Raw genomic sequence first — 55,705 nt, 5'->3', positions numbered from 1 at the left:
GCCGGGACGATTTCTACCGCGCCATGCCGGTGTTTCGCGGCTTCGCGAATCTGATGGACCCGTCGTTGTACCGGCCGGTGCCGGATGGATGGCTGATCGGCGTTGCCGACATCGTGCAGTCCACCAGGGCGATCGCGAACAACCGCTACAAGGCGGTGAACATGGCGGGTGCGGCGGTGATCGCATCGGTAACCAATGCGCTGGAGGGCAGGGATTTTCCGTTTGCCTTCGGCGGCGATGGCGCGAGCTTCGCAATATCGCCGCAGGACGCCGACGCGGCGCGCGAAGCGCTGGCGGCCACCGCAACCTGGGTGAAGGAAGATCTCGACCTGTCGCTGCGCGTCGCGCTGGTGCCGATCGAGGCCATTCGCGCGCAGGGGCTCGATGTGCGTGTGGCGCGCTATGCGGCGTCGCCGCACGTGTCCTATGCGATGTTTTCGGGGGGCGGGTTGGCATGGGCGGAAGCCGCAATGAAGCGCGGCGAGTTCACCATCCCGATGGCTTCGCCGGGTGCGCATCCTGATCTCACCGGACTGTCGTGCCGCTTCTCCGAAATGCCGGCGGAGCGCGGCCTCATTCTGTCGATGCTGATCGTGCCTGCGTCGGCGGACAGCGCGGCGTTTCGCCGCCTGATCGAGGACGTGGTGACGCTGGTCGAGCGAAGTCCCGGTGCGGGACGGCCCGTGCCGTCATCCGGTCCGCGCATGCGCTGGCCGACACCGGGCGCCGATTACGAGGCGCTGGCGCAGCGCGGCGGATCGCTGTTCGTCCGGCGGCTCAGCGTTCACGCATGGACACTGTTCGCCTATCTGCTGTTTCGCCTCAACATTTCGGCCGGAGGCTTCGTGCCGCAGATCTATATGCAGCAGGTGGTCGAGAACTCGGATTTCCGGAAATATGACGATGGCCTGCGCATGGTGCTCGATTGCAAGCCTGAACTCGCCGATGCGCTGGAAAGCCGTCTTGCCGCCGCGGCTGCCGCCGGCACTGCGCGATACGGCCTGCACCGTCAGGATGCCGCGATGATGACGTGCTTCACGCTGTCGGCGTCACGTCCGGATCATTTTCATTTCGTCGACGGCGCGCGGGGCGGCTATGCCTCGGCCGCCACCGCGCTGAAAGCCACACTGAACTAAAATCAAGCCGCGGTTCACCTGAGCGCACATTGAAAAGAGATGCGGAACACGTCACCATCGCCGCACTTTCGCGGCTTTTAAGATCGGTGAGCGTTGCTTTGAAGGCGATCGATTTCCAGGAGGATCGTTGCGGCTGGATGCTTCGCCGTGTCCCGCTCGGCTTGTGCGTCCTTCTTGGCGTTGTACTTGGCACCTTCGATCTCGCCCGCGCCAGCGATGACGAAGACGACGAGCCGTCCAAGGCGAGCCCAAAGCAGCCGAATATCTATCTGGATTACAACACGCAATACACGACCGTGCCGCCCAACACGCTGGCCATCGGGTTCAGGAATTTCGTGTCTCCGATTCCGGCCGCAGCGCAGGTCGTGACACTGAACGCGCCGCTGACGGTGGACATCACCGAGCGGTTCTCGGTGTATGCCGGTATCAGCGCCAGCACGTCGCGCAGCGATGCCACGTCATGGTCGTCGATGACGCTCGATAGCTGGAATATCGGTTTCAATGCCGACGTCATTCAGCAGGACAGCAAGACGGTGACGGTGATCTCGACTCTCACGCGATCGATCACCAGCGCGCCGGGGCTGGCCTCGACCTCGAACCAGACGGTGGTCGAACTCGATTACGGATTGGATGACGATCAAACCCAGGGTCTGCTGTTCGGGACGCGATTGACCGCTGTCTGGGTGGATTCGGGTCTTGCCAGGGTCGAGCCGGCATTCGCCGGATATATGGGCGGCTACTATCAGTGGCCGAACAACTGGAAGGTGTCCGCGCGGATGGGCGTCCAGACCTTCGGTGGCGCGCAGATCGGCGCGGGCCTCATCAGGGCCAAGGCGTTTACCCAGCCATTGCTCAGGTTCGATCTCGAGCGAATGGACGACAACGACAACCGGCTGTTTGGCGCCTCGATCGAAGTGGCCTGGACACCCGAGCCAATTGTCCAGTTCACCTTGCGGACGCCGCTCTACGCGGTGCGGAACTAGATGCCGGTCACAAGCAAAGGGTCACAGCGAACATGGACATCCATGAACAAAAGCAGCGCCTTGATGTGAAAGGATCCGACGTCTCAGGGTCGACCTTCGAAGACGTCAACATGTCGGGCTGCAACATGCATGACATCAATCTCAGCGGATTGCGGATCGACTACGCCAACCTGGCGGGCGTGCACGTTAACAACGCCAATATGTCGGGGGCCTGCCTCACCGACTGCCGGATCGAGGGCATGACCATCAACGGGATCAAGGTCGAGGACATGCTGGCGGCCTACGAAAAGCAGCAATAGAGAGCTCCGGTCCCTGTTCGACTTTGGGCGAAGTCCTCAAATTTAGGTGGAACTTTACCGGTCCGGCGGCGTTTGGCCCTGTTGGTACGGGGTTACATTGAATGGCCTTTGAAAATACTGCCTTGCAGCGATCGAACCGGTTCGAGGATGCCCTGACCCCGGAAGGGCGATACCGGCTTCTGGTGGAAGCGGTTACCGATTACGCCATTTACATGCTCGACCCGGAAGGGCGGGTCACGAGCTGGAATCCGGGCGCGCAGCGCTTCAAGGGCTACACCCACGACGAGATCATCGGACGTCATTTTTCGCAGTTCTACGGCGAGGAAGACCGCAAGGCCGGGCTTCCGGCGCGCGCCCTGGAAATTTCTGCCCGCGAAGGCAAATTCGAAAACGAAGGCTGGCGCATCCGAAAAGACGGCAGCCGGTTCTGGGCTCATGTGGTGATCGACCCGATCCGTTCGCCTGACGGCCGGCTCGTCGGCTTTGCCAAGATCACGCGCGACCTTACCGAGCGCAAGGCCGCCCAGGATCGTCTGCGGCAGAAGGAAGAGCAGTTCCGGCTGCTGGTGCAGAGCGTGACCGACTACGCCCTGTATATGCTCGACCCGGAAGGTTACGTCAGCAGCTGGAATCAGGGCGCGGAACGCATCAAGCAATATCGCACCGAGGAAATCATCGGCCAGCATTTCTCGAAATTCTATACCGAGGGCGACCGGCTGAAGGGCGAGCCGCAGAACGCGCTCGCCACCGCGCGGCGCGAAGGACGTTTCGAGAAGGAAGGCTGGCGTGTGCGCAAGGACGGCACGCAGTTCTGGGCCAACATTATCATCGATCCGATCCGCGATGAGACCGGCGCCATCATCGGCTTCGCCAAGATCACCCGCGATATCACCGAGCGCAGGGAAACACAGAAGGCGCTCGAGCACGCGCGCGAGGCGCTGGCCCATTCGCAGAAGATGGATGCCATTGGCCAACTGACCGGCGGCATCGCGCACGATTTCAACAATCTGCTGATGGTCATTCTCGGCAGTCTTGAATTGGCCGGCAAGCGGCTCCCGGACGATGCGCGGGTCGCGACGCTGATTTCCAATGCGACGCAGGCGGCGCAGCGCGGCGCGGCGCTGACCCAGCGCATGCTGGCTTTCGCGCGGCGTCAGGATCTCGATCTCAAGCCGATCGATATCCCCGCGCTTGTGCGCGGCATGACGGATCTGTTGCAGAGTTCGCTCGGACCGTCGGTGCAGATCGAGACGCACTTTCCGCTCAAGCTCGACCTCGTCCATGCCGACGCCAATCAGCTTGAAATGGCGCTGCTGAATCTGGCGGTGAATGCGCGCGACGCGATGCCGGACGGCGGCAGTATCGTCATCGCGGCGCGTGAGGAAACCGTCAAGCCTCGCTCGCGGAGCAAGCTGAAAGCCGGACGCTATGTGCGTCTTTCGGTGAAGGACACGGGCGAGGGAATGGACAAGACGACTCTCAGGCGCGCCATGGAGCCGTTCTTCACCACGAAAGGTGTGGGCCGCGGCACCGGCCTCGGATTGTCGATGGTCCATGGCATGACCGAACAGTCCGGCGGGCGGTTCTTCCTGAAGAGCCAAAAAGGTGAGGGCACGACGGCGGAAATCTGGTTGCCTGCAGCGAAAGCGACGCAGCCCGCGCAGGGCGGGCGTTTCATCAAGGACGGGGCGACCGGCACCCGTCCGCTGGTGGTGCTTGCCGTCGATGACGATGGTCTCGTGCTGATGAATACCGCGGTGATGTTGCAGGACATGGGACACACGGTGTTCGAGGCGACGTCAGGTGACCAGGCGCTGGAGATCTTGCGGCGCGAGCCCTCGGTCGATCTCGTCATCACCGATCATGCCATGCCGCGGATGACCGGGGCGCAACTCGCCGCAGCGATCAAGGCCGAGCGGCCGGACCTTCCGGTCATTCTTGCGACGGGTTATGCGGAATTGCCGCCGGGCGTGGATGCCAACCTGCCGAAGCTTGGCAAGCCGTTTCGCCAGCAGGAGCTGATGCAGGCTGTCACGGCGGCGATCGCGACCTGATATCCGGTCACAAACGCAATTTGTGAGTTCGTGCGCTGCCATGCCGGAAGGTGACCTTCATCTGAAGGACTGACGCGCGAAGACCCGGCGCGCATTCCTTGAATCACATCTTGCTGCCATGTTCATCCCGCTCTCGACACGCAGAGGCGGGCAGGACTATTCTTTATCTCATGAGCGGACACGATCACGACGACCACCACCACGGCCATGGTGACCATCATCACGGCCACCATCATCACCACGATCACGATCATTCCGAATTGTCGGAGACGGAATTGCGTGTGCGCGCGCTGGAGACGGTCCTCACCGAGAAGGGCTATGTCGATCCTGCCGCGCTCGATCTTTTAATCGAAACCTACGAAACCAAGGTCGGGCCGCGCAACGGCGCGCGCGTGATCGCAAAGGCGTGGTCCGATCCTGCCTACCGTGCGCGTCTGCTGAATGATGCGACGCCAGCGATCGCAGAGCTTGGTTACGCCGGCCGGCAGGGCGAGCACATCGTCGCGGTCGAGAACACGCCGCGGCGGCACAACATGGTCGTCTGCACCCTGTGCTCCTGCTATCCGTGGTCGGTGCTCGGGCTTCCGCCGGTCTGGTACAAGGCCGCGCCGTATCGGTCGCGTGCTGTGATCGATCCGCGCGGCGTGCTGCGCGATTTCGGATTTGAGCTTCCTGCCGAGACAGAAATCCGGGTCTGGGATTCCACCGCCGAGATCCGGTATCTGGTGGTGCCGCAGCGCCCCGCCGGAACCGAGGGCTGGAGCGAAGAGCAACTCGCCGAACTGGTCACCCGCGACAGCATGATCGGCACCGGCCTTCCCAAATCGCCGGAGCGGGCCGCACCATGAACGGCGCGCACGACATGGGCGGTGTCGATGGTTTCGGCCCGGTGATTCCGGAGCCGAACGAGCCGGTGTTTCATGGCGAGTGGGAGCGGCGGGTGCTTGCGCTGACGCTGGCGATGGCGCGGCCCGGCGGCTGGAATATCGACATGTCGCGCTTTGCACGCGAGGACCGTTCGCCTGCGGATTATCTTGGCAAAAGCTACTATCAGATCTGGCTTGCGGGCCTTGAACGGCTGATGCACGAGCGCGGTCTGGTGATGCCGGATGAAGTCGAGGCCGGCCGCGTGCTGTATCCGCCGAAGGCGGGTGTGCCGGTTCTGGCGCCCGGCGATGTCGAGGGGATGTTGCGCCGTGGCGCGCCGACGGAGCGAGACGCGACCTCGACCCCGCTGTTCGCGATCGGCGACCGCGTGCGAGCGAAGAACATTCATCCGGAGGGCCACATCCGGCTGCCGCGCTATGTGCGCGGTCATGTTGGCGTCGTGGAGTTGCTTCATGGCGCGCATGTCTTTGCGGACAGCAACGCGCGCGGTGACGGCGAGAATCCGCAGCAGCTCTACACCGTGCGCTTCACAGGGCGCGAATTGTGGGGCGATCGTGCCGATCCCGCGAGCGCCGTTTCGGTGGATGCCTGGGAATCCTATCTGGAGCGCGCCGAATGACCATCGACCGGCAGGCAGCAATGCAGGCGGCGGCCAGCGTTCCGGGACTTCCGCGCGACGGCGACGGCCCGGTGTTTCGCGAGCCATGGGAAGCGCGCGCCTTTGCAATGGCACTGGCGCTGCATGCGCGGGGCCTTTTCACCTGGCCGGAATGGGCAGATGCACTGGCGAAGCAGATCAAGCGCGCGCAGGCCGAAGGTGACGCCGATACCGGCGAAACCTATTACAGGCACTGGCTTGCGACGCTTGAGCATCTGGTCGCAGAAAAGAATGTCGCGCCGGAGAACGAACTGCACCGCTACCGCGATGCATGGGATCACGCCGCAGACCGCACGCCGCACGGTCAGCCGATCGAATTGACTCCCGAAGATTTCAGCTAGCTAACCCAAGCCACCATTGAGGAACGGATTGGTGGCGCGCTCGTGGCCGAAATTCGAGCCGGGGCCATGGCCGCAGATGAAGCCGATGTCGTCGCCGAGCGGCAGCAGCTTCTGGTTGATCGAGCGGATCAGGGTGGCGTGATCGCCGCCGGGCAGATCGGTGCGGCCGACCGAGCCGTTGAACAGCACGTCGCCGACGATCGCAAAGCGCATGTCCTTGTTGAAGAACACCACGCTGCCCGGCGAGTGTCCGGGGGCGTGATAAACGTCAAACACAAGATCTCCGATCTTGAGCTGGTCGCCTTCGTTGAGCCAGCGGTCCGGCGCGAAGTTGCGCACGCCGGTCATGCCGAAATTCGCACCGCTCGCGACCACGTTGTCGAGCAGATACTTGTCGGCGACGTGCGGGCCGATGATCGGCACTTTCAATTCGTCGCGCAATTCCGCCGCGCCGCCGACATGATCGATGTGGCCGTGGGTAATCCAGATCTCGTCGATGGTGATGCCGGCCTGCTTGATCCCGGCCAGAATGTCCGGAACGTCCCCGCCGGGATCGATCACGACCCCATGCATGGTCGCGGTGTTCCACAGCAGCGTGCAATTCTGCTGGAATGGGGAAACCGGCACGATCAGGGCGCCGGCTTTGGCGGCTTGCTTCGATTCATCTGTCATGCGGCCACAATGCTGATTTTTTGCGCCGCGCCAAGCAGATTCCGCCGCTGTTCCCGGGGATGAGGGCTGCACGCGGCAGGCTGATTTCGCTCTGCGGTCAGGCGACCCGCAGGTTCGGCTGGCCGGCGATCACCGGGCCGGCAATCTCGAACGGTTCCGGCCGGCCGACGCCGTAGCCTTGCGCATAATCGACGCCGATCTCGCGCAGCGCTTCTATCGTGGCATCGTTCTCGACGAATTCGGCGATCGTCTGTTTGCCCATGACCTTGCCGATGCGGCAGATCATCTCGACCATGGCGCGGTCGATCGGATCGTCGAGCATGTCCTTGACGAAACCCCCGTCGATCTTGAGGTAGTTCACCGGCAGATTCTTCAGATAGCCGAACGACGACATGCCGCTGCCGAAATCGTCGAGCGAGAACCGGCAGCCCAGCCGTTGCAGCACCTTGATGAAGCGGGCGGCGTTGTCGAGGTTGCCGATCGCGCTGGTCTCGGTGATCTCGAAGCAGATCATCGCCGGCGGAATGTTGTGAAGCTCGAGCTGCTCGCGAACGTAGTCGATGAAGCCCTCGTCGCTGAAGGTTGCGCCGGAGAGGTTGATCGCGCAGGTGGCGATGGTCGCCGATGCCGCGCGGCCAAGCCGTGTCGCGATGGTCTCGAACGCATGGCGCACCACCCAGCGGTCGATCAGCGGCATCAGGCCGTAACGCTCGGCCGCGGGAATGAAATCGCCGGGTGGCACGAGGTTGCCGTCCCGGTCGCGCAGGCGCAGCAGAAGCTCGATATGCGCGCCGGTCTGGCTCGGGCCATGCAATGCGACGATTTTCTGCGCATACAGACAGAAGCGGTGCTCATCAAGGGCATCGTGAATCCGCTGCACCCACGCCATTTCGCCGAACCGGTGCAGCAATTCGCTGTCGCTCGGATTGTGGATCTGGATGCGGTTGCGCCCCTTTTCCTTGGCGAGATAGCAGGCGAGGTCGGCCGTGCGCAGGGTTTCGTCCTTGGTCGCGCCGCCGCGGATTTGCACCAGGCCGATGCTTGTGGTGATCGTGAACGGACGTCCGTTCCAGACGAAGTTGAGGTCGTGAATCGCCTGCCGCAAGCGTTCGGCGACGATCGCAGCGCGTTCGAGACCGCCATTCTCCAGCAGGATCGCGAATTCATCGCCGCCGAGCCGTGCCAGCAGATCGTCCACGCGCAAATGCTTTTGCAGTGAATCCGAGACTTCACAGAGCAGCTTGTCGCCGGCGGCGTGACCGCAGGTGTCGTTGATGATCTTGAACTGGTCGAGGTCGAGGAACATCAGCGCGTGCGGACTGTCCTGATCGCGGTCCATCCGCTGCAGGGCCTTTTCCAGCCGGTGTTCGAACTCGCGGCGGTTGGCCAGCTTGGTGAGGCTGTCGTGCGATGCCTGCCACGACAGCCGTGCGATGTATTTCTTTTCGCTGGTCATGTCGTGCAGCACCAGCACGGCCCCCGCGACGGCTCCACCCTTGTAGACGGGTGTGCCAACCATGGAGATCGCCACCGACGTGGAGTCGGGACGTTGCAGCAGTTGAGGCCGGGTGTTGGCGGCAAGATCGCGTCCGGTGAGGATCTGCTCGACCTGTCCCTCGCGCGGCTGACCGCTTTCCTCATCCAGAATCCGGAAAAGCGAGGTCAGCGGCAGCCCTCTGGCTGCCGGAGCCCGGCAGGCGACCAGCTTTTCTGCGGCCGGGTTCATGTAGTCCACGCGGCCCTGCGCGTCGGTGCTGATGACGGCATCGCCGATCGACGCCAGCGTAATCTGCGCGCGCTCCTTCTCGGCCTGCAGCGCGTGCACGAATCTGCGGCGCTGCGCCAGGAAGTAGCGGGTCAGCATCATCAGCAACAGCACCAGCAACCCGGCGGTGAACAGGTTGGCGATCGTAAGCACGAACTTGACCTGCCGCGAGCCGTTACCGAGGCTCCCGGCGAATGCCATCGCTTCGGGCGCGAAGCGCGCGTTGAAATGGTCGATCCGGTCGCGCAGCGACTCGAGTTGCTGAGGCGAAATCGGAGTGCCGTTCTGCTCTAACTGGATTTCTCTTGCCAGCGCGGTCAGTTCGTCGAGCAGGGGATCGGTATTGACCCAGTGCACGATCGCTGTCCTGAAAGGCGGAAACCCGCGAAAATAGCGATACAGCCAGATCATGCCATCGATGTCGTCGGCATGCATGCCGCCTTGCAGGAAGCCGGTACGGGCGGCTGCGAGGTCCGGAGGACTCTGTTCCAGCGCGAGACGTGCGTCGCGGTCGCCCAGCGGCCGGGCGATGGCGCTTTGGTAAGACTCGTAGTGCCGGTCGTCGCCGGTTTCGCCGTAAAGATAGAGATGGTGGACGGCGTCCTTCTGCCCCTTCGACCACAGGCTTTCGCCGCCGACATAGGCGCGAACGGAAGAAAGAATGCTCAGGCTCATTCCGGCAAGAAAGGCTTGCAGCAGGACAATGGCAATGAAGGGCGAGACCAGCCGCAGCAGCCGCATATTCACCGAAACAAGATTAAGCTTCATCGGACGCGTACGCCCCCTGCCTGCTGTTCGACGCGAATTCCCTGCTAAGTCCCATTACCAGTCGCAACCGACAGCCTCGGACAGCTGGGATGCGCATCCGGACATTCGCGGCATCTGATTAAAGGCATTCCAACGCCACGCTCTCCGGTTGCAGAACCGGAGAGTTGCGTGAATCGCGGGTAAACGATCAGATAAGATTTGCAGGTAATTTCATGCTGCCAGCGATAAACCCAATCAGAACAGGCCCTTTCGGGGGCCTCAACGGCCGATTCGGGGCCTGGACCGGCCATTGTGGCGGCCTTGCGCGTAGAGTGCCCCGAGCGCTGACGATCTGATTATCGACTGGTCTGGGCTTTCAGGGTGTCTTCCACCGCCCGGTCGAATGACGAGGCCTTGGCCGGCGCGGCGCTGCGCTTCTTCTCGGTGACAAAGGCGTCGCGCTTCTGAACCAGGACAGCGAGCTTTTCGTTCAGGCCTTTGCGCGCCGCAGTTTTCTTCTCGATCTCGGCCTTGCGCTGCTCGGGCGAGAGCTTGCGCAACTCGTCTGGCAACTCATCGTCCTTGACGCCCTCGATCTTGGTGCGCCCCGATGCCACGGCGCTGACCAGATCGCCGTCGCCGGTGACGGCCTCCGACGAAAATTTCGAACGCTTGTTGAGGTAGCTCGCCATGTCCGATGCCTGCACCGGGGCCGCCGCCGCGACCTGCGACAGTTGCCGGGTCTTTTCCTCAACGCGTTTTTGCATTTTCTGCGGACCATACGGAATGACCGTGCCGTTGATCTGTTTCTGCAGGATGATGATCTCGTCGTCGTAAGGCGTTTCGATCACCACGAGTTCGCCGCCGTCCTGCGGGATCGGAATGAAGCGGCCGTCGCCGAGCTGCGCGATATCCTGCCAGGCCCGCTCGGTGTCGCGGGCATTTCCGGCCAGCACGGCGTTGACCACGATGTCGCGCTGCTTTGCGACCGCCAGCGTCTTCGGATATTTGGTGTCCTGCGCGTAGTCCATGTGCGGCGGCGCATCGCCGACGAGAAACACGATGCGTTTTGCATCGCTGCCCTTTGTCCACTGCAGCTTGTTGATCGCCACATCGAGCGCTTCGTTGACGCTCTCCGGCCAGTCCCCGCCGCCGCGTGCTTTCAGTTCAAGCAGGTTGGCGTAGATGTCCTGAATGTCGGTGGTGAGATCGAAAGTCCTGGTGACGTATTCGTCACCGATGTCGCGATAGGCGACAAGGCCGATCCGGATGTCGGCATCGGGATTGGTGTCGACAACACTCGTCGCAATCGACCAGATTTTTTGCTTGGCGCCTTCGAGCAGGCCGCCCATCGAACCTGTTGTGTCGAGAACGAACGCGACTTCGACGGTCGGTTTGGCAACGGCTTGTGAGAGTGTCGAAGTGATTGGCAACGAGAGAACGGCAAGCGCGAATGCAATGCCGCCGAATTTGAATCTGTCGGTGATGCCTGAGTCCATTTCCCCCTCCAAGGGCTTGAACCCATGTTTCGCTCCCAGCGGAACCGATGGTTCCCCTGCTTCGCGACGGCTCGCGGTCGGAATTGTGTCGGGGCGGGTACGCTTTTGAGGCTGAGGGGTATTGGCTTCTCTGCTACACTTGCCGGAATCATGCATTCACCATTTCGCCATATCGAGCCGGGTTTGCCGCCGGATCGCCGCCAGTCCGACACAGCGCTCGCGATTGCGCGCGGTACGTCCAGATTCTTGAAATCGCTGGGATTTTCCTGTGTCAGCGAATTGACCCTGCCGTCAGGCCGGCGCGCCGATCTGGTGGCGATGAACGCGCGCGGCGACATCTGGATTGTCGAAATCAAATCATCGGTGGAGGATTTGCGCGCCGATCAAAAATGGCAGGACTACCGGATGCATTGCGACCGGCTGTTCTTTGCCTTCACCCAGGAGATGCCGTGCGAACTGTTTCCGGCAGATACGGGTTTGATTGTCGCCGACGCTTACGGCGCTCATCTGCACTGCGATGCGCCCGAACACCGGCTACCGGCCGCGACACGTAAATCGATGATCGTGAGTTTTGGATTGCTGGCGGCGCAGCGCATCAGCCGTCTCGTCGATCCGCAGGGACATGCGAACGATTAGAGGTTGGCTTGTGTGAATGAGGTTGCAGCGACGCTCGTCACCGGGGTCAGCGCATCCTCGAACATTGCAAAGGCAATTTCCGCCCCGCGCACGACGCCAGCCGGATCGGCCAGCGCGGCGGGATGATTTTCCAGCAGTGTGAGAAAGCTCGGCCAGAACCGCTTGCCGAAGCCATGACGCAGATACGCCGTCGCATTCATGGTGTCGGAGTCGGGATTTTCCGCCAGACGCGCCAGCATCACCCGTTCACCCATCCGGGATGCTTCAAGCACGTAAACTGCCCCAAGCATTTCCGCAGCGGTTTTGAAAGCAGGCGCCGGCAGCGGCTTGATGACGATGCCCAATGTTGCGAGATCGCGTTCAAGCGCGGGCGTGCGCACGCGCAGCGTCCAGTCCGGAATAAGCTCTTCGATTCCGCCTGCTTCCAAGGCGGCTTCGATCGGAAACAGCGCCTCGGCCTGACTACGCAGAAAGGCCTCGTAATATAGAGGAATTGCGATATCGAGCCGGGACAGAGCGATGTCGAGGCGGCTGTGTGACGTTCGTGTGGCTTCGCGGATCATGTCCCAGATGGCGGCGGCCATGACAGTTTCGCCCCTTGATTGAGAACTTACATCACCACGATTTCGCGGGAGGGAACGAGAGGCTCAAGCAGAGTTGTGACATAGTTGCGCGTGAGCTGGACAGGATAGGCTTCGCGCCGGCGGATCGTGACACGAGGCGCGCGCAATTTCGAAGCCTGAGGCCAGTCGATCCGGTAATCCTCAACCAGACCAAACTGTTTGGTGGCTTCGAGACGGGACGAGATTTCCATATGTCGCGCTTTTCGCATCTGCTCCGCGGCGGGGCCGCTCCCTGTGACAGTCCTGCGTCGATAACGCAGTGCCGCACACAAAGGTTCCCCGCCGGAACAGCCGCTCAGCGCGGGGCGCGCTTGGCCAGGATGCGCTGCAGGGTCCGGCGATGCATGTTCAGGCGGCGCGCGGTTTCCGAAACGTTGCGATTGCACATCTCATAGATGCGCTGGATGTGTTCCCAGCGGACGCGGTCCGCCGACATCGGATTCTGCGGAAGCTGCGACTTGTCGTTGCCGCTCGCGAGCAGGGCGGCGACCACGTCGTCGGCATCGGCCGGCTTCGAGAGATAGTCGACCGCGCCCATCTTCACCGCGGTGACAGCGGTGGCGATATTTCCGTAGCCGGTCAGCACGATGGCGCGTGCATCAGGCCGCTGCCGCTTCAGCGCCGACACCACATCGAGACCGTTGCCATCGCCGAGCCGCAGATCGACCACTGCGAAAGCGGGCGGTGTCTGGTCGATGTGATGGAGGCCGTCGGACACATTGTCGCAGGTGCTCACAGCGAAGCCGCGAGTCTCCATTGCCCGCGCCAGCCGCTCGAGAAACGCCTTGTCATCCTCGACAATTAGCAAGGAACGGTCGGCAATTTCGGTCAAATCGGCAGTTGCGGTCACGGTTTTGCGCCTCCTGAGGTGTCTTATGATGTGTCTTTTAGATATGGCGCGTCAATCGGGCGATGCCAAGGCCGATGCAGCTTTGCCAACTCAAAACGGCGTGGGCCGTTTGGTTAAGATAGCGTCGCCGATGGAACTTCCTCGGTTTCGAAGCTGCTGCGTGGCCAGACGATTGTGACAATCGCGCCATGAGCGGGGAAGGTCCGGTTGGTGAAAGACACCCGTGCGCCGGTCCGCTCCAGCAGGGTACGGGCGATGAAAACGCCAAGCCCAAGTCCGTTTCGCTCGCCTCCCGTGTCACCGGCGCGCCGCCGCGTCAGGTAGGGTTCGCCGATCCGCTTGAGAATGTCCGGTGGAATCCCCGGCCCGTCGTCGGATATGACGATCTCAACCGTCTGCGCATTCCACCATGCATTCACCTCGACACGCTCGCGCGCAAAATCGACGGCGTTCTCCAGAATGTTGCCGACGCCGTACAGGATCGCAGGATTGCGCATGCCGACGGGTTCGGCGTCCTGCGCCAGCGCGATACGCACCTTGATGGCGATGCCGAAGTCGCGATGCGGGGCGACCGTCTCCTCGATCAGCGTTGACAGCGGCATGCGGTCGAACGGCGCGCCCTGCGACGACAGTTGCGTGATCTTGGCGAGAATTTCGCGGCAGCGCTGCGCCTGTTCGCGCAGCGTCTTCAGGTCGCCGCGGGCGTGCTCGTCGAGACCGTTGGTCTGAATGGCCTGCTCCAGCTCACGTGAAATCAGGAAGATGGTGGAGAGCGGCGTTCCCAGTTCATGCGCGGCGGCGGCGGCGAGGCCATCGATCTGCGTCAGATGCTGCTCCCGCGTCAGCACGAGTTCGGTGGCGGCCAGCGCGTCGGAGAGCTTACGGGCTTCCTCCGTCACCTGAAATGCGTAGAGGCTGGTGACACCGATCGCCAGCACGATAGAGATCCAGACGGCGATCATGTAGGTGCGCGGCAGCACGAGAGGCTCTTCGCCGTTCCACGGCAGCGGCAGATGGAAGAACCCCAGCGCTGTGGCGCAGGCGGCTGCAAAGACGCCAAGCGCGATCGTGATTCGTGTCGGCAGTGCGGTTGCCGAGATCAGGACCGGCGCGAGGAAAAGAAATGAAAACGGATTTTGCAGACCTCCCGTCAGGAACAGCAGAGCGGCAAGCTCGGCGATGTTGATCGCGAGGAGGGCGGCGGCATAACGGGGCGCCAGGCGGTGGACCGGGTTAAACCGTATCTGCAGCGCCAGATTAAGAAGCGACGACAGCCCGATGATGACCACGCATGGGATCACCGGGACCTCGAAATCAAGCCCCTCCGAGACGATGAAAATCGTCGCCAACTGCCCGAGCGCAGCCAGCCAGCGCAGCCGAAGGATGGTGTCGAGACGCACATAACGGCGCGGGTGGCGGAAATCGGAGGTCGCAATGTCGCTCATATCGTATCTTTAGCGTCCGGCGACGCCGATCACAAACCGGCCCTGCGTATCCGGCTCTTGCGGATAGCGCCCTGTTGGCTCAATGAACGCATGATATGACCGTGCAGCTCTCGCCTTCCCGTGCCACGTCGCATTCCGGTCCGGCATCGCCCGACGCGGCGATCGAGCTTGAGCGGCTGGTAAAGGTCTATAAGACCACCCGCGCCGTCGATGACATCACCTTCACGATTCCGCGCGGTTCTGTGACGGGGCTGCTCGGCGGCAACGGCGCCGGCAAGACCACGACCATTTCGATGATCATGGGGCTGGTGTCGCCGACCTCGGGCCGCGTCAGCGTGCTCGGTTGCGCCATGCCCGAGCAAAGCGCCGAGGTTCTCGGCCGGATGAATTTCGAGAGTCCGTACGTCGATATGCCTGGCCGCCTCACCGTGCGGCAGAATCTCACCGTATTCGGCCGGCTTTACGGCGTGACGCATCTGAAGGACCGGATCCTTTCGCTCGCCGCCGATCTCGATCTCGGCGAATTTCTCGACCGCCCGAGCGGAAAGCTTTCCGCAGGCCAGAAGACACGCGTGGCGCTGGCGAAGGCCCTGATCAACGAGCCGGAACTTCTGCTGCTGGACGAGCCGACCGCGTCGCTCGATCCGGACACCGCAGACTGGATCCGGAGCCATCTTGAAACCTACCGCAAGCAGCGTGGAGCGACGATCCTGCTGGCATCGCATAACATGCTTGAGGTCGAGCGGCTGTGCGACCGGGTTATCATCATGAAGCGCGGGCGTATCGAAGACGATGACAGTCCGTCCGCCATTCTGGCGCGCTACAACCGCACAACGCTGGAAGAAGTGTTTCTCGATGTGGCGCGCGGCCGCGTGCAGCAGGCTGCGTCATGAGCAGCATGGAGCTTCGCCGCGGCAATCGGAAGATGATCGCTCCGCATCGCATCGGCGCGATGATCCTGCGTCACTGGTATCTTCTCACGTCGTCATGGCCGCGGCTGCTCGAACTTATTTACTGGCCGGTGCTGCAATTGATTACGTGGGGCTTTTCGCAAGCTTATATCTCGCAGAACGCAGGCTTCTTTGCCAAGGCCGGTGGCACTTTCATCGGCGCGGTGATCCTGTGGGATATTCTGTTTCGCGGACAGCTCGGCTTCTCTATGTCGTTCCTCGAAGAGATGTGGTCCAAGAATCTCGGCAATCTGCTGATGAGCCCACTCAAGGTCAGCGAGTATCTGATCTCGCTGATGGTGATGAGCGTGGTGCGGCTGGCTGTCGGAGTCATTCCGATGACGATACTTGCCATCGCTTTCTTCGGGTTCAACCTGTTCGGATTTGGCTTCGCCCTGGTGGCATTCTTCTGCAACCTGATCTTCACGAGCTGGTCGTTCGGTCTGATCTCGTCGGGGCTGGTGCTGCGCAATGGCATGGGCGCAGAGGGTCTGGCGTGGACGCTGATGTTCGCGCTGCTGCCGCTGTCATGCGTGTACTACCCGGTCTCGGTCCTGCCGGACTGGCTTCAGGTGGTGGCGTGGATGCTGCCGCCGACCTACGTTTTTGAGGGGATGCGGGCGCTGCTGATCGACCATGTCTTTCGGGCCGATCTGATGATCGAGGCGCTGGCGATCAATGTGGCTTTATTCGCCATATCGACTGTTGCCTTCTTGCTGTTGCTGAAAAGCGCCCGAAAGAACGGTTCCCTGGTCCAGAGCGGTGAATAACCACCGCCAGCGGCCTCCGCCCGTTAATTAATCATCTGATCTGTAAAATGGGCGGATTGACGCTTTGTCGCAGGCCCGACAGTATGTTGCGCCGCGAAACTAGTGATCCGGTTCTGACATTCGTATCATTTCCCGGCCGACACCTTTTACGAATGTCAGAACCAAAGGATCACTAGAATCACAACGCTAGTGTCCTTTCGTATCCGACGTTCGTTCGGAAGGTGCTGCAGAGTGAGGGCGAACGTCGGATACGGGACACTAGGATCGAGGAATCATTATGCCGATAGGCGAATTTGGCAGGCCGCCTAGCTTGCCGTCCGAGGTCAGCCCTGCGCTGACCACGCCCATGTACTGGATGTACGAGATGGGTCAGGCCTCGCTCAATCCGGCGCGGGCGATGACCGACATGATGAAGCTGTGGTTCGAGAACCCCTTCAACCCATTGTCCAGCACCGAGTTCGGAAAATCCATCGCCGCCGGCTGCGAGCTGTTCGAGCGCACCACCCGCCGTTACGGCAAGCCTGAATGGGGTCTGCACGATACCGAAGTTAACGGCATGCGGGTTCCGGTCGAGATCAAAACGGTCTGGGAAAAACCGTTCTGCCGGCTGCTGCATTTCGAGCGCAAGCTCACCCAGCCGCTGCGTTCACCGCATCCGCGCGTGCTGATCGTGGCGCCGATGTCGGGACATTACGCGACGCTGTTGCGCGGGACGGTCGAAGCCTTCCTGCCGGGACATGACGTCTACATCACTGACTGGGCTGACGCGCGCATGGTGCCGGTGGCACAGGGCCGTTTCGATCTCGACGACTATGTCGACTATGTCATCGAGATGATCCACGCGCTGAAGGGCGACGTGCACGTTGTCGCTGTGTGCCAGCCATCCGTGCCTGTATTGGCTGCGGTGTCCATCATGGAAGCCGAGAAGGATCCCTACTTTCCGACCTCAATGACGCTGATGGGCGGGCCGATCGACACACGCCGCAATCCGACCGGCGTCAACGATCTCGCCGAGCAAAAGGGCATTGAATGGTTCCGCAACAACGTCATCACCAAGGTGCCGTTCCCGCAGCCGGGATTCATGCGCGACGTTTATCCGGGCTTTCTTCAGCTCACCGGCTTTGTGAGCATGAACCTCGACCGCCACGTCGATGCGCACAAGCGGCTGTTCAGCAATCTCGTCAAAGGCGACGGTGACCTCGTCGACAAGCATGTCGAATTCTATGACGAGTATCTGGCGGTGATGGATCTCACCGCCGAATTCTATTTGCAGACGGTCGATCTGGTGTTCGTGAAACACGCTTTGCCGAAGGGCGAGATGAAGCATCGCGGCAAGCCGGTCGATCCGTCGAAGATTCAGCGCGTCGCGCTGATGACGGTCGAGGGCGAGAACGACGACATCTCCGGTTTGGGGCAGACTGAAGCAACCCACGGGCTTTGCAGTTCGATTCCGGATGCGCGGCGGGTACATTATGTCCAGAAAGGCGTCGGCCATTACGGCGTCTTCAACGGCTCCCGCTTCAAGTCGGAAATCGTGCCTCGAATCTCCGATTTCATGCGTTCGGCGGCCCATACCAAGCTGTCGCTGGCGGCCGCCGAATAGACTTTTTCGGGCGTTTGGGGTCGAAAAAGCCCGTTTTATGGGGGATTCCGGGGCTTTGCGTTCCCGGATCTGCGGCAATACCCGTAACTATCTGGATTCGCATCCGTTTTGGCCCTCTCCAATTACGGCAGAGGAGTGAATTTCGCGTGCCGTTTCCGGCTGCGATTTTCGCTTAGGAATGAATCATCATTTCATGTTTCATCCCCCCGGATGTAGGAGGCTAACTCCATAAAACTACGATATATTGGGCAAATGATTTGTTTTTGCGCCGATGAATTTCACTGGCGGCGGATATGGCAGAATCCCGGCGAATTCCTGCTGTCCGGACCTGCTGACATGGCCTTTCGCGCTCTCCTTTATCGACGCCCGACCGAACCGCGCACGCTCGCGGTCAAAATTGGCTCATCGACTTATACGATTCAGCTCAGGCGACATCGCCGCGCGCGCCGATACACACTGCGCATTCATCCGAGCCGACGCGAAGCCATTCTCACCATGCCTCCGCGCGGAAATCTGTATGAAGCCAAGGACTTCGCGCAGCGTCACGGCGCCTGGATCGCGGCACGTCTCGGTGGTTTGCCGAAAGCTGCGCCATTCTCACCCGGCACATCGGTGCCGTTGCGCGGTGTTCCGCATCGAATCGTGCATCGCGCCGGCGTGCGTGGAACCGTGTGGCCCGAAATGCGCGACAGCGGCGACAAAATTCTGTGCGTCGCAGGTGATTCTGAATTCATTGATCGCCGCGTCCACGATTTTCTCAAGCGCGAAGCCCGACGCGCACTGACAGAAGCTTCGCATCGCTATGCCGAGGAGCTTGGTGTCAAGGTGAAGCGGATCACGATCCGCGATCAGTCGAGTCGTTGGGGATCATGCACCTCTGCAGGTGCGCTGTCGTTCTCGTGGCGGCTTATTCTCGCGCCGCCTTATGTGCTGGATTACCTTGCGGCACATGAAGTTGCGCATCTCGTCGAGATGAACCACTCGCCGCGGTTCTGGAAGGTCGTGGCAAAGATTTGTCCGGCGACCGAACGCGCCAAGCGATGGCTCGACACCCACGGCAACGATCTGCATCGCTACGGCATCGAAGAATAGCATCTGATTTCGCAGATGAGACGCGCGTGTGATTCAGTAAAGCTGAATCACACTTCAGTTTGCGCGATCAGCGCCGTCCGCCGAAAACTCGATCGATCAGCCAGCCATCGAGACCCGCTGCCGCTTCCGGACGCGCAGATGTCTGCGTGACCGGTGGACGGGTTTGTTGCTGCGGCGGATATGCCGCAGGCGCGTTCGGATAATCCTGATTGTTCGACGACTGCGGATAGGGTTGCGCGGGGTAGGGCTCGCGCGCAGGCGCCCGCGAATTTCCGGGAAACAGATTCGAGAGGAAGCCGCCCGGTGATTGCGTTGAGCCTGGCAGCGGAGCAGGCGCGACGTTCTGGTGCGCGGCCCTCATAAAGCGGGTCCAGACCTCGACAGGCAATCCGCCGCCGGTTGCTTTTCTGGTCGGCGAGTTGTCGTCGTTGCCGAGCCAGATGCCGGTAACGAGGTTGGCGGTATAGCCGATGAACCAGGCGTCCCGGAAATCCTGGCTGGTGCCGGTCTTGCCCGCAGCCGACCAGCCCGGAATGTCTGCCTTCTTTGCCGTGCCGGTGACCAGCGTCTCGTGCATCATGACATTCATCATGCCCACCGCGTTGGCATCGATCACCCGTGTCGGAGCATCGTTGCGGCGTGCATAGAGCACCTTGCCCTCGGGGGTGCGGACTCGGTTGACCACATGCGGCGATGCGCTGAATCCGCCATTGGCGAACGGAGCGTAAGCGCCCACCAACTCGTTGAGCGAAACCTCCGACGTGCCGAGCGAGATCGTCGCGTTGGGCTCGAGCTTTGATGCGATACCGAGACGATGTGCGGTGCGCACCACATTGGCCGGGCCGACTTCGAGCCCGAGCCGGACAGCAACGGTGTTCAGGGACATCGAGAGCGCCTGGGTCAGCGTCACCGGGCCGAAATACTCGCGGCTGTAGTTCTCCGGCCGCCAGCCCTTGACGTCGAGCGGCGCATCCTGGCGCACCGTGTCAGGTGTCATGCCGCCCTCGACGGCGGTGAGATAGACGAACGGCTTGAAGGCCGAGCCCGGCTGGCGTTTTGCGGTGACTGCGCGGTTGAACTGGCTTTCGGCGTAGTTGCGCCCGCCGACCATGGCGCGCACCGCGCCGCTCGGCGTCATCGCCACCAGCGCGCCCTGGGTGACATTGAACTTCACGCTCTTGGTGGCAAGTTCGTCGATGATCGCGGCTTCCGCGACGCTTTGCAGCTTCGGATCGATCGATGTTTCCACCACGATGTTCTGGTCGATCTGGCCGACAAGATCGTCGAGCACTTCGCCGATCCAGTCGGCGACATAGTTGATGGTTCCGGCACCTACCGGTTTAACCGCGTAAGATGGTTTCTCGATCGCCGCCTTGGCCTGTGCCTCGGTGATGAAATTGGTATCGGCCATCGCGCTGAGCACGATCTGCGCGCGCTTCTCTGCGCCGTCCGGGTTGCGGTTGGGCGCCAGCCGCGACGGCGACTTGACGAGACCTGCCAGCATCGCGGCTTCCGACAGCGAAACGTTCTTCGCGGATTTGCCGAAATACTTCTGTGCCGCCGCTTCGACACCATAAGCGCCGGAGCCGAAATAGACCCGATTGAGATAGAGCTCGAGAATTTCGTTCTTCGAGTACTTCCGCTCCAGCCACAGCGCGAGTTCGACCTCCTGCAGCTTGCGCTGCATGGTTCGCTCCTGCGTCAGGAACAGGTTCTTGGCAAGCTGCTGGCTCAGGGTCGAGCCGCCCTGCGAAACGCCGCGATGCAGAAGATTGGTGACGGCGGCGCGGATGATTCCGGTCGGATCGATACCGAAATGCGAATAGAAACGGCGGTCTTCGATGGCAATGAACGCCTTCGGCAGATAAGGCGGCAGATCCTTCAACGAGACATTGGCCCCCGGCATTTCGCCGCGGGTGGCGATCACGCTGCCATCCATGCCGGTGATCTGGATGGTGGGCGGACGCTTGGGAATCTCCAGCGACTGGATCGCAGGCAGATGTGCGCCGACCCAGATGATGACACCAGCGCCGGCGATGATTGCCCACAGACCTAGTACTGCACCCCAATAAACAAGACGGCCGAGGCCGGACCGCGAGCGGCCACGTGCCCTGGACTTGCTTTCTTTCCGCTCGGCAGCGCGGGTCTTGCGCAAACGTTCGCGCGGCATGTCGTCTTCGTCGTCGTCGAGGGGGCGGCTTTTGGCTGCACGGCGCTTTGGCGGAGCGTCGTCGTCATCCCGCCCGCCGATGCGGTCGCGCGGATTGAGGCGGACGCTATCGAGCGACGCGGCACCGTCGAACTTTGGCTCCTTGCGACCGCTCTGCCTTTTACGTCCCAACGCCATTCAAACCCGTGCCGGTATGCCGGTTACATAAGGCGTGCAGGCTAGCGATGGCGGTTTAAAGGCGCGTTACGCAAAGGTTAACGAGGGATTAGATGTTCCGCCGCGGGCATGGCAGAAATGCCGGTCCGGAGTTGCCTTGACCTGGCTTGGCGGATCGACAGAGTCTGTCGGAAAATTTCATGCATAAAGGTAACGACGATGACCGGCCATATCGACCCCACCAAGGACGTGTTTGCGGCGTTTCGTGAGAATGATCGTCCCGGCCCGATCCACATGCTGAATCTGGTGCGGCTGCATGCGCAGGCGAAATATTCCGACGGGCGCAAGGCGACCGGTGCGGAAGCCTATGCCAGTTACGGCCGCGAGAGTGGGCCGGTGTTCACGCGGCTCGGCGGCCGGATCGTCTGGCAGGGCAAGTTCGAACTGATGCTGATCGGTCCTTCGTCGGAGCGATGGGATCACTGCTTCATCGCCGAGTATCCGAGCGTCGCCGCATTCGTGGAAATGATCCGCGACCCGGCTTACCGCGAAGCGGTCAAGCATCGTCAGGCTGCGGTCGAGGACTCGCGGCTGATCCGCACCGCCCCGATGCAGGTCGGCAAAACCTTCGGCGAAATCCCCGAGTGATGCGAGCTACGTCCCGGCTCAGGCCGCGGCGCGCGCCAACCAGAGCAGGACAAGCGCGACCGCAGCGGGAAGCGCCTGCACCATGATGATCCGCTTGCTGACCGAATAGCCGCCGTAAAGCCCGGCCACGATCACGCACAGCAGGAAGAACACCTGGATCTGGAAGCCGAACGCCAGGTTCGGGTGGAGCAGACCCCAGATCAGACCGGCAGCCAGGAAGCCGTTATAAAGTCCCTGATTGGCGGCGAGCACCGCGGAGGCTTGCGCCTTCTCGATCGTGTTGCCGAATATCGCGAGGCCCTTCGGCTTGGTCCAAAGAAACATCTCCAGCACCAGGAAATAGATGTGCAACGCCGCGACCAGTGCGACGAGAACATTGGCAATCAAATTCATGGCAATTCCCCCTGTACGAGTGGAACCTAGCAGCAAGCGCGGCGATTGCCGAGACCTCGACGTTGTCGGAAAACGGAAAGACTTCCCGCGTCACTGCGGCCAGGATGGCCGAAACGCGTGATGACGGACACCGGACATGACCGCAAAACAACCTCGGCGATTCCACCTCGATCGGCTTGAGACGCCGATCGGCACCGCTTTGCTCGTCACCGACGATCAGGGCTTCCTGCGCGCACTCGACTGGAGTGATTACGAGACACGGCTGCATCGCCTGCTGCGGCGGCAGTACGGCGACTATGCCTTGGAGAAGGCGCCGGCTCCCAAAATCATCACGGCAGCACTGACAAGCTATTTTGCCGGAGACCTTGGCGAGCTGAAAAAGATCAAATGGAAAACCAACGGCACGCCATTCCAGCGCAAGGTTTGGACGGAGCTGCAAAAAATCCGTGCGGGTAAAACATCGAGTTACGGTGCATTCGCCGTTCGCTTGAACGTCCCCAAAGCCGCCCGCGCGGTCGGTCTCGCCAACGGTTCGAATCCGGTCAGTGTCGTCGTGCCGTGTCACCGGCTGATCGGCGCCGACGGCTCGCTGACCGGCTATGGCGGCGGGCTCGCGCGCAAGGAATGGCTGCTCGCCCATGAAGGCGCGGCGCTCGGCAAGCGAGCACGCAGTTAAGCGGCGGGTTTTTCCGCGGCGTCGCCATTGGCGAGCAGATGGATCAGGGCGCGCTTGATGGCGGCCTGTCGCGTCGGCGCAGTAATCTGCGCGCCGAGCAGGTCCGTGACATAGAACACGTCGCGTGCGCGCTCGCCGAAGGTGGCGACGTGCGCCGATGCGATGTTGAGGTTCAGTTTCGAAATCGCGGTGGTGAGCTGGAACAGCAGACCCGGACGATCGAGCCCGGACACCTCGATCACGGTGTAGCGATCCGACCACTGATTGTTGATGCTGACTTCCGGCTCGACGCTGAATGGCTTGAGCCGCGTCTTGGAGGCCGTGCGGCGCGCCATCATGTCCGGCAGGCGCAGCTTGCCCTCCAGTACCTGTTCGATGGTGTCGCCGATGCGGGTTGCGCGCCGTCCTTCGTCGTCGTCGCGATCGTATTCGCGGGTAATCGCGATGGTATCGAGCGCGATGCCGTCGGTGGTGGTGTAGATCTGCGCGTCGACGATGTTGGCTCCGGCGGAAGCACAGGCGCCCGCGATGATCGACAGCAGCCAGGGATGATCGGGCGCCATGATCGTCAGTTCGGTAACGCCGCGTCCCTCATCGAAGCCGACATTGACCGCGAGCTTGTGGCCGCCGGCCTCGCTGGCCTTGACGAAGCGCGCGTGGCGAATCTTGCGCGGCAGTTCCACCTTCAGCCAGTAGGCAGGATAGTGCCGTGAGATATAGGCCTCGAGTTCGGCGGTAGGCCATTCGGTGAAGGTTGCACGGAATTCCGCCTGCGCCGCGTCGATGCGCTGGGCCCGATTGACCTCGGAGAAGCCGCCGGTCAGCACCGGTTCTGTTTCATAATACAGCGTGCGGATGAGCTGCGCTTTCCAGCCGTTCCAGACGCCGGGGCCGACGCCGCGAATGTCGGCCGTGGTCAGGATGGTCAGCAGCTTCATCTGCTCGACCGACTGAACGACCGCTGCGAAGTTCTCGATGGTCTTGCGGTCCGACAGGTCGCGCGATTGCGCCACCGTGGACATGGTGAGGTGTTCCTCGATCAGCCACGCGATCAGCTCGGTGTCGGCTGCATTGAATCCAAAGCGCGGGCAAAGCCGCCGCGCGACCTTGGCGCCCGCGATGGAGTGATCCTCGGGACGGCCTTTGGCGATGTCGTGCAGGAACACCGCCATGTAGATCACGGCGCGATGCTCGGGATGGATTTTCCGCATCAGGTCGCTGGCGACCACGAATTCATCGTTCCCGCCGCGCTCGATGTCCTGAAGGATGCCGATACAGCGCAGCAAATGCTCATCGACCGTGTAGTGATGATACATGTTGAACTGCATCATCGACACGATCCGGCCGAACGCTCGGATGAAGCGGCCGAGCACGCCGGCCTCGTTCATCCGCCGCAGCACCGTTTCCGCGTCGTTCGACGTCAGAATTTCCATGAACAGTTTGTTGGCTTCGGGATTCTCACGCAGCTTCGGCGTGATCAACCCGAGCGAGCGCGTTGCCGCGCGCATGGCGTCGGGGTGAAACGCCAGATTGTTTTTCTGTGCGAGCCGGAAAATGCGGATCAGGTTGACCGGATCGGTCTTGAACACGTCGGGCGCGGCAAGATTGATGCGGTTGTTGTCGATGACGAAATCTTCGCCGCCCGGAACGCGGCCGCGTTTGCGGCCGGGCCGAAGCCTGGCCATCATCCGGCTCAGCACCGGCGCGGGCTTGGCTTCCTGATCTTCCAGCTTGGCGCACAGGATCGCGGTGAGATCGCCGACTTCCTTGGCGATCAGGAAGTAATGCTTCATGAAGCGCTCGACGTCCTGCATGCCGGGATGCGAGGTGTAGCCGAGCCGCTGCGCGATCTCGCGCTGCATCTCGAACGACAGCCGCTCTTCAGGACGGCCGGTGAAGAAATGCATGTTGCAGCGGACCGACCAGAGAAAGTCCTCGCAGCGGCGGAACGTGCGGTATTCCTGCGGATCGAACACGCCACGTTGGACGAGATCTTCGGTATTGCTGACGCGGTAGACGTATTTAGCGATCCAGAACAGGGTGTGCAGATCGCGCAGACCGCCCTTGCCGTCCTTGACGTTGGGCTCAACCAGATAACGTGACTGGCCTGCGCGCCGGTGCCGCTCTTCACGTTCCGCAAGCTTCGCGGCGACGAATTCAGTCGCCGTCCCCTGTACGACTTCCTTGTCGAAACGGGTGACGAGTTCGTCGTAGAGCGCTGTGTCGCCGGTGAGGAATCTCGTTTCCAGCACCGAGGTGCGGATCGTCATGTCGCCCCGCGCCTGCCGGATCGATTCGTCGATGGAGCGGGTGGCGTGACCGACCTTCAGTCCCATGTCCCACAGGCAGTAAAGGATCGCTTCCGCGACCTGCTCGCCCCAGGCGGTCTGCTTGTAGGGAAGGATGAACAGGAGGTCGATGTCGGACTCAGGCGCCATCAGGCCGCGGCCATAACCGCCGGTGGCGATGACGGCCATGCGTTCGGAGTCTGACGGTGTCGGCGAATGATAAAGATGTCTGGTCGCGGCGTTGAAAAGAATGCGGATGATCTCGTCCTGAACGAAGCAAAGCCGCTCGGCACATCGCCGCCCGTGTCGATCCTTTAGCAGTTCTGTCTGCGCGACCTCGCGGGCCTGCGCGAGCTCGCTTTTCAGCAGTTGCGTAATGGCTGCCCGAAGCAGGTCGTCTTTTCCGGCGTGTTGCTGCGCGAGCGCGTCGATTTCGCCTGCGATGCGTGCGCTGTCGAATATCACGTCGTCGTCCGGGAGGGGGGCCGTCACGCTGTCCATTCCATTCGGATAACGGACGGCGGCAACGGTGTCACCAGCGGATTGCGGCAAGACGAGCCGTCCGTTCTGATTTTCCTGCCTTTGGGGGAAGGCAGTTCTCCTGCGGGTTGCATTTACGGAGTTATTTTCTCGTTGACGTTGTCGTTTAACTTATTGAAAAATATCATGATTTTTTCGTATTGGGCAAGCGGTCGTATGCACCGGAAGTCCCAAATCACCCGCTAATCGATCCAGATGGAGACGACGATGTTCCGACCAACCCGACGCGCTGTTGCTGCCTGGATCGCAGGCGCTGTGTTCGCTCCGGTTGCAGCCCTTGCAGCCGACGCGCCAAAGCAGATCGCGATCGACTGGGCGACCTACAACCCGGTGTCGATCATCCTGAAAGAGAAGGGTCTGCTCGAAAAGGAATTCGAGAAGGACGGGATCAAGATCGTCTGGGTGCAGTCGGCGGGCTCCAACAAGGCGCTCGAATTCCTCAATGCCGGTTCGATCGATTTCGGTTCGACGGCCGGTTCGGCCGCCCTGGTCGCGAAGATCAACGGCAATCCGATCAAGTCGGTCTATGTTTACTCGCGTCCCGAATGGACCGCGCTGGTGACGGGCAAGGACTCTAGGATTGCGAAGGTCGCCGATCTGAAAGGCAAGCGCGTTGCGGTGACGCGCGGCACCGATCCGCACATTTTCCTTGTGCGGGCGCTGCTCGACGCCGGCCTGACCGACAAGGACATTACACCTGTTCTGCTGCAGCACGCCGACGGCAAGGCCGCGCTTATCCGCGGCGACGTCGATGCGTGGGCGGGGCTCGATCCGATGATGGCGCAGGCTGAAATCGAGGACGGCGCAAAGCTGTTCTTCCGCAAGCCCGAGGCCAATACCTGGGGCATTCTCAATGTCCGCGAACAGTTCCTGAAGGACAATCCGAAGATCGTTCAGCGCGTGCTCGCAGTCTATGAGGAGGCGCGCAAGTATTCGCTGGCCAATTACGATGAACTGAAAAAGGGCTTCATCGCCGTCACCAAGCTGCCGGAAACTGTGGTCGACAAGCAGCTCAAGGAACGCACCGAGCTGACGCATAACCGGATCGGCGCGCCGCAGCGCGAGTCCATTCTGGCCGCGGGTCTTGCCCTTCAGCAGGCCGGCGTGATCCAGCCGGGCGTCGACGTGAAGGCGACGGTGGATGCGCTGATTGACGATCAGGTGCCGCTGCCGACGAACTGACGAGGCCGCAGATGGCACGTTAACAGGCCCGCATGCCGCAAGCCTGCGGGCCTTCGCGCTGAGTACTCTTGCAATCGGTTGCGATAAGCGGTTTCTGCTATGACCATGACACTCGACACGCCAGCGCCGGACGTCATCGCGAAGGAGGCGGGATCGCGCCCGGCCGGCCGCCTGCGCCGCGTTGCGCGTCCTGCAATCGGCTTGCTGCTGCCGCTCGGCCTGGCGCTGGCGTGGGAGCTTGCCGTGCGGTTCGGTTATTCCAACGGTCGGCTGGTGCCTCCGCCAAGCCGCATCTGGCAGACGCTGGTTGAACTTTCTGCCAGCGGCGAATTGAGCCGGCACATTATCGCGACACTAAGCCGCGTCGGTGCAGGTTTCGGTCTCGGCATCGCGGCAGGAACAATTCTTGGCGCGATCTGCGGCTACTGGACGCTGGCGCGGCGTCTGCTCGATCCGACCTTTCAGGCCTTGCGCGCGATCCCGTCGATTGCCTGGGTGCCGCTGTTTATCCTGTGGCTCGGGATTTTCGAAACCTCCAAGGTGGCGCTGATCGCGGTCGGCGTTTTCTTTCCGATCTATCTCGGCGTGATGGGCGCAATCCTTGCCGTGGACCGCAAGATCGTCGAGGTCGGCCGCATTTTCCGCCTCAGCGGCTTTGCGATGATCCGGCGCATCATGCTGCCCGCAGTGCTGCCGGCTTACATCGTATCGCTGCGCTCCGGTCTCGGTCTTGGCTGGATGTTCGTGGTGGCCGCTGAATTCATGGGCGCGTCGGAGGGCCTCGGCTATCTGCTCACGGACGGCCAGCAACTCGGCAAACCCGCGCAGATCGTCGCTGCCATCATCGTGTTCGCAGTCCTTGGCAAGACCACGGACTGGCTGATCCAGCTGGCGGCGGCGCCATTCCTGCGCTGGCAGGATTCCTTCAGCGCGCATGCAGGAGGAGCGTGATGCTTGCTCTTGATCATGTCGGCAAGACTTATCCGAACGGCGTCCATGCGCTGGAGAATTTTTCCGCACGCATCAAGCCAGGCGAGATCGTCGCGATTATCGGCGGATCGGGCTGCGGGAAATCCACCCTGCTGCGAGCCATATCTGGGCTCGACCGCGCGACGACCGGGTCGGTTACGCTCGATGCCATCTCGATCACCGCGCCCCACGAAAAGATCGGCATCATCTTTCAGGAGCCGCGGCTGCTGCCGTGGCTCAGCGTCGCCGAGAATATCGGCTTCGGCCTAGGTCATCTGACATCCGGGGAGCGGCAACAGCGGATTGCGCGTGCTCTGGCGCGTGTCGGCCTTGCCGATAAGGCCAATGCCTGGCCGCGTGAATTGTCGGGCGGGCAGGCGCAGCGTGTCGCCATCGCGCGAGCGCTGGTGCCGTCGCCGGAGGTGCTGTTGCTGGACGAGCCGTTCTCCGCGCTCGACGCCTTCACGCGTGCCGATTTGCAGGATCATCTGCTCGATCTGTGGGCCGACACCAAGCCGACCCTCGTTCTTGTCACCCACGATGTCGATGAGGCGGTGGTGCTGGCCGACCGCGTGGTGGTCATGCGGCCATTGCCGGGACGTCTGTTCGAGGAGATCCGGGTGGACCTCTCCCGTCCGCGCGACAGGAATTCATCTGCCTTCGAGACGGTCAAGCATCAGGTGCTGGCGTCGCTGGATCGCTCGCTCAACCGAGCCATGCGTCCCGCGGACGTTTCGCTGACGGTCGGCGAGGGGATATAAAGCGGAATAAGCTGTATACGGCGTTGTTGATGCCGATGGAAACGGAGAACGAGACAATGGATTCAACCGCACTCCGCGCCATGCAGGCGCCGATCAAGGATCGCTACAAATCCGATCCCAAGGCTGCGTTCATCACATTGAAGGCGAAGGGATCGCTCGACAGCGAAGGCCTGTCCTGCAAGGTGGAGACCGGCAAGGCGGCCGCCGCGATTGCGGGGTTGCATCCGGCGACCGGTGGCTCCGGGCTTGAACTCTGTTCGGGCGACATGCTGCTCGAAGCGCTGGTGGCGTGTGCCGGTGTGACGCTGAAGTCGGTGGCGACCGCGATTGATGCGCCATTGAAGTCCGGCAACGTCACCGCTGAAGGCGATCTCGATTTTCGCGGCACCCTCGGCGTCGACAAGGAAGCGCCGGTCGGGTTTGCGGAAATTCGTCTACGGTTCGATGTCGACACTGACGCGCCGCAGGACAAGCTCGATCAGCTTCTGAAACTCACCGAGCGTTACTGCGTGGTCTACCAGACCATCAAGAACGGCCCGAAGACCGTGGTGTCGCTCAATCGTATTTAACGTGCGTTACTTCGGCAGCTTCGCCTTCAACGCATAGAGTGCGTCCAGCGCCTCGCGCGGCGACATCTCGTCGGGATGTAGCGCGCTGAGAGCCTCGGCTACCTGATCGGCGGCGCTCGGCGGCTGTGGTTCGGCGGCCGCGCGTGACGGGACTGCGAACAGCGGCAGGTCGTCGGCCAGCGCACGCGCCGTGGTGCCACGGTCCTGTGCTTCCAGTTTCGCGAGCACGGACTTCGCGCGCGCCACCACCGCAGCCGGCAGGCCGGCGAGCTTTGCGACCTGAATGCCGTAAGAACGATCCGCCGATCCCGGCAGCACCTCGTGCAGGAACACCACGTCGCCCTGCCATTCCTTGACGCGCACTGTGGCGTTGAACAATCGCGGCAGGTTGGCCGAGAGTGCTGTCAGTTCATGATAATGCGTTGCGAACAGCGCGCGGCATCGATTGCTCTCATGCAAATGTTCGATCGAGGCCCACGCAATCGAGAGCCCGTCGAAGGTCGAGGTGCCGCGGCCGATCTCGTCCAGGATCACCAGCGCCCGCTCGCCCGCCTGATTGAGGATCGCTGCGGTTTCCACCATCTCGACCATGAAGGTTGAGCGGCCGCGCGCGAGATCATCCGCTGCGCCGACGCGGGAGAAGAGCCGGTCGACGATGCCGATATGAGCAAGCTTGGCGGGTACGAAGCTGCCGATCTGCGCCATCAGCGCGATCAGCGCATTCTGCCGCAGGAAAGTCGATTTACCGGCCATGTTCGGGCCGGTCAGAAGCCAGATCTGTCCGGAGGATTGTGACGGTCCTGGCGACAGATCGCAGGCATTGGCGATGAAAGGCTGGCCATCGCGCTTGAGCGCCTGTTCGACGACAGGATGACGACCGCCTTCGATGGAGAATTTCAGCGAGTTGTCGACCACAGGCCGCGCGTAATTCTCGTCGACCGCGAGTTTTGCCAGCGCGGACGTCACATCGAGAAGCGCAAACGCGTGTGCCGCGGCGCGCAGGTCGTCACCGGCCGCAACCGCCATCGCGCACAGCTTGTCGAATATCTCGAGTTCAAGCCCGAGGGCGCGGTCGCCGGCATTGGCGATCTTGGCCTCGACTTCGCCCAGTTCGGCTGTGGTGAAACGCACCTGTCCGGCGAGGGTCTGACGGTGGATGAAGGTCGCGTTGAGCGGCGCAGCCATCAGCTTGTCGCCGTGCTGCGCGGTGACCTCGACGAAGTAGCCAAGCACATTGTTATGCCGGATCTTCAGGCCCTTGATGCCGGTGTCCTCGGCGTAGCGCGCCTGCATCGCGGCCACCACCAGCCGCGAGGCATCACGCAGGTTACGCGTTTCATCGAGCGCGGGTTCATAGCCGGCACGCACGAAGCCGCCATCGCGTTTGAACAGCGGGAGCTCGTCAGCGAGGCCGCGCGCGAATTCCTTTGCGAGGTCGCGGGACGGGCGGCGCAGTGCGTCGATGGCAAGCGTGATGTCGCGTGGAAGTTTTTCGATCCGCGCCAACCGCTCGACGGCCTTGTCGGCCGCCAGAATTCCGTCGCGTAGCGCGGCGAGATCACGCGGCCCGCCGCGTCCGACGGACAGCCGCGCCAGTGCGCGCGAAATGTCCGGCGCCGCGCGCAGGATGCCGCGCAGATCGTCCCGTGCAGCGCTGTCGTTTGCGAATAATGCAGCGGCGTCGAGCCTGTGCGAGATGGTGGTGCTGTCAGTCAGCGGTGCGGAGAGGCGCTGCGCGAGCAGCCGCGAGCCGGCTGCGGTGACTGTGCAGTCGATGGCATCTAACAGCGACCCGCGCCGCTCGCCCGCAAGCGTCCGCGTCAGTTCGAGATTGGCGCGGGTGGCGGGATCGATCGCCATCGTCGTGCCGGCCGCCTCGCGCGCCGGGGGCGACAGCGGCAGGTGCTGGCCGACCTGCGTACGGTCCACATACGTCACCGCCGCTGCGGCGGCGGTCGCCTCAAGGCGCGACATCGCACCGAAGCCGTCCATGGTCGCGACGGCGAAATAGTCGCACAGCCGCCGCTCGGCGGTGGCGGCGTCGAACACATCGCGCGTCACCGGGGTCACGGCGGCCAGCGTGCGAAACAGCGCAGACAATTCCGGATCGGAGTACAGCGCGTCGGTGACGATCACTTCATTTGGATTGATCCGCGCCAGCGTCGCGCCAAGCTCGGCAGCGCTGCATTCGGTGACGCTGAACTCAGCCGTCGAAACATCGATCCACGCCAGTCCGATGCGGTCGCCGGCGGAAGAGGATCCGCGCGTCCGTGCAATCGCCAGCAGATAATTGTTGGTCTTGGCGTCGAGCAGTGTGTCTTCGGTCAGGGTGCCCGGCGTCACCAGCCGCACCACGTCGCGCCGCACCACGCTCTTGTTGCCGCGCTTGCGCGCTTCGGCAGGATTTTCGGTCTGCTCGCACACCGCGACGCGATGACCCAGTGCGATCAGTCTGTGCAGATAGTCATCGGAGCGCTCCACCGGCACGCCGCACATCGGGATGTCTTCGCCCATGTGCTTGCCGCGTTTGGTCAGCGTGATGCCGAGCGCGCGCGAGGCGGTCTCGGCGTCTTCGAAGAAGAGTTCATAGAAATCGCCCATCCGGTAGAACAGCAGCAGGCCCGGATTGGCGGCCTTTATTTCAAGGTACTGTTCCATCATCGGCGTCACGCGTCCGGCGGCCTCCGGGGAGGCAGTTTCGGCGTTCAGCGGTGCGGGGGGCGTGGAATGGATAGTCATGGAGCGAACACTAGCAAAGTTCTTTCGCATGGTGGAATTGCACGGGACGTTTTCCACGCCTTGAGACGGCCGGTGCATGGCCGCTCTGCCGGCCAATCAGGCTGTTCCGGTCATCGATCATTTGACGCCCCGCGCCGTGCTTCCTAAAACTCGCGGCAGCCGAGGACTTTGTCCGGACCAACTTCAGGGAGAACGACCATGCGTGATGTTTACATCTGTGATGCGGTGCGGACGCCAATCGGCCGGTTCGGCGGATCGCTGGCAAAGGTGCGTGCGGACGATCTGGCCGCGGCGCCCATCAAGGCGCTGATGGAGCGCAATCCCAAGGCCGACTGGGGTGCGCTGGATGAAGTAGCCTATGGCTGTGCCAATCAGGCCGGCGAAGACAACCGTAACGTCGCTCGCATGGCGCTGTTGCTGGCCGGATTGCCGGAGACAGTGCCTGGCATGACCGTCAACCGGCTCTGCGCGTCGGGTCTCGATGCGGTCGGCGGTATGGCGCGCGCGATCCGCGCAGGGGAGATCGATTTCGCCATCGCGGGCGGTGTCGAATCCATGACGCGTGCGCCGTTTGTCACCGGCAAGGCCAACGAGGCTTATCAGCGCGCGGTGGAGACCTACGACACCACCATTGGCTGGCGGTTCGTCAATCCGTTGATGAAGAAGATGTACGGCGTCGATTCCATGCCGGAAACCGGTGAGAACGTGGCGACCGATTACCAGATCTCACGCGCCGATCAGGACGCTTTCGCAATCCGCTCGCAGCAGCGCGCGGGCAAGGCAATCGCCGCAGGTTACTTCACCGAGGAAATTACCCCGGTAACGGTTGCCGGCGGCAAGGCCGGTCCTGTGATTGTGGACAAGGACGAACATCCGCGTCCCGAAACTACACTCGAGCAGCTTGCCAAGCTGAAGCCTGTCACGCGTCCCGACGGTACGGTGACGGCCGGAAACGCCTCGGGCGTTAATGACGGTGCGGCTGCGCTGATCCTCGCCTCGGAAGAAGCCGTGAAGAAACACGGCCTGACGCCGCGCGCAAAGCTCCTCGGTCACGCGTCGGCTGGTGTCGCGCCGCGTGTGATGGGCATGGGCCCCGTTCCGGCGGTGCGCAAGCTGCTCGAGAAGCTTGGACTCAAGATCGGTGACATCGATTTGATCGAACTCAACGAAGCGTTTGCGTCGCAGGGCATTGCGGTGCTGCGCCAACTCGGCGTCAAGGAAGATGCTGACTTCGTGAACCCGCATGGCGGCGCGATTGCGCTCGGTCATCCGCTCGGCATGAGCGGCGCACGGCTGGTACTGACTGCCGTCCATGGTCTTGAAAAGCGCGGCGGCAAGTACGCGCTGGCCACCATGTGTGTCGGCGTCGGGCAGGGCGCCGCGGCGGCCATCGAAAAACTGAACTGATCGTTCCGGATCTGATGCAAACGGGGAGCCTTCGGCTCCCCGTTTTGCTTTGGTGCGGAGCCTGCCGCATGATCGCTCGCCTGCGATTGTTGATGCAGCGGCGCCTCCCTCAATCCGATCAGCGTGCGGGCCTCGACATACGTTTTCGCGGCTATGCCCATTCCACGCCGGATTCGGCGGCAAGGTCGATCGTGCTCCGGCGGCCAATATCGTCGAAATGGTTGTCGAGGAATTTCTTGGCGGCGCGCATGCCGGCCCGGTGGAGCAATTCGAAGAAGTCGTAGTCGGTCTTCATCTTGCTGGAGGCGGCAAGGCGCGTGCCGAGACCGCCAAGATCAATCCGGTGAATGTTGAGCCGGCGGTATTGATCCTTGCCGGTCCCGCGCGGCAACCGGCCGTCGTCGATCAATTGATTGACGAAATCCATGGTGCGCAATTCGGAGATCAGCGCCGAGTTGAAGGTGATCTCATTCAGCCGGTTGATGATCTCGCCGGAGGTTCGCGGAGTCGTGGTGCGCGACACCGGGTTGATCTGCACCACCAGCACGTCTTCTGCGTCCGTCGCTTGCAAAAAGGGAAAGATCGCGGGATTGCCCATGTAGCCGCCATCCCAATACGGCACGCCGTCGATCTCGACCGCGCGGAACATGAAAGGCAGTGCGGCGGACGCCATTACCACGTCAGCGGTGATCTTCTCGTTCGCGAAAATGCGCAGGCGGCCCGTATGAACGTTGGTCGCCGAGATGTAGAGCGCGAGATCCGTGTTGGCGCGCAGCGCGTCGAAATCGACGAAACGTTCGATGAGCTGACTGAGCGGATTGATATTGAGCGGATTTAGTTCGTACGGCGAGAAGTAATGAGCCATCGCCTCGAACCAGTTCTGCAGCGGTGTGGCTGCAAACGGCATCAATGAAAACATCCGGTCGGTCATCGCGCGCTGGACCGGAGGAAGATCGCCGCCGGTACTGGTCGCGCGCCAGAATTCGGCGAGGCGCTTGCGTGCCTCTTCGGGGCCGCCACGGGTGAGACCGTCCGCAACCATCACCGCATTCAGGGCGCCCGCAGACGCACCGGAAATCCCGGTAATTTCCAGTCGCCCGTCGGCAAGAAACTGATCCAGCACGCCCCAGGTAAACGCGCCATGCGATCCCCCGCCCTGAAGCGCCAGATTGATCTTCTTGGCGGCGCTCGCCTTGCGCACGCCGGAGAAGTTCCAAGGAGTCAGGTTGTCGAGATAGGTCTTGAGAGTGGTCGCCATGAGCTCTTTCTCTCTGAAATGGTTCAATTATTGGGTTCCCTGGAGACCCGCGAAGTTCCTTTGTATGCCGATGATTTGGGGCTTTTATGATGCAATGCAATAAAAATGATGCATTGCAAAATGTTGGGTCAACTTATGCCGCTAAAATTATGAGCGGAATCACCCTAACCGCACTACATATTGGGCGAATGAAACAAGCGAAGCCCGTTTTCCCTGACCCAAACCATGACCACGGCCGTTGCGCCGAGGATGCGTTCTCGCATGCCGAGAAGGTTTGCACCGGGCGCGGGCAGAAGTTCACGCCGATCCGGCGGCAGGTTTTGGGCGTGTTGCTCTCGAGCCACCGGCCGCTCGGTGCCTACGAAGTGATCGACGAGCTCGCCAAGACCATGCCGCGACCGGCGCCGATCACGGTCTATCGTGCGCTGGATTTCCTGATGGACAACGGTCTGGTCCATCGCATCGAAAGCCGCAACGCGTTTCTTGCCTGCGCGCATAATCACGACGAGACGGCGGTGGTGGCGTTCCTGATCTGCGAGACCTGCGGATCGGTCGGCGAGATCCCGGCCGCGCCGCTCGCACAAAGTTTCAACGAAGCCGCGCGCGGCACGGGCTTCGCACCGAAATTATCGGTGGTGGAAATCACCGGCACCTGCGCACATTGTCAACGAGCTGCCTAAATCAGAACAACACGGCGGAAAGCCGGACACGGGGTGCCATGCCATCAGACAGTTTGAAGGTCGTGCCAGCGGGGCGTCCGTTGAACACGACGGCTATCGCCCTGATGGTGATGTTGTGCCTGAGCTGGGGCTTCAATCAGATCACGGTCAAATTGGCGCTGCCTGATATTCCCCCGCTGACCCAGGCCGCAATTCGTTCCGCGGGCGGCCTGATGATCATTCTCATCGTGGCATGGTTTCGCGGCGTCTCGCTGTTCAAACGCGATGGCACGCTGCGCGCAGGGTTGATCGCCGGAATTTTCTTCGGCGTCGAGTTCATCCTGATCTACCGCGGGCTGGTCTACACCACGGCATCGCGTGCGGTCGTGTTTCTCTACATTGCGCCGTTCGTTGTCGCGCTCGGCTCGAAGCGCTTCCTCGGCGAGCAGTTGAGCCGCTTGCAATGGGGCGGGCTCGCGCTGTCGTTCGTCGGCGTGGCGCTGGCGATCGGTGTGCCGCAACCGTCGGTGGACGCCAGGGTCATCATGGGAGATGTCCTTGTGATGGCAGGCGGCATCCTGTGGGCCGTGACCACGCTGATCGTGAAGGCGACCCCGCTGTTGCATGCCCCTGCCGAAAAGACGCTGGCCTATCAGGTTGCTGTGTCGGTTCCGATTCTGGCGCTCGGGGCGGCTGTTTCCGGCGAGAGTATCACCCATATGCCGGGACCGCTGGCCTGGGGACTGATGATCTACCAGACGGTCTGGATTGTTGGGATCACATTCCTGATCTGGGTTGCCCTGGTCAAAACCTACTCGGCCAGCAAACTGTCGTCATTTACCTTCATGACGCCCCTGTTTGGGGTCGTTGGGGGCTATTTCGTGATGCACGACACCCTGACATTGGCTTTTGCGGGGGCTGCCCTTCTGGTCATGGCAGGCCTATATCTGGTAAACCGCCCCGGCGAGCCGGCGGGGAACCCCCTGCTTCCGGTCACCGAAAATGACACCTGAGCCCAAAGAGATTTTGACGTGAGCGATCTGAAAGAGCGGACCAAGGAAATCCAGGCTGGCCCCAAGGGGCGCCATCGGACGGTTCAGGTGACAGTCGGTAACGTCAAGGTCGGAGGCGGCGCACCGATCGTGGTGCAGTCGATGACCAACACCGACACCGCGGACATCGAGGGTACCGTCAAGCAGGTTGCAGCGCTTGCGCGCGCCGGCTCGGAGATGGTTCGCATCACGGTGGACCGCGACGAAGCGGCTGCCGCCGTTCCGCACATCCGCGAGAAACTCGACAAGCTCGGGATCGACGTGCCGCTGATCGGCGACTTTCACTACATCGGCCACAAGCTGCTGGCCGATCACCCCGCCTGCGCCGCGGCGCTGTCGAAGTATCGCATCAATCCCGGCAACGTCGGCTTCAAGAACAAGCGTGACACGCAGTTCACCGACATTGTCGAAATGGCGCTCAAACACGGCAAGACCATCCGCATCGGCGCGAACTGGGGTTCGCTCGATCAGGAATTGCTGACCAAGCTGATGGAAGAGAACGCGAAGTCGCCTGACCCGATCGACGCCCGCGCGGTGACGCGCGAAGCGATGGTGCAGTCGGCGCTGCTGTCGGCGGCGCGTGCCGAGGAAATTGGCCTGCCCAAGAACCGGATGATTTTGTCGGCCAAGGTGTCGAACGTGCAGGATCTGATCGCGGTTTACCGCGAGCTCGCGGCGCGTTCCGATTACGCCATCCATCTTGGCCTCACCGAAGCCGGCATGGGCTCGAAGGGCATCGTCGCCTCGAGCGCGGCACTCGGCATTCTGCTTCAGGACGGCATCGGCGATACCATCCGCGTCTCGCTGACGCCGGAGCCGGGCGGCGACCGCACGATCGAGGTAAAGGTCGCTCAGGAAATTCTCCAGACCATGGGTTTCCGCACCTTCGTGCCGCTGGTCGCGGCGTGCCCGGGCTGCGGCCGCACCACCTCGACTGTGTTCCAGGAACTGGCACGCGATATTCAGGCGTTCATTCGGGATGAAATGCCGAACTGGAAAACCCGCTATCCCGGCGTCGAAGAACTAAACGTCGCGGTGATGGGCTGCATCGTCAACGGCCCCGGCGAATCCAAGCATGCCAATATCGGCATCTCGTTGCCCGGGACCGGCGAAACTCCGGCCGCGCCGGTGTTTGTCGACGGCCAGAAATTCCGCACGCTGCGCGGGCCAACCATTGCCGCCGACTTCAAGGCGCTGGTGATCGACTATATCGATCAGCGTTACGGCGGCACAGGGGCGAAGGCTTCGGCCGTAACCGCAGCGGAATAAGTTCGACGCGCATTCGCGCGTATAAAACGGCCCGCTGTTACAGCGGGCCGTTTTTTTCGCGGTTGTCGACGACGGCTTCTTCAAGATCGAGATCGCGCTCGATGCGCCGGCGTGTTTCGTCGGTGATCTTGCCCTCGCGCAACAGTCTGTGAAGGCATGTTCGCTCGATCGTGATGATTTCGCGCACCAACGCCGCGCCTTGCGTGGCAGGTGTGAACTGACCTTCTTCCCGTGGAGGTTCGGGCAGCGCGCGCATGCGGGTTTCATGACGGGCCTCGAGAAATCTGGCAAGCCCCTCAGGCAGGTTGCGTTCCGTGATGATCCGGTCGAGCGATTCGCGAGCCGATTCGAGAATTTCACGCCGTGCTGCGATTTCGGCTTCCCGCTCGCGGACTGCTTCAAGATGTCCGTGTTCCGACAGACCGAGCAGCTTGACCAGCAACGGCAGCGTCAGTCCGATGCCGATCAGCGTGAAGATGATGACGCCGAAGGTGACGAGCAGGATGAGATCACGATGCGGGAAGTCCTGTCCGTTCGGCAGCGTCAGCGGCAACGCTAGCGCGACGGCAAGCGATACAACGCCACGAATGCCGGTGAAGCCGATAACGACGATGTATCGCCATGGCGGTTTGGCATCCAGCGCGGCAACTCTCTTGCTCAGGAGACGCGGCAGGTACGTGCCGGGAAAAACCCACAGGAAGCGTGCGATGACGACGATTGCCGAGACAATCGCAATGGCCGTCAGGATCTCGGACACCGGAAGCGCTTTCGATTTCTCCATCAAAAGCCGCAACTGGAAGCCGATCATCAGGAACAGCACGCCCTCGATCAGCCAGATCGTGAAGTCCCAGAAAAAGATGCCCTGCAATCGGGTTTTCGATGAAATCAGCAGCGGTCCATTCCAGCTTACATAGAGGCCGGTCACGACGGTGGCGATCACGCCCGATCCGTGAAAGTGCTCAGGAACCCAGAAGGCGAGATACGGCGTCAGCAGCGACAACGAAATCTCGACCCGCGGATCGTGCGCCCATTGCCGCAAGCGCAGGCTGAGCCAGCCCACTGCAAGGCCGAATAGAATTTCCCCGATGATGATCGCAACGAACGTTACGGCAGCGGGCGGGAGCGAGAATGTGCCCGTACTGACGGCAAGCACCGCGAACCGGTAGAGGATCAGCGCGGTGGCGTCATTCGCTAACCCTTCGCCTTCGAGAATGACGAGAATACGATGCGGCAGTTTCAGCCGTCTGGCGATGGCGAGCGGCGCGACGACATCCGGCGGCGACACGATTGCGCCGAGAACGAAACCCACGCTCCAGGGCAATCCAAGCGCATAATGGGCAGCCGCGGCGACCAGCACGGTGGTGAAGATCACGCAGCCAATGGCGAGCAGACCGATCGGACGCAGGTTGGCCTTGAATTCGCGCCAGCTCATCGACACGCCGGACGAATAGATCAGCGGCGGTAGCACCAGGAGCAGGATGCCTTCCGGCTTCATCTCGATGCGCGGGAATCCCGGCAGAAATGCCAGGATGATTCCAACGATCAGGAAAACGATGGCCGGCGCGACCGACAGCCGTTTCGCGAGTGTTGCGGAAGCCGCAAGTGCCGTAAGCACAAGAAGGAAGGTGAGGAACGTCGTTACCATGAACCGATCATATTGCGCTGGCCGCGATATTGACCATCAAGGCCACCAGCGCGGTGTTGAAGATAAACGAAACGACGCCGTGGACCGTTGCAGTCCGGCGGATGATCTTGTCGGTGACGCCGACATCCGACACCTGCGCGGTCATGCCGATTACGAAAGAGAAATAAACGAAATCCCAGTAGTCAGGATCGCCTCCGCCTGGAAACGAAAGTCCGCCAGCCTTGGCGCCGCGATAGAAGTCGTGGGCGTAATGCAGCGCAAATGTGGTGTGGATCATCGCCCATGACAGCGCGATGGTCACAACCGCAAGCACGAGCTGCGGAGTTGCCTGCGGTTTGACAGCAAGCTCCATAACGATGGCGGCAATACTCGCAAAGGCGCCAAGGCCCGTCATGGCGAGGATGAAGAATCGCCCGTCGTCCTGGATCGCCGCCTGCCGGCGAATTTGAGCGGTGTCGCACGTGAACACCGTCACGTAGGCGAGGATCATGTAGATCGCGACGAAGATATCCCATGCCACGAGAAGGCGGCTCGCAGGCCGCCACGACATTGGCAGTACAAAAAGCGATACAAGGCCGATCGCCAGTGCGATGAACGTGCGCGGACGTCCGTAGATAATGCGGAGCGGCCTGGGCATGCCTTTGAGGCGGAGAAGATACGGATCGCCGTCCTTCTTGCCCGGCATGCTGCTGCGCCTTTCTAGTTCTGCCGCTCGGCGACGAAACGCGAGGTCGCGCGCAGGACATCGCCCTTCGCACCGAACGGAGCGAGCGCCGCATCGGCGTGCTTCAGAAGGTCGCGCACGCGCGCCTTGGCGCCATCAATCCCTAACAGTGTGACGAACGTGGTTTTGCCGGCCGCCGCATCCTGCCCGGCAGGCTTGCCAAGCGCCGCAGCGTCGCCTTCGACGTCCAGAAGATCGTCGGCGATCTGGAAAGCTTCGCCAAGCGCGTGACCATACGCGTCGAGCGCGTCGTACTGATCCTTCGGCGCCTGGCCGAGCAGCGCGCCGGCGATGCAGCCGTACTTGAGCAACGCGCCGGTCTTCATCTGCTGCAGCTTGGCGACGTCCGGTGGCTCGGGATCGCCGAAACGGCCCTCGCCGGCGAGATCCATGATCTGTCCACCCACCATGCCGCCGACGCCCGCAGCGCGCGCGAGTGCGCGGGTCAGCAACAGGCGCACCGTCGGGTCCTTGTGAACTTCATCGCGTGTGATGATGTCGAAGGCGATCGTGAGAAGCCCGTCGCCCGCGAGGATCGCGGTGGCGTCATCGAACTTCTTGTGCGAGGTCGGCCGGCCGCGCCGCAGATCGCTGTTGTCCATCGACGGAAGGTCGTCATGGATCAGCGAATAGCAATGGATGCATTCCAGCGCGGCGCCGGCCATCAGCGCAGCATCGCGCGGCACGCCGAACACGGCGGCGCTTTCCACCACCAGAAACGGACGCAGCCGCTTGCCGCCATTGAGGCTCGAATAACGCATCGCCTCCATCAGCCGGTGCGGGCGCACGATCTCGCCGGACAACGGCTGGTCAGACAAAAGGCGCGTCAACAGCGCCTCCGTGTCGGCGGCCGTGGCGTCAAGCCGTTTCATGAAATCCTGTGGTGTAGTGCCGGTGGTCATCAAAAACTCCAAACGAACGCAAATTTCGGCGGACAATCGGTTATGGCAGCGCCCGCGTCAATTCCGCAAAGCCTGGCTTGGCCGGGGATTGGAAAAAACAAAAAGGCATGGTTTCTGTTGGTCGGGGTTGCTGGAAGGGCTCCCCCGGACACGAGGTGTGATGCGAAGATTGATCCGCATGGTTTTGCTGGTGGTACTGGGGCTGGTGCTTTTGCCCTATGTGCTAACCCCGCTCTACGGCAGCGGTCACCCTGTCTCCACATTGATGATCGGGCGATATCTCGCGGGCCAAACCGTCACCCGCAAATGGGTCGATCTCGACGAGATGTCCGAGGCGCTGCCGCGCTCCGTCGTCGCTGCCGAGGACGCCAAATTCTGTTTTCATCACGGCATCGACTGGGATTCGGTCCGGAACATCATTGAGGACGCGCAGGACGGCGAGGTCGCGCGCGGGGGATCGACGATTACGCAGCAGGTGGCGAAGAACCTGTTCCTCTGGCCGGGGCGAAGCGTGGTCCGCAAGGCGCTCGAGTTCCCGCTGGCGATGTGGATCGATCTCGTACTGTCCAAGAAGCGCATTCTGGAGCTTTACCTGAATGTGGCCGAGCTCGGCCCGGACGGTCAGTTCGGTGCGGAGGCGGGTGCAAACTATGCATTTGGCCGTCCTGCGGCGGCCCTGTCGGCCCGCGAAGCAGCCCTTTTGGCCTCGATCCTGCCCAATCCGGTCACCAGAAGTGCCCGGAATCCGGGGCCGGGCGTGCGGCGGATGGCAGGGACTTATGTGGTCCGGGCCCAATCGGCTGAAATCTCCGATTGCTGGGAGCGAAATCGCTGATTTTGGGCCTTTTTGACCTATTTTCTCGGCCCCTTCGGTCTAGCTTTCGCGGCAACCTTCATCTATAAGCGCGGCCTCAATCCGAATTCTGGAGAGCCCCCGCCCGGCGGGTGAGCCTTGATTTAGAGGACGACGATCCCATGGCCGTTCCACGCAGGAAAACCTCGCCGTCACGCCGCGGCATGCGCCGCTCGGCGGACGCGCTCAAGAAGCCGACTTATGTCGAGGACAAGGATTCGGGCGAACTTCGCCGTCCGCATCATCTCGATCTCAAGACCGGCATGTACAAGGGCCGCCAGGTCCTGAAGGTCAAGAAGGACTAACGTCCGGATCGCGGCGCGCTGCTGTCACGCAGCGCGCTTGCCCGCGATGCTGGCGGAAGCACGCGAGCGCGGCTTCATAAGAACGCCACAGACGCATGTGATGACCTGTGCATCACAGGATAGTTCTTCAGAGAGAGCCTGCCGACGATGATCGGTTTTCCGCTGCTTCTGATTCCGTTCGCGATCTACAACATCTTCGTGTTCCTGATGCCGGGCGTGGCGTTCACCGCGCCGGTCGCGAGCGTGACGCTGATGTCGGGTGTGCAGTGGGCGCCGACGTTCGGCGATGCGCTGCTGGCGCTGACAGCGCTTCTCCTGATGTTCGAAGTCATCAAGGCCGCGCGGCCCGGCGCGCGCTATCTGACCGATCATCTGCTGTCTCTGATCGTGTCAGGCGCTGCAGTGGCAGAGTTTCTGCTGCTAGTGCCGTTCGGCACGTCGACTTTTTTTCTGCTGACCGTGCTGATGGTCGTGGAGTTTATCGCAGGGGTTTCGATCGGCTTCCGCAACCGGCAACGCCGGACTCGGGCCGTTGAGCCTGCCGCGGTCGAACGCGAGCCTGCGCTCGTGCCAGCCAGTCCTGCGCCCGTCAGTCCTGCATCGGCCAATCTCGCGCCGGCCGAACCGGCTTTCGACCGTCCGCATCAGGATGTGAAGCCTGCTGAACCAGCATTTCCGCCTTCCCAGCACGCGGACGCCGAGCCTTCGCCGAAGCCGGTGCCGACCCTCGCCGTGATCCGCAATTCCGACGGCGTAACGCCCGTTGCGAATCGCAAGGTTTCGGACTGGAATGTCAGCGACCTTGTGTCGGATAGCGCACCGGATGGCGCGGTTAAAACGCCACCGAAGCCCTGATCGGTTTCAGGCGGTCTGCGACAACGCTTTCCCGTAATAATTTGCGCGCGGTGCTGCGGCACGATCATAGACCGCGCGCACGTCCGCCGGAGTCGCGCGCCGCAAGGTGCGTGTCTGAGGCGTCTGCTCGGCCATGGCAATCAGATGGGTCACGAACGACGCATCCGGGCGTGCCGGGCGCACCGCAGGCATCCGGGCCGGAGGTTCGACGGGCACCAGAGCCCCGCTCGAAACGGGCTCCGCAGAGGCAGGGTTGGCTGCCGCCCCAGCTTGCCGCGCCTGCGAGCTTGGTCCGGTCGTCGATGCGATCCTGGATACGATCATAACCTGGCTACCTGTCTCATTTTGGGACGCAAAGCGCCTCCTCGATAAGACATCGCAAGGGCCATGCCGGATGTGGTTGGCAGGGCGTTACCTGCTTTCGAACACTGATAATCAAGCGGTTTGTCGGATTGTTCAGGAAGTGGGCCTAGGCTGATGGGCGTCGGACGATTTACTCTTGGTCGTCGAATCACCCCGCCGTTCCGGAACGAGGCATCTTTGAAAGCTACGACGTTTCAGGCCTCGCCGGATCCCGGACCTGCAATTGCACCCGGCGACACCCCCCTTTTGCACAGCGTTCTTCGAACGTCGGATGCGGATCTCCTCGCTGCCCTTGGGCAGGCGAGCTTTTCCTGGAACATCGCCGGCGACACGCTGCACTGGAGCGATAACGTCGCGGCCGTGCTTCGCGACATCCCGCAATCGTCATTGTCGAAGGCCAGCGAGTTCTCGAAGCTGATCGAGCCGATGCGCGCCATCCGCAACGACGCGGTGCTGAACTCCACTGCCACGGACAGCGGCGAGGGGGTGCCGTACCAGATCGAATACGGCGTGCGCGCCAGCACGTCGTCACCGGTGCTCTGGGTCGATGAATGCGGCCGGTGGTTTGCCGGCGCGGATGGAAGGCCGTCCCGTGCGCAGGGAATCATTCGCATCAACAACGAGCGCCACGCCCGGGACGAGCAGCTTCTGAAGCTTTCGCAGGACGATCCGCTGACCGGCGAGTTCAATCGCACACGTCTTATAGCAGCGCTGGCCGAGGCGATCGAAGAAGCCGGCCGTTTCCGCTCATCCTTCGCATTCATGCTGGTCGGCATCGATCACCTTGCGCAAATCAACGATGCCTTTGGCTATGAGGTTGCCGACGAAGTCATCGTCGAAGTCGCAAAGCGCATTCGTGCTCGGCTGCGCGGCGGCGATGTGCTCGGCCGGTTTTCCGGCAACAAGTTCGGCCTGATCCTGAAGAATTGCTCTGTCGATGACATGCATGTCGCGGCCGAGCGGTTTCTTGCGGGAATCCGGGATGAAATCGTGCCGACGCGCTCCGGTCCGGTGGCATTGACCGCGTCGATTGGCGCGATCAACGCACTCCGGCACGCCAGCACCGTCGAAGAGGCGATGAGCCGGACCCAGGAGGCGCTCGATCTCGCCAAGGCGCGCCGCCGGGGTTCGCTGATGGTCTGGCGTCCGAACGTCGAACGCGATGCCCAGCGCCGGGTCAACATCCGGGTCACCGATGAAATCGTCACGGCGCTGAATGAGCGCCGCATTGTGATGGCTTACGAGCCGGTTGTGGCCACGGTCTCGCGGCAGCCAGCATTCTACGAGTGCCTGGTGCGGATGCGCCAGGAGGACGGCGAGTATTCGCTGTCGCCGGACATTGTCCCGGTCGCCGAGAAACTCGGCCTGATCCGGCTTGTCGATCACAGGGTGCTCGAACTGGTCGTCGCTGAGCTGGCCGACGCGCCTCACGCCCAGCTCAGTTTCAATATCTCGCCCGACACGACCATGGATCCGGACTGGTGGGCTAGCATCGAATCGCTGATGCGGGCGCATCCCGGCGTCGCCGAGCGGCTGATCGTGGAGATCACCGAAACCGTCGCGATCCAGGATCTGGACGACGTTCGCGGTTTCGTCACACGGCTGAAGAATTTCGGCAGCCGGATTGCAATCGATGATTTCGGCGCGGGTTACACGTCGTTCCGCAACCTGCGAAAGCTGGGCGTGGACATTGTGAAGATCGACGGCGCGTTCGTGCAGAACATCGCGCGATCATCGGATGACCGGGCTTTCGTGCAGACCCTGATCGATCTCGCCCACCGGCTCGGCATTAAGACGGTGGCCGAATGGGTGCAGGATGAAGAGTCCGCCAAGCTGTTGCAGGGCTGGGGCTGCGACTACATTCAGGGACGGCTGACCGGACTGGCGTCACTGACGAAACCATGGGCCATGGCGGCGAAGCCGGCCGCGGCGATAGGCGCTAACTGACTTCACCGCATCGGCGGCAGAACCTGCCGCCGCGTACGAGTTGCAAGGGCTGCTTCGATCAGCCCTTGTTCTCTGATTCTTTCGACATCCGTTCGAGACGATCCTGCATCTCTTTCATCTGGCGCTTGAGATCGTCGATGTCGGCCTCCGGGGCCTCGTTCGCGGTCGGTGGGGATTCGGCGGACGGAGTTTGATTCCGCACCGGCGCCCCGAACGGCTTGAACATCGCGAACGTGCGCTCGAACATTTCCATGTTGCGGCGGACGTGTTCTTCGAGCGGCGCGAACGGGGTGTTGCTGAACGTGTTCGTCATCTGCTTGCGGAACTTTTCCTGCTCGCGCGTCAGCGTGTCGATGGATTGTTCGAGATACTTCGGCACCACCATCTGCATGCTGTCGCCGTAGAAGCGGATCAACTGGCGCAGGAATGTGGTTGGCAGCAGATTCTGGCCGGCCTTGTTTTCCTGCTCGAAGATGATCTGGGCGAGCACAGAGCGGGTGATGTCGTCACCGGTCTTCGCGTCGTAGACGAGGAAGTCTTCGCCTTCCTTCACCATTGCGGCGAGGTCTTCGAGCGTCACATAGGTGCTGGTGCCGGTGTTGTAGAGGCGCCGATTGGCGTACTTTTTAATGGTAATTGGCTGGTCGGATTTTGCCATGGAGTCACACGTACCTAGCGTAAAGAGGAACCGGCAAACGTTGCCGAGGGCAGTGCAAACAATGCATCGCAATAAACTAAGCACTTTCAGAAAGGTACGGCTACCGTTTTGTGCAGGACGGTTAATGTCCGGGCATGGGGAGGAAGGGCGGAACCGGCCGGCGAGCCGCCAGAATGGCTTTGGCTCATTGACACGAAACGGCTAGGTTAACAGGATAGTGCGAGAGCCAGCTTGAGCCTTGCGGCGGCTTTCCCTCGCGCCTTCACGTCTTTCGACTTCAAAAAAGCAGGAGATGCCCATGTCCGACGATGTCGTCATCGTCAGCGCTGCCCGTACCCCGGTCGGCACGTTCAACGGCGCGTTCGCCAATATCCCAGCCCACGAACTGGGTGCAGTCGCCATCAAGGCTGCGCTTGAGCGGGCCGGTATCGAGCCAGCGCGCGTTTCCGAAGTCATCATGGGCCAGATCCTGACCGCCGCTCAGGGGCAGAATCCCGCCCGTCAGGCCGCCATGAAGGCCGGCATTCCCGTGGAAAGCCCGTCCTGGGGCGTCAACATGCTCTGCGGTTCGGGACTGCGCACGGTGGCGCTGGGCTATCAGGCGCTGATGAACGGCGATTCCGAGATCGTGGTCGCCGGCGGCCAGGAATCCATGAGCATGTCGCCCCATGCACAGCATTTGCGCGCAGGCGTGAAAATGGGTGCTCTCGATTTCGTCGATACCATGATCAAGGACGGCCTGTGGGACGCTTTCAACGGCTACCATATGGGCAACACCGCCGAAAACGTCGCGCGGCAATTCCAGATCACCCGGCAGCAGCAGGATGAGTTTGCCGTCGGTTCGCAGAACAAGGCCGAGGCCGCGCAGAAGGCCGGCAAGTTCAAGGATGAAATCGTCCCGTTCACCGTGAAGACCCGCAAGGGCGATATCGTCGTGGAAGCGGACGAAGGTCCGCGTCATGGCGCGTCGATGGATGCGATGGCCAAGCTGAAGCCAGCCTTTGAGAAAGACGGTTCGGTGACCGCCGGTAACGCGTCGGGCATCAATGACGGCGCCGCGGCGCTGGTGCTGATGACCGCAAAGCAGGCGGCCAAGGAAGGCAAGACCCCGCTCGCACGCATCGTCTCGTGGGCGCAGGCAGGTGTCGATCCGTCCATCATGGGCACCGGACCGATCCCGGCGTCCCGTGCCGCGCTCAAAAAGGCAGGCTGGAAAGCCAGCGATCTCGATCTGATCGAGGCCAATGAAGCCTTCGCCGCGCAGGCCTCGGCCGTGAACAAGGAAATCGGCTGGGATCCCGCCAAGGTCAACGTCAACGGCGGTGCGATTGCGATCGGTCATCCGATCGGTGCATCGGGCGCGCGTGTGCTGGTGACGCTGTTGCATGAAATGCAGAAGCGCGATTCCAAGAAGGGCCTTGCGACGCTTTGCATCGGCGGCGGCATGGGCATTGCATTGTGCGTTGAACGATAAAATTCCCTGAACGCACTGCACAATACAAAATCAAAATGCCCGGCAGTTTGCCGGGCATTTTTTCTTGCTGTTATCGCAATTGGCCTGAATACTTGTTTTCTAAAAACACTTCAGTGAACTGCGGAGGGGATACCTGATATGGCACGCGTGGCATTGGTAACAGGCGGAACGCGCGGCATCGGCGCTGCGATCAGCAAGGCGTTGAAGGCTGCGGATTACAAGGTTGCGGCGAGTTATGCCGGCAACGATGAAGCCGCAGCGAAATTCAAGTCCGAGACGGGAATTCCCGTTTACAAGTGGGATGTCGGTGCGTTCGATGCGTGCGCGGACGGCGTGAAGAAAGTCGAAGCCGAACTCGGGGCGATCGACGTCCTCGTCAACAATGCCGGTATCACCCGCGACGTGCCGTTCCACAAGATGACGCTCGATCAGTGGAATGCCGTGATGAACACCAATCTCGGTTCGCTGTTCAACATGACAAGGCAGGTGATCGAGGGCATGCGCGGCCGCAAGTTCGGGCGCATCATCAACATCTCGTCGATCAACGGCCAGAAGGGCCAGTTCGGTCAGGTCAATTATTCGGCTGCGAAGGCCGGCGATATCGGATTCACCAAGGCGCTGGCGCTCGAGAATGCACGCGGCGGGATCACGGTGAACGCGATCTGCCCCGGCTACATCAACACCGAGATGGTCCAGGCCGTGCCCAAGGACGTGCTCGAAAAGAATGTCATTCCGCAGATTCCTGTAAGCCGCCTCGGCGAGCCGGAGGAAATCGCACGCGCAGTGGTATTCCTTGCCTCCGACGACTCCGGCTTCATTACGGGGTCAACGATGACCATCAACGGCGGACAATACCTGCAATAAGACGTCGTTCCTCGAATAACGGAATCAGCCTCTGGATATGGCGTTATCGCGGATTGAATGGCATTGATCCGCGATGACGTCCTCAACCGCCACCCTTGTCGGCCTCGCTGCCATTGTGATGTGGTCGCTGCTCGCCGCGCTCACCGTGGCGACGGGCCGCGTGCCGCCGTTTCAATTACTGGCGATGACATTCGCCATCGGTGCCTGCATCGGCCCGCTGACATGGCTGTGGCGGCCATCAGCCATTCGCGCGTTGCGGCAACCGTTGCTGGTGTGGCTGGTAGGCATTGGCGGGCTGTTCGGCTATCACGCGCTGTACTTTCTGGCGCTGCGCCTCGCGCCGCCGGCGGAAGCGGGACTGCTGAATTATCTCTGGCCGCTCCTGATCGTGCTGTTGTCTTCGCTGTTGCCGGGCGAGCGGCTGGCGCCGCATCACATCGTCGGCGCGCTTCTCGGCTTCGCCGGGACGATCCTGCTGTTCACGGGAAAGACCGGATCGTCACCCGATCCCGCGCATATTCCCGGCTTTATCGCAGCGTTTATCGCGGCATTTGTCTGGGCCGGCTATTCGGTGATGTCGCGCAAGCTGTCGGCGGTGCCGACCGACGCGGTTGCCGGATTTTGCCTTGCCACCGCGCTGCTCGCGACGGTGGGCCATCTCGTTCTTGAGACGACGGTTTGGCCGGAGACGATGACGCAATGGCTTGCGATCGTGGCACTCGGGATCGGACCGGTAGGTATCGCATTCTTTGTATGGGACATCGGCATGAAGCGCGGCGATATTCGCGTATTGGGCGCAGCCTCTTATGCCACGCCCGTGCTGTCGACCGCGTTTCTGATCATGGCCGGCTTTGCGAAGCCAACCGCAACACTCGCCATCGCCGCCGCGCTGATCGCGGGCGGGGGGTTGATCGCGGCGAAGGACATGATCGTCAAACGATCCCCTTAAGCCGGTGACCAATCCGGCGGCGCGAGCTCAAACCTTGCAAAGTCAAATCCGGGCGCCACAGTGCAGCCGACCAGCGTCCAGTCGCCGGTGCTCTCCGCGGCCTGCCATGCGTGAGCAGGTACAACAGCTTGCGGTTGTTCGCCGGCATTGAGATCCGATCCAAGCCGGATGGCGCGTTCGCCGCCGTCATCGGCGATCCGCAGTATCAGCGGATCGCCGGCATGGTAGTGCCAGATTTCGACGGCATCGACGCGATGCCAGTGTGATGTCTGGCCCCGCGCCAGCAGGAAGTAGATCGCAGTAGATACGGCCCGGCCGCCATCGATGGTGCGGGTATCGCGAAACGTCTCGCGATAGTAGCCGCCTTCAGGATGTGGCTGCAGGCCGAGGCGCGCGACGATGGCGTCGGCCGTCACTGCGGGTGGTTCGCGCATCATGCCTTGTTCTTGCGTTCGCGCAGTTCGCCGAAAACGTCTGCGGGGCTCTTGCCCGCGAGGCCGACAGCGGCGGCAACGGATGGAACGTCCGCACGAAGGAACGTATTGGCTTCCTTCTCGTCGCGGATCAGGGTCGGGATCGTCGGCTGGTTTGCTGCACGCAGTTTCGCCACTTCCTCGGCGCGTGCCTTCAACGCCGGATTGTTCGGCTCGATGCCCAGCGCGAACTTGACGTTTGATGCGGTGTACTCGTGGCCGCAATAGACGCGCATGTCGTTCGGCAATGCGCGCAGCTTCAGAAGCGAGTCCCACATCATCGGATAGGTGCCCTCGAAGACGCGGCCGCAGCCGATCGAGAACAGGGTGTCGGCACAAAACAGCGCGCGGTCCGCGTCGAACACGTAGCTGATGTGATCGAGCGTATGGCCCGGGGTTTCGAGCACGCGCGCAGTGAGGTTGCCGACCTTGACGGTATCGCCTTCCTTGACGCGTTCATCGACCAGCGGAATCGCCGCGGCCTTGTCGTGCGGTGCCACCACGCGGCAATTGTATTTTTCCTTGAGTTCGGCGATGCCGCCGACATGGTCCATATGATGATGGGTGACCAGAATGTCGGTCAGCGTCCAGCCCTCGCGCTGCAACGCCTTGATGATGGGAGCCGCTTCCGGCGCGTCGATCGAGGCGGTGGCCTTGGTGACCGGATCGTGAATGAGATAGCCGAAATTGTCGGAGAGGCAGGGAAACAGGCGAATCTCGGCAGTCATGACGGCTCCATTTGTCGTGATGGCACAGGCTAACACGCCCTCATTCGCGAGTGAAATGCGTTAACGCCGTTGCTGGGATGGCCGCGCGGCCGCTGCACGGCGCTGTTCCCCGTGATAGGCTGGGATCATGACAATCGATGTGATCGATCTGCGGAATTTCTATTCGCAGCGCCTTGGCGCGGTGGCACGGCGTTTGATCAATCGCGGCATCCAGCGGCACTGGCCGCAGGCGGATGGCCTGCGCGTGGCGGGGCTTGGTTATCCGACGCCGTATCTTGGCCTGTTTCGCGAGGATGCGGAGCGGTGCATCGCGCTGATGCCCGCCGCTCAGGGCGTTCTCAAATGGCCCACGGCACGGCCGACGTTGTCGACGCTGGTCGACGAGTTCGCGCTGCCTTTGGCGGACGCCGCGATCGACCGCATCCTGCTGGTTCATGCGCTGGAAATATCCGACGATCCGGAAGGCCTGCTGCGCGAAGTCTGGCGCGTGCTGGCGCCGTCGGGACGGATGATGGCCATTATCCCCAACCGCCGCGGCGTGTGGACGCGGACCGACAATACGCCGTTCGGACACGGCCGTCCGTATTCGCGCTCGCAGATTACGCAATTGCTGAGACAGACGTGGTTCACGCCGACCGCATGGGGCGAAGCGCTGTTCGTGCCCCCATTTCAGGGCGGATGGGTGCTTCGTTCGGCAATGGCGTGGGAGCGGATGAGCGCGGCGGTGTCGTCGCCGTTTGCCGGCGTTCACATCGTGGAAGCATCGAAGCAGGTCTACCGCGCGATCCCGGCACATCGCGAGCGCACGCGTCTTATTCCGTCGATGCCGCCGGTTCTCTTGCCGACGCCGACACGGCGCGATGACCGGCCTGCGGCCGGCTAAACGAAAGCTGCCCGCCTGAGAAGCGCTCAGGCGGGCAGCTAAATCCCAAAATCATCGAACAGGCTTATTCGCTGGCTGAATTGATATCTTCGCCCGCAGGCTGGGCCTGACCTTCAGGACGCGGGCCAGGCGGCCGGCGGCGGCGGCGATGACCGAAGCGCTCGCCACCCGGATTGCCGTTGCCTTCAGCACTGTTTCCGTTTGGCTGCGGCTGGGCTCCACCCGTAATGAAGGATGGAAGCCGATCGACCTGATCGCCTTCCGCGGGCTGTGCCGAAGGCTGCGGACGCTGATCGCGATCACGGAAGTTCTGCTCACGCGGCTGATGCTGTTCGCGCGGATACGGCTGGGACTCGCGCGGCTGGAACTGCGGCTGCTGCTGTTGCGACGGAACAAAGCCGGGCTCAGCGCCGAAATTGGAGTAGCTGTCGCTGTCGTCGCCATTGTCGTCGAGGGCGTCGCCGTCCTGGCGCGGCATCGGCTGCTGCTGTTGCGGCTGGTTCTGGCGGAACTGTTCCTGCGCCGCGGCGATCAGACGGAAATAGTGTTCGGCATGCTGGTAGTAGTTTTCAGCGGCGACCGGATCACCGGACGAGCGCGCATCGCGCGCGAGCTGGACGTACTTTTCCGCAACATGAGAGGCGGTGCCGCGAATTTTGATGTCCGGTCCGTTGGACTCGAAAACCCGGGTCATCGGGTTCTGGCCGCGCCGGTTGTTGTTATTGTTATTATTATTGTTGTTGTTCCGGCTACGCATACGCTTGTTGTTGTTCGGGCCGTTTCTCATGTGGTGCCTTTTACCGATTCTGGATCGTGATGATTGATATGCGGACACGGCGCGATGCATTCGCGCAGGCGGCGATACCGTAAATAGTCAGACCGTAGTTGCCGTATTTCGCGTTCAACAAGGACGCGTTCTCCAAATGCCCGCAGGCAATGAGCCGTCTGGGCCGGATCAGCCTGAGCCTTCAGGCGTGACGTTGAGCGGTTGATTGTTCAAGCGCAATATCAGGCTTTCGTTCGCTTCGAGGTCTCAAGCAGCGCAGCTCTTTCAGCCTTCGCGCTCGTCATGACCTGCCTTTGTAGGAACCTTTCACTCGGCGGGCGTCCCTCTCGAGACTTCTGGCTCGGCCCGTATGAACGGGGGCCACGACCCTGAACCGATGCTGTGGCCGGAACGTAGTCGCTCCGGGGCAATATTCCAAGAGGTTTTTTCTGGCCCGGATACCCTTTAAAATGCCGCTTTTCGCCCCATGACGGCACGGTGAATGCCGCCCAGATCGGCCACAGGCGGCCGTGGGAGAGTTAATTTCGCCGCGCGCATCAGATCGCTCACAGGCGTGCTTTGATCGTGCCCGGTCTCGACGATCAGGACCCCACCAGGGCCGAGCAGGGCGGCTGCCTGAGGTATGATTGCACGATAGGCATCCAGACCGTCCGTGCCCCCGTCCAGCGCCAGAATCGGGTCGTGATCGCGGACATCGTGGTCGAGGGTCGCGATGTGCGAGGAAGGGATGTAGGGCGGATTCGAGACGATGAGATCGAACGGACCGGACAGCGCGGCCGCATAGTCGCATTGGACGAACGAAGCCCGGCCGGCGAGATCGAAGCGGCGTGCATTCAACTCCGCAGTTGCGAGAGCCTCCGCGCTGATGTCAGTGCCGACGCCTGTTGCTTCCGGAAATTCGGACAGCAGTGCCAGCAGAATGGCGCCGGAGCCGGTGCCGATATCTGCGATGCGCACCGCGCTTGCTCGGGAGTTTTGGAAGAATTCAAGCGCGGCCTCAATGACGGTTTCGGTATCGGGACGCGGGACCAGCGTCGCCGCGGAAAGCCGGAAATCAAGACCCCAGAATTCCTTGCGGCCCAGAATGCGTGCCACCGGTTCATGCGCCATCCGGCGCTGAGCGAACCGTGCGATCGCTTTCGATTCCTGGCTGGTGATGAGGCGCGCCGCCTGTGCGGCGAGGGCGGTGTGATCGAGATCGAGCGCGGCGCCGATCAGCAGCCGCGCATCGAGTTCAGGGGTCTCGATACCGCGTGCCTTGAATTGAGCCGCGAGCGCGCGGCGGGACGCTTCTATCGTCAATCCGGCGAACGGGTCGCTCGCGCTCACAGCGCGTTGCCCTGTTCTGCAAGCAGCTTTGCCTGATGTTCGGTGGTCAGCGCATCAACCAGTTCGCCGAGCGCATCGCCCGCGATCACCTGCGGCAATTTGTAGAGCGTGAGGTTGATCCGGTGGTCGGTGACGCGGCCCTGCGGAAAATTGTAGGTCCGGATCCGTTCGGAGCGGTCGCCGGACCCGACCTGGCCCTTGCGTTCGGCGGAGCGTTCGGCGTCGATACGCTGCCGCTCGGCGTCATAGATGCGTGAGCGCAAAATGTTCATCGCGCTGGCGCGATTCTTATGCTGGGAGCGGCTGTCCTGCATGTTGACGACGATGCCGGTCGGAATGTGCGTGATGCGGATTGCGGATTCAGTCTTGTTGACATGCTGTCCGCCGGCGCCCTGTGCGCGCATGGTCTCAATCCGCAGGTCGTCACTCTTGATGGCGACGTCGACTTCTTCAGCTTCAGGCAGCACGGCCACGGTCGCAGCCGACGTGTGGATGCGGCCCTGGGTTTCGGTATCGGGCACGCGCTGCACGCGGTGTACGCCGGATTCGAATTTCAGCTTCGCGAATGCGCCGCGGCCCTGCACCTCGGCGACGATTTCCTTGTAGCCGCCCATGGTGCCCTCGGAGGCGGAAATCAGATCCACCTTCCAGCCCTGCAGCGCCGCGAAGCGTTCGTACATGCGGAACAGGTCGCCGGCGAACAGCGAGGCTTCATCGCCGCCGGTGCCGGCGCGAATTTCGAGCATCACGTTGCGCTCGTCCATCGCGTCCTTGGGCAACAGCGCGATGCGAATATCCTGCGCGAGTTCGTCGCGCCGGGCTTCAAGCTGCGGCCGTTCACCCTCCGCCATCGCCCGCATGTCCGGTTCGGTGGCAGGATCGGCGATCAGTGCATCGATGCCGGCGATCTCGTCGACTGCCGAACGATACGCCTTCACCGCATCGACCACCGGCGTCAGTTCGCTCAGTTCGCGGGTGATGCGAACATAGGTTTCCGAATTCACCTGGCCGAGCAGTTCGGCTTCAAGCGAGGCATGACGCGCCAGCAACGCATCGAGTTTGATTTCGGGCAGTGTGGTCATAGGTCTCGATCGGTCGGGATGAATTCAGCGGCGGGCTTCGGAACTGTCCAGAAGCGTCGCTACAACGAAAGCCCTTCGGCTTCGGCGAATTCCATCAGCTTGCTGCGAATCGATACGCTTCCGGCCGGCGCATCCAGCAGCGGCATAATCATGGCCTCGGCTTTCTTTGCGTCGAGATCGAGAATCAGAGCCTTCACCGGACCATGCGCCGTCGCCGACAGCGACAGCGAGCGGTAGCCCAGCGCGATCAGCGCCAGTGCGCCGAGCGGCTGCGAGGCCATCTCGCCGCACAGCGAGACGGACTTGCCTGCCGCATTGGCCTTCTTCGCGATGTCGCGCAGGGCCCGCAGGATCGGCGCCGACAGCGTGTCGAAGCGGTCGGTGACCCGCGAGTTGCCGCGATCGACCGCGAACAGAAACTGGAACAGGTCGTTCGAGCCGACCGAAATGAAGTCGACCCGCGTGAGCAGTTCATCCATCTGATAGAGCAGCGCCGGGACCTCGACCATGGTGCCGACATCGACCCGCTCGGGCAGCGTATGTCCGTGCTGGCGCAGATAGGTCAGTTCGCGCTCTATGACGAGCTTGGCCTGATCGAATTCATCGACCTGCGAAATCATCGGGAACATGACGCGCAAGTATCTTCCCGAAGCCGCACGCAAAAGCGCACGGATCTGCCCGCGGAGCAGGCCTGGACGATCGAGGCCGAGCCGGATCGCGCGCCAGCCGAGCGCCGGGTTCTCTTCCACGATCGTATCCATGTACGGCAGCGCCTTGTCGCCGCCGATATCAAGCGTGCGGAAGGTCACCGGCTTGTCGCCGGCCGCATCCAGCACCGAACGATACAGCGCAAGCTGCTCGCTGGTGCGCGGCAGGCTCTGGCCGACCATGAACTGCAACTCGGTGCGGAACAGTCCGATGCCGGATGAGCCCGTGTCGTCGATATGGGGCAGGTCGATGATGAGGCCGGCGTTGATCATCAAGTCGACGGGCTGGCCGTCTTTCGTGACGCAGGGCTTGTCCCGCAATTCGCGGTACTGTTCCTGACGGCGTGCGCGGAAGCGCACCCGCTCGGCGTAGGCGGATTGGATTTCCTGTGACGGACGGATGTAGATCGAACCCGACGTGCCATCGACG

At 62.0% G+C, this 55,705-nt stretch carries 53 protein-coding genes (2 of these 53 running past the window's edge); 30 read left to right on the top strand and 23 right to left on the bottom strand.

What is annotated here, in order from left to right:
• The 7 genes from AC1RM7_RS12745 to AC1RM7_RS12715 form a co-directional block, all read left to right on the top strand.
• On the top strand, positions 1-1,136 hold the 3' portion of the coding sequence (locus AC1RM7_RS12745; protein WP_024921369.1) for a DUF3095 domain-containing protein. 40 nt of this gene lie to the left of the window's left edge; the window shows 1,136 of its 1,176 coding nt (coding positions 41-1,176); its start codon lies off the left edge, out of view; the stop codon is at positions 1,134-1,136.
• Positions 1,137-1,222: 86 nt separating this feature from the next.
• Positions 1,223-2,119, top strand: coding sequence for a hypothetical protein (locus AC1RM7_RS12740; protein WP_245264419.1), 897 nt, complete (start codon positions 1,223-1,225; stop codon positions 2,117-2,119).
• Positions 2,120-2,184: 65 nt separating this feature from the next.
• Positions 2,185-2,418, top strand: coding sequence for a pentapeptide repeat-containing protein (locus tag AC1RM7_RS12735; protein WP_492943890.1), 234 nt, complete (start codon positions 2,185-2,187; stop codon positions 2,416-2,418).
• Positions 2,419-2,540: 122 nt separating this feature from the next.
• The gene (locus AC1RM7_RS12730) at positions 2,541-4,472 is read left to right on the top strand and encodes a hybrid sensor histidine kinase/response regulator (protein WP_024921372.1); all 1,932 of its coding nucleotides are present in this window, start codon (positions 2,541-2,543) and stop codon (positions 4,470-4,472) included.
• Positions 4,473-4,642: 170 nt separating this feature from the next.
• A complete protein-coding gene (gene nthA / locus AC1RM7_RS12725; RefSeq protein WP_024921373.1) occupies positions 4,643-5,320 on the top strand; it encodes a nitrile hydratase subunit alpha in 678 nt (225 codons plus the stop codon).
• Positions 5,317-5,979, top strand: coding sequence for a nitrile hydratase subunit beta (gene nthB, locus AC1RM7_RS12720; protein ID WP_024921374.1), 663 nt, complete (start codon positions 5,317-5,319; stop codon positions 5,977-5,979). Before nthA ends, nthB begins: the two co-directional genes overlap by 4 nt.
• The gene (locus tag AC1RM7_RS12715) at positions 5,976-6,359 is read left to right on the top strand and encodes a nitrile hydratase accessory protein (RefSeq protein ID WP_024921375.1); all 384 of its coding nucleotides are present in this window, start codon (positions 5,976-5,978) and stop codon (positions 6,357-6,359) included. The genes nthB and AC1RM7_RS12715 overlap by 4 nt, the downstream gene beginning before the upstream one ends.
• Here AC1RM7_RS12715 and AC1RM7_RS12710 read toward each other — a convergent pair whose 3' ends face one another.
• From AC1RM7_RS12710 to AC1RM7_RS12700, 3 genes are all read right to left on the bottom strand, one after another.
• On the bottom strand, positions 6,360-7,031 hold the full coding sequence (locus AC1RM7_RS12710; RefSeq protein ID WP_024921376.1) for an MBL fold metallo-hydrolase: 672 nt from the start codon (positions 7,029-7,031) through the stop codon (positions 6,360-6,362).
• 97 nt (positions 7,032-7,128) lie between these two features.
• Positions 7,129-9,564: an EAL domain-containing protein gene (locus AC1RM7_RS12705; RefSeq protein ID WP_024921377.1), complete on the bottom strand. Its 2,436-nt coding sequence runs from the start codon at positions 9,562-9,564 to the stop codon at positions 7,129-7,131.
• Between the two features lie 335 nt (positions 9,565-9,899).
• The gene (locus AC1RM7_RS12700; protein ID WP_024921378.1) at positions 9,900-11,042 is read right to left on the bottom strand and encodes a vWA domain-containing protein; all 1,143 of its coding nucleotides are present in this window, start codon (positions 11,040-11,042) and stop codon (positions 9,900-9,902) included.
• Between the two features lie 150 nt (positions 11,043-11,192).
• Here AC1RM7_RS12700 and AC1RM7_RS12695 point away from each other — a divergent pair, with 150 nt between their 5' ends.
• Positions 11,193-11,678, top strand: a complete 486-nt coding sequence (locus AC1RM7_RS12695; protein WP_024921379.1) for an MmcB family DNA repair protein — start codon at positions 11,193-11,195, stop codon at positions 11,676-11,678.
• Here the strand turns inward: AC1RM7_RS12695 and AC1RM7_RS12690 are convergent.
• From AC1RM7_RS12690 to AC1RM7_RS12675, 4 genes are all read right to left on the bottom strand, one after another.
• Positions 11,675-12,262: a biliverdin-producing heme oxygenase gene (locus AC1RM7_RS12690; RefSeq protein WP_024921380.1), complete on the bottom strand. Its 588-nt coding sequence runs from the start codon at positions 12,260-12,262 to the stop codon at positions 11,675-11,677. The two genes, AC1RM7_RS12695 and AC1RM7_RS12690, sit on opposite strands and share 4 nt — an antisense overlap.
• A gap of 26 nt (positions 12,263-12,288) precedes the next feature.
• Entirely contained in the window at positions 12,289-12,492 is a 204-nt protein-coding gene (locus AC1RM7_RS12685) for a hypothetical protein (protein WP_425989158.1), read from the bottom strand.
• Between the two features lie 104 nt (positions 12,493-12,596).
• A complete protein-coding gene (locus tag AC1RM7_RS12680; protein WP_006022489.1) occupies positions 12,597-13,151 on the bottom strand; it encodes an ActR/PrrA/RegA family redox response regulator transcription factor in 555 nt (184 codons plus the stop codon).
• A gap of 113 nt (positions 13,152-13,264) precedes the next feature.
• Positions 13,265-14,596 carry an ActS/PrrB/RegB family redox-sensitive histidine kinase gene (locus AC1RM7_RS12675; RefSeq protein ID WP_024921382.1) on the bottom strand — a complete coding sequence of 444 codons (1,332 nt, stop codon included), beginning with the start codon at positions 14,594-14,596 and terminating at the stop codon, positions 13,265-13,267.
• Positions 14,597-14,691: 95 nt separating this feature from the next.
• Here AC1RM7_RS12675 and AC1RM7_RS12670 point away from each other — a divergent pair, with 95 nt between their 5' ends.
• The 4 genes from AC1RM7_RS12670 to AC1RM7_RS12655 all read left to right on the top strand — a co-directional run bounded on the left by AC1RM7_RS12670 (position 14,692) and on the right by AC1RM7_RS12655 (position 19,011).
• Positions 14,692-15,489, top strand: coding sequence for an ABC transporter ATP-binding protein (locus AC1RM7_RS12670; RefSeq protein WP_024921383.1), 798 nt, complete (start codon positions 14,692-14,694; stop codon positions 15,487-15,489).
• Positions 15,486-16,316, top strand: coding sequence for an ABC transporter permease (locus tag AC1RM7_RS12665; RefSeq protein WP_024921384.1), 831 nt, complete (start codon positions 15,486-15,488; stop codon positions 16,314-16,316). The genes AC1RM7_RS12670 and AC1RM7_RS12665 overlap by 4 nt, the downstream gene beginning before the upstream one ends.
• A 277-nt stretch (positions 16,317-16,593) precedes the next feature.
• Positions 16,594-17,919: a polyhydroxyalkanoate depolymerase gene (locus AC1RM7_RS12660; RefSeq protein WP_024921385.1), complete on the top strand. Its 1,326-nt coding sequence runs from the start codon at positions 16,594-16,596 to the stop codon at positions 17,917-17,919.
• A 252-nt stretch (positions 17,920-18,171) separates the two neighbouring features.
• Entirely contained in the window at positions 18,172-19,011 is an 840-nt protein-coding gene (locus tag AC1RM7_RS12655; RefSeq protein WP_024921386.1) for a M48 family metallopeptidase, read from the top strand.
• A gap of 67 nt (positions 19,012-19,078) precedes the next feature.
• Here the strand turns inward: AC1RM7_RS12655 and AC1RM7_RS12650 are convergent, their stop codons facing one another.
• Entirely contained in the window at positions 19,079-21,358 is a 2,280-nt protein-coding gene (locus tag AC1RM7_RS12650; protein WP_024921387.1) for a transglycosylase domain-containing protein, read from the bottom strand.
• Positions 21,359-21,556: 198 nt separating this feature from the next.
• On the opposite strand from AC1RM7_RS12650, the gene AC1RM7_RS12645 reads away from it, so the two are divergent.
• Positions 21,557-21,985, top strand: a complete 429-nt coding sequence (locus tag AC1RM7_RS12645; protein WP_024921388.1) for a DUF1330 domain-containing protein — start codon at positions 21,557-21,559, stop codon at positions 21,983-21,985.
• A gap of 18 nt (positions 21,986-22,003) precedes the next feature.
• Here the strand turns inward: AC1RM7_RS12645 and AC1RM7_RS12640 are convergent, their stop codons facing one another.
• Entirely contained in the window at positions 22,004-22,378 is a 375-nt protein-coding gene (locus tag AC1RM7_RS12640) for a DUF1304 domain-containing protein (RefSeq protein ID WP_024921389.1), read from the bottom strand.
• A 136-nt stretch (positions 22,379-22,514) separates the two neighbouring features.
• Between AC1RM7_RS12640 and AC1RM7_RS12635 the strand changes: the two genes are divergently transcribed.
• Positions 22,515-23,054: a methylated-DNA--[protein]-cysteine S-methyltransferase gene (locus tag AC1RM7_RS12635; RefSeq protein ID WP_024921390.1), complete on the top strand. Its 540-nt coding sequence runs from the start codon at positions 22,515-22,517 to the stop codon at positions 23,052-23,054.
• Here AC1RM7_RS12635 and AC1RM7_RS12630 read toward each other — a convergent pair.
• Positions 23,051-25,843, bottom strand: a complete 2,793-nt coding sequence (locus AC1RM7_RS12630) for a [protein-PII] uridylyltransferase (RefSeq protein WP_024921391.1) — start codon at positions 25,841-25,843, stop codon at positions 23,051-23,053. The genes AC1RM7_RS12635 and AC1RM7_RS12630 overlap by 4 nt on opposite strands.
• A 246-nt stretch (positions 25,844-26,089) precedes the next feature.
• On the opposite strand from AC1RM7_RS12630, the gene AC1RM7_RS12625 reads away from it, so the two are divergent.
• The 4 genes from AC1RM7_RS12625 (at position 26,090) to AC1RM7_RS12610 (ending at position 29,363) form a co-directional block, all read left to right on the top strand.
• Entirely contained in the window at positions 26,090-27,064 is a 975-nt protein-coding gene (locus tag AC1RM7_RS12625) for an aliphatic sulfonate ABC transporter substrate-binding protein (protein WP_024921392.1), read from the top strand.
• 99 nt (positions 27,065-27,163) lie between these two features.
• Complete coding sequence (locus tag AC1RM7_RS12620; RefSeq protein ID WP_006022477.1) at positions 27,164-28,015, top strand: ABC transporter permease; 852 nt, start codon at positions 27,164-27,166, stop codon at positions 28,013-28,015.
• Positions 28,015-28,794, top strand: coding sequence for an ABC transporter ATP-binding protein (locus AC1RM7_RS12615; protein WP_024921393.1), 780 nt, complete (start codon positions 28,015-28,017; stop codon positions 28,792-28,794). Before AC1RM7_RS12620 ends, AC1RM7_RS12615 begins: the two co-directional genes overlap by 1 nt.
• Before the next feature lie 56 nt (positions 28,795-28,850).
• Entirely contained in the window at positions 28,851-29,363 is a 513-nt protein-coding gene (locus AC1RM7_RS12610) for an OsmC family protein (protein ID WP_024921394.1), read from the top strand.
• Between the two features lie 6 nt (positions 29,364-29,369).
• On the opposite strand, the gene mutS is transcribed toward AC1RM7_RS12610, so the two are convergent.
• Positions 29,370-32,102 (bottom strand): DNA mismatch repair protein MutS, encoded by a 2,733-nt coding sequence (gene mutS / locus AC1RM7_RS12605; RefSeq protein WP_024921395.1) that lies wholly within the window; start codon positions 32,100-32,102, stop codon positions 29,370-29,372.
• Positions 32,103-32,300: 198 nt separating this feature from the next.
• Between mutS and pcaF the strand changes: the two genes are divergently transcribed.
• Positions 32,301-33,509, top strand: a complete 1,209-nt coding sequence (gene pcaF, locus AC1RM7_RS12600) for a 3-oxoadipyl-CoA thiolase (RefSeq protein ID WP_006022473.1) — start codon at positions 32,301-32,303, stop codon at positions 33,507-33,509.
• Between the two features lie 151 nt (positions 33,510-33,660).
• Here pcaF and AC1RM7_RS12595 read toward each other — a convergent pair whose 3' ends face one another.
• A complete protein-coding gene (locus AC1RM7_RS12595) occupies positions 33,661-34,767 on the bottom strand; it encodes a patatin-like phospholipase family protein (RefSeq protein ID WP_006022472.1) in 1,107 nt (368 codons plus the stop codon).
• Positions 34,768-34,955: 188 nt separating this feature from the next.
• Between AC1RM7_RS12595 and AC1RM7_RS12590 the strand changes: the two genes are divergently transcribed.
• The 3 genes from AC1RM7_RS12590 to ispG are packed head-to-tail and all read left to right on the top strand — an operon-like array spanning position 34,956 to position 37,747.
• The gene (locus AC1RM7_RS12590; protein WP_024921396.1) at positions 34,956-35,447 is read left to right on the top strand and encodes a Fur family transcriptional regulator; all 492 of its coding nucleotides are present in this window, start codon (positions 34,956-34,958) and stop codon (positions 35,445-35,447) included.
• 38 nt (positions 35,448-35,485) lie between these two features.
• Positions 35,486-36,439: a DMT family transporter gene (locus AC1RM7_RS12585; protein WP_024921397.1), complete on the top strand. Its 954-nt coding sequence runs from the start codon at positions 35,486-35,488 to the stop codon at positions 36,437-36,439.
• 18 nt (positions 36,440-36,457) lie between these two features.
• A complete protein-coding gene (ispG, locus tag AC1RM7_RS12580) occupies positions 36,458-37,747 on the top strand; it encodes a flavodoxin-dependent (E)-4-hydroxy-3-methylbut-2-enyl-diphosphate synthase (RefSeq protein WP_024921398.1) in 1,290 nt (429 codons plus the stop codon).
• Positions 37,748-37,784: 37 nt separating this feature from the next.
• Here the strand turns inward: ispG and AC1RM7_RS12575 are convergent, their stop codons facing one another.
• Genes AC1RM7_RS12575 through AC1RM7_RS12565 form a run of 3 tightly spaced genes read right to left on the bottom strand, consistent with a single transcriptional unit; the run spans position 37,785 to position 41,018 of the window.
• On the bottom strand, positions 37,785-39,392 hold the full coding sequence (locus AC1RM7_RS12575) for a Na+/H+ antiporter (RefSeq protein ID WP_024921399.1): 1,608 nt from the start codon (positions 39,390-39,392) through the stop codon (positions 37,785-37,787).
• Positions 39,393-39,399: 7 nt separating this feature from the next.
• Positions 39,400-40,077 (bottom strand): DUF1345 domain-containing protein, encoded by a 678-nt coding sequence (locus tag AC1RM7_RS12570; protein WP_024921400.1) that lies wholly within the window; start codon positions 40,075-40,077, stop codon positions 39,400-39,402.
• 14 nt (positions 40,078-40,091) lie between these two features.
• On the bottom strand, positions 40,092-41,018 hold the full coding sequence (locus AC1RM7_RS12565; RefSeq protein ID WP_024921401.1) for a polyprenyl synthetase family protein: 927 nt from the start codon (positions 41,016-41,018) through the stop codon (positions 40,092-40,094).
• Between the two features lie 160 nt (positions 41,019-41,178).
• Between AC1RM7_RS12565 and mtgA the strand changes: the two genes are divergently transcribed.
• From mtgA to AC1RM7_RS12550, 3 genes are all read left to right on the top strand, one after another.
• On the top strand, positions 41,179-41,853 hold the full coding sequence (mtgA, locus tag AC1RM7_RS12560; RefSeq protein WP_024921402.1) for a monofunctional biosynthetic peptidoglycan transglycosylase: 675 nt from the start codon (positions 41,179-41,181) through the stop codon (positions 41,851-41,853).
• Positions 41,854-41,993: 140 nt separating this feature from the next.
• Positions 41,994-42,176 carry a 50S ribosomal protein L32 gene (gene rpmF / locus AC1RM7_RS12555; RefSeq protein WP_002713690.1) on the top strand — a complete coding sequence of 61 codons (183 nt, stop codon included), beginning with the start codon at positions 41,994-41,996 and terminating at the stop codon, positions 42,174-42,176.
• 147 nt (positions 42,177-42,323) lie between these two features.
• Positions 42,324-43,031, top strand: a complete 708-nt coding sequence (locus AC1RM7_RS12550) for a hypothetical protein (RefSeq protein ID WP_024921403.1) — start codon at positions 42,324-42,326, stop codon at positions 43,029-43,031.
• 6 nt (positions 43,032-43,037) lie between these two features.
• Here AC1RM7_RS12550 and AC1RM7_RS12545 read toward each other — a convergent pair whose 3' ends face one another.
• Positions 43,038-43,247: a hypothetical protein gene (locus tag AC1RM7_RS12545; protein WP_024921404.1), complete on the bottom strand. Its 210-nt coding sequence runs from the start codon at positions 43,245-43,247 to the stop codon at positions 43,038-43,040.
• Between the two features lie 393 nt (positions 43,248-43,640).
• Between AC1RM7_RS12545 and AC1RM7_RS12540 the strand changes: the two genes are divergently transcribed.
• Complete coding sequence (locus AC1RM7_RS12540; protein WP_024921405.1) at positions 43,641-45,341, top strand: bifunctional diguanylate cyclase/phosphodiesterase; 1,701 nt, start codon at positions 43,641-43,643, stop codon at positions 45,339-45,341.
• Positions 45,342-45,399: 58 nt separating this feature from the next.
• On the opposite strand, the gene phaR is transcribed toward AC1RM7_RS12540, so the two are convergent.
• Positions 45,400-45,999: a polyhydroxyalkanoate synthesis repressor PhaR gene (gene phaR / locus AC1RM7_RS12535; protein WP_006022461.1), complete on the bottom strand. Its 600-nt coding sequence runs from the start codon at positions 45,997-45,999 to the stop codon at positions 45,400-45,402.
• A 298-nt stretch (positions 46,000-46,297) separates the two neighbouring features.
• Here phaR and AC1RM7_RS12530 point away from each other — a divergent pair, with 298 nt between their 5' ends.
• The 3 genes from AC1RM7_RS12530 (at position 46,298) to yddG (ending at position 49,286) form a co-directional block, all read left to right on the top strand.
• On the top strand, positions 46,298-47,473 hold the full coding sequence (locus AC1RM7_RS12530) for an acetyl-CoA C-acetyltransferase (protein WP_006022460.1): 1,176 nt from the start codon (positions 46,298-46,300) through the stop codon (positions 47,471-47,473).
• A gap of 138 nt (positions 47,474-47,611) precedes the next feature.
• The gene (phbB, locus tag AC1RM7_RS12525; RefSeq protein ID WP_024921406.1) at positions 47,612-48,337 is read left to right on the top strand and encodes an acetoacetyl-CoA reductase; all 726 of its coding nucleotides are present in this window, start codon (positions 47,612-47,614) and stop codon (positions 48,335-48,337) included.
• A 73-nt stretch (positions 48,338-48,410) separates the two neighbouring features.
• Positions 48,411-49,286 (top strand): aromatic amino acid exporter YddG, encoded by an 876-nt coding sequence (gene yddG, locus AC1RM7_RS12520; RefSeq protein WP_024921407.1) that lies wholly within the window; start codon positions 48,411-48,413, stop codon positions 49,284-49,286.
• Here the strand turns inward: yddG and AC1RM7_RS12515 are convergent.
• Together AC1RM7_RS12515 and gloB are read right to left on the bottom strand one after the other, a co-directional pair.
• A complete protein-coding gene (locus tag AC1RM7_RS12515; protein ID WP_024921408.1) occupies positions 49,283-49,720 on the bottom strand; it encodes a cupin domain-containing protein in 438 nt (145 codons plus the stop codon). The genes yddG and AC1RM7_RS12515 overlap by 4 nt on opposite strands.
• Complete coding sequence (gloB, locus tag AC1RM7_RS12510) at positions 49,720-50,487, bottom strand: hydroxyacylglutathione hydrolase (protein WP_006022456.1); 768 nt, start codon at positions 50,485-50,487, stop codon at positions 49,720-49,722. The genes AC1RM7_RS12515 and gloB overlap by 1 nt, the downstream gene beginning before the upstream one ends.
• A gap of 127 nt (positions 50,488-50,614) precedes the next feature.
• Here gloB and AC1RM7_RS12505 point away from each other — a divergent pair, with 127 nt between their 5' ends.
• The gene (locus AC1RM7_RS12505; RefSeq protein ID WP_006022455.1) at positions 50,615-51,370 is read left to right on the top strand and encodes a methyltransferase domain-containing protein; all 756 of its coding nucleotides are present in this window, start codon (positions 50,615-50,617) and stop codon (positions 51,368-51,370) included.
• Positions 51,371-51,434: 64 nt separating this feature from the next.
• On the opposite strand, the gene AC1RM7_RS12500 is transcribed toward AC1RM7_RS12505, so the two are convergent.
• The 4 genes from AC1RM7_RS12500 to ptsP form a co-directional block, all read right to left on the bottom strand.
• Entirely contained in the window at positions 51,435-52,157 is a 723-nt protein-coding gene (locus tag AC1RM7_RS12500) for a DUF4167 domain-containing protein (protein ID WP_024921409.1), read from the bottom strand.
• A 444-nt stretch (positions 52,158-52,601) separates the two neighbouring features.
• Positions 52,602-53,486, bottom strand: coding sequence for a peptide chain release factor N(5)-glutamine methyltransferase (gene prmC / locus AC1RM7_RS12495; protein WP_492837691.1), 885 nt, complete (start codon positions 53,484-53,486; stop codon positions 52,602-52,604).
• A complete protein-coding gene (prfA, locus tag AC1RM7_RS12490) occupies positions 53,483-54,568 on the bottom strand; it encodes a peptide chain release factor 1 (protein ID WP_024921411.1) in 1,086 nt (361 codons plus the stop codon). The genes prmC and prfA overlap by 4 nt, the downstream gene beginning before the upstream one ends.
• 59 nt (positions 54,569-54,627) lie before the next feature.
• On the bottom strand, positions 54,628-55,705 hold the 3' end of the coding sequence (gene ptsP / locus AC1RM7_RS12485; protein ID WP_024921412.1) for a phosphoenolpyruvate--protein phosphotransferase. It continues 1,190 nt past the right edge of the window; the window shows 1,078 of its 2,268 coding nt (coding positions 1,191-2,268); its start codon lies beyond the right edge, outside the window — the gene reads right to left on this strand; its stop codon occupies positions 54,628-54,630.

This window comes from Afipia sp. GW822-FHT03D08, assembly GCF_058801645.1.
This window is presented reverse-complemented; position numbering and strand designations above follow the sequence as displayed.

Excerpts from the sequence above, each read along its gene's own strand:
- AC1RM7_RS12500 (WP_024921409.1), bottom strand. The coding sequence starts at position 52,157 with ATGAGAAACGGCCCGAACAACAACAAGCGTATGCGTAGCCGGAACAAC.
- AC1RM7_RS12630 (WP_024921391.1), bottom strand. The coding sequence starts at position 25,843 with ATGGACAGCGTGACGGCCCCCCTCCCGGACGACGACGTGATATTCGAC.
- AC1RM7_RS12515 (WP_024921408.1), bottom strand. The coding sequence starts at position 49,720 with ATGCGCGAACCACCCGCAGTGACGGCCGACGCCATCGTCGCGCGCCTC.
- AC1RM7_RS12595 (WP_006022472.1), bottom strand. The coding sequence starts at position 34,767 with ATGGCGACCACTCTCAAGACCTATCTCGACAACCTGACTCCTTGGAAC.
- AC1RM7_RS12550 (WP_024921403.1), top strand. The coding sequence starts at position 42,324 with ATGATCGGTTTTCCGCTGCTTCTGATTCCGTTCGCGATCTACAACATC.
- nthA (WP_024921373.1), top strand. The coding sequence starts at position 4,643 with ATGAGCGGACACGATCACGACGACCACCACCACGGCCATGGTGACCAT.
- AC1RM7_RS12700 (WP_024921378.1), bottom strand. The coding sequence starts at position 11,042 with ATGGACTCAGGCATCACCGACAGATTCAAATTCGGCGGCATTGCATTC.
- gloB (WP_006022456.1), bottom strand. The coding sequence starts at position 50,487 with ATGACTGCCGAGATTCGCCTGTTTCCCTGCCTCTCCGACAATTTCGGC.
- AC1RM7_RS12685 (WP_425989158.1), bottom strand. The coding sequence starts at position 12,492 with ATGGAAATCTCGTCCCGTCTCGAAGCCACCAAACAGTTTGGTCTGGTT.
- AC1RM7_RS12660 (WP_024921385.1), top strand. The coding sequence starts at position 16,594 with ATGCCGATAGGCGAATTTGGCAGGCCGCCTAGCTTGCCGTCCGAGGTC.
- AC1RM7_RS12645 (WP_024921388.1), top strand. The coding sequence starts at position 21,557 with ATGACCGGCCATATCGACCCCACCAAGGACGTGTTTGCGGCGTTTCGT.
- prfA (WP_024921411.1), bottom strand. The coding sequence starts at position 54,568 with ATGACCACACTGCCCGAAATCAAACTCGATGCGTTGCTGGCGCGTCAT.
- AC1RM7_RS12640 (WP_024921389.1), bottom strand. The coding sequence starts at position 22,378 with ATGAATTTGATTGCCAATGTTCTCGTCGCACTGGTCGCGGCGTTGCAC.
- phaR (WP_006022461.1), bottom strand. The coding sequence starts at position 45,999 with ATGGCAAAATCCGACCAGCCAATTACCATTAAAAAGTACGCCAATCGG.
- AC1RM7_RS12505 (WP_006022455.1), top strand. The coding sequence starts at position 50,615 with ATGACAATCGATGTGATCGATCTGCGGAATTTCTATTCGCAGCGCCTT.
- phbB (WP_024921406.1), top strand. The coding sequence starts at position 47,612 with ATGGCACGCGTGGCATTGGTAACAGGCGGAACGCGCGGCATCGGCGCT.
- AC1RM7_RS12675 (WP_024921382.1), bottom strand. The coding sequence starts at position 14,596 with ATGAGCGACATTGCGACCTCCGATTTCCGCCACCCGCGCCGTTATGTG.
- AC1RM7_RS12565 (WP_024921401.1), bottom strand. The coding sequence starts at position 41,018 with ATGACCACCGGCACTACACCACAGGATTTCATGAAACGGCTTGACGCC.
- AC1RM7_RS12620 (WP_006022477.1), top strand. The coding sequence starts at position 27,164 with ATGACCATGACACTCGACACGCCAGCGCCGGACGTCATCGCGAAGGAG.
- AC1RM7_RS12710 (WP_024921376.1), bottom strand. The coding sequence starts at position 7,031 with ATGACAGATGAATCGAAGCAAGCCGCCAAAGCCGGCGCCCTGATCGTG.
- AC1RM7_RS12715 (WP_024921375.1), top strand. The coding sequence starts at position 5,976 with ATGACCATCGACCGGCAGGCAGCAATGCAGGCGGCGGCCAGCGTTCCG.
- mtgA (WP_024921402.1), top strand. The coding sequence starts at position 41,179 with ATGCGAAGATTGATCCGCATGGTTTTGCTGGTGGTACTGGGGCTGGTG.
- AC1RM7_RS12670 (WP_024921383.1), top strand. The coding sequence starts at position 14,692 with ATGACCGTGCAGCTCTCGCCTTCCCGTGCCACGTCGCATTCCGGTCCG.
- AC1RM7_RS12705 (WP_024921377.1), bottom strand. The coding sequence starts at position 9,564 with ATGAAGCTTAATCTTGTTTCGGTGAATATGCGGCTGCTGCGGCTGGTC.
- AC1RM7_RS12625 (WP_024921392.1), top strand. The coding sequence starts at position 26,090 with ATGTTCCGACCAACCCGACGCGCTGTTGCTGCCTGGATCGCAGGCGCT.
- AC1RM7_RS12610 (WP_024921394.1), top strand. The coding sequence starts at position 28,851 with ATGGATTCAACCGCACTCCGCGCCATGCAGGCGCCGATCAAGGATCGC.
- AC1RM7_RS12570 (WP_024921400.1), bottom strand. The coding sequence starts at position 40,077 with ATGCCGGGCAAGAAGGACGGCGATCCGTATCTTCTCCGCCTCAAAGGC.
- AC1RM7_RS12590 (WP_024921396.1), top strand. The coding sequence starts at position 34,956 with ATGAAACAAGCGAAGCCCGTTTTCCCTGACCCAAACCATGACCACGGC.
- AC1RM7_RS12665 (WP_024921384.1), top strand. The coding sequence starts at position 15,486 with ATGAGCAGCATGGAGCTTCGCCGCGGCAATCGGAAGATGATCGCTCCG.
- mutS (WP_024921395.1), bottom strand. The coding sequence starts at position 32,102 with ATGACTATCCATTCCACGCCCCCCGCACCGCTGAACGCCGAAACTGCC.
- AC1RM7_RS12655 (WP_024921386.1), top strand. The coding sequence starts at position 18,172 with ATGATTTGTTTTTGCGCCGATGAATTTCACTGGCGGCGGATATGGCAG.
- pcaF (WP_006022473.1), top strand. The coding sequence starts at position 32,301 with ATGCGTGATGTTTACATCTGTGATGCGGTGCGGACGCCAATCGGCCGG.
- AC1RM7_RS12650 (WP_024921387.1), bottom strand. The coding sequence starts at position 21,358 with ATGGCGTTGGGACGTAAAAGGCAGAGCGGTCGCAAGGAGCCAAAGTTC.
- nthB (WP_024921374.1), top strand. The coding sequence starts at position 5,317 with ATGAACGGCGCGCACGACATGGGCGGTGTCGATGGTTTCGGCCCGGTG.
- AC1RM7_RS12635 (WP_024921390.1), top strand. The coding sequence starts at position 22,515 with ATGACCGCAAAACAACCTCGGCGATTCCACCTCGATCGGCTTGAGACG.
- AC1RM7_RS12585 (WP_024921397.1), top strand. The coding sequence starts at position 35,486 with ATGCCATCAGACAGTTTGAAGGTCGTGCCAGCGGGGCGTCCGTTGAAC.
- AC1RM7_RS12530 (WP_006022460.1), top strand. The coding sequence starts at position 46,298 with ATGTCCGACGATGTCGTCATCGTCAGCGCTGCCCGTACCCCGGTCGGC.
- AC1RM7_RS12690 (WP_024921380.1), bottom strand. The coding sequence starts at position 12,262 with ATGGCCGCCGCCATCTGGGACATGATCCGCGAAGCCACACGAACGTCA.
- AC1RM7_RS12575 (WP_024921399.1), bottom strand. The coding sequence starts at position 39,392 with ATGGTAACGACGTTCCTCACCTTCCTTCTTGTGCTTACGGCACTTGCG.
- AC1RM7_RS12695 (WP_024921379.1), top strand. The coding sequence starts at position 11,193 with ATGCATTCACCATTTCGCCATATCGAGCCGGGTTTGCCGCCGGATCGC.
- rpmF (WP_002713690.1), top strand. The coding sequence starts at position 41,994 with ATGGCCGTTCCACGCAGGAAAACCTCGCCGTCACGCCGCGGCATGCGC.
- yddG (WP_024921407.1), top strand. The coding sequence starts at position 48,411 with ATGACGTCCTCAACCGCCACCCTTGTCGGCCTCGCTGCCATTGTGATG.
- AC1RM7_RS12615 (WP_024921393.1), top strand. The coding sequence starts at position 28,015 with ATGCTTGCTCTTGATCATGTCGGCAAGACTTATCCGAACGGCGTCCAT.